Source organism: Staphylococcus sp. HMSC071G07, from assembly GCF_001811435.1.
In the GTDB taxonomy this organism is placed as follows: Bacteria; Bacillota; Bacilli; order Staphylococcales; family Staphylococcaceae; genus Staphylococcus; species Staphylococcus pettenkoferi.
This window is the reverse complement of sequence record NZ_KV804750.1, coordinates 367,058-424,728: the sequence shown is the minus strand read 5'-3', so window position 1 is coordinate 424,728 and position 57,671 is coordinate 367,058. Positions and strand designations below refer to the sequence as shown.

53 protein-coding genes and 1 pseudogene (2 of these 54 running past the window's edge) are annotated in these 57,671 nt (G+C 38.3%); 44 read left to right on the top strand and 10 right to left on the bottom strand.

All coding sequences use genetic code 11. The features are described 5' to 3' along the window. The 12 genes from pnp to rny form a co-directional block, all read left to right on the top strand. A protein-coding gene (gene pnp / locus HMPREF2802_RS02030; RefSeq protein ID WP_070502597.1) for a polyribonucleotide nucleotidyltransferase crosses the window boundary here: on the top strand, positions 1 to 493 show its final stretch. Its footprint begins 1,610 nt before the window's first position; 493 of the gene's 2,103 nt are visible here — the last part of the coding sequence; its start codon lies off the left edge, out of view; it ends in the stop codon at positions 491 to 493. A gap of 388 nt (positions 494 to 881) precedes the next feature. Next, positions 882 to 2,555, top strand: coding sequence for a ribonuclease J2 (rnjB, locus tag HMPREF2802_RS02025; protein ID WP_002472451.1), 1,674 nt, complete (start codon positions 882 to 884; stop codon positions 2,553 to 2,555). A 168-nt stretch (positions 2,556 to 2,723) separates the two neighbouring features. Further along, entirely contained in the window at positions 2,724 to 5,168 is a 2,445-nt protein-coding gene (locus tag HMPREF2802_RS02020) for a DNA translocase FtsK (protein ID WP_070502596.1), read from the top strand. A gap of 425 nt (positions 5,169 to 5,593) precedes the next feature. Beyond that, positions 5,594 to 6,871, top strand: coding sequence for an EF-P 5-aminopentanol modification-associated protein YfmF (gene yfmF / locus HMPREF2802_RS02015; protein WP_070502595.1), 1,278 nt, complete (start codon positions 5,594 to 5,596; stop codon positions 6,869 to 6,871). Beyond that, a complete protein-coding gene (gene yfmH / locus HMPREF2802_RS02010) occupies positions 6,871 to 8,154 on the top strand; it encodes an EF-P 5-aminopentanol modification-associated protein YfmH (protein ID WP_070502594.1) in 1,284 nt (427 codons plus the stop codon). Before yfmF ends, yfmH begins: the two co-directional genes overlap by 1 nt. Further along, positions 8,155 to 8,859, top strand: a complete 705-nt coding sequence (gene ymfI, locus HMPREF2802_RS02005; RefSeq protein WP_070502593.1) for an elongation factor P 5-aminopentanone reductase — start codon at positions 8,155 to 8,157, stop codon at positions 8,857 to 8,859. Positions 8,860 to 9,006: 147 nt separating this feature from the next. Beyond that, positions 9,007 to 9,849: a YmfK family protein gene (locus HMPREF2802_RS02000; RefSeq protein WP_049405450.1), complete on the top strand. Its 843-nt coding sequence runs from the start codon at positions 9,007 to 9,009 to the stop codon at positions 9,847 to 9,849. A 30-nt stretch (positions 9,850 to 9,879) separates the two neighbouring features. After that, entirely contained in the window at positions 9,880 to 10,272 is a 393-nt protein-coding gene (locus HMPREF2802_RS01995) for a helix-turn-helix domain-containing protein (RefSeq protein WP_083307572.1), read from the top strand. Positions 10,273 to 10,320: 48 nt separating this feature from the next. Beyond that, entirely contained in the window at positions 10,321 to 10,902 is a 582-nt protein-coding gene (pgsA, locus tag HMPREF2802_RS01990) for a CDP-diacylglycerol--glycerol-3-phosphate 3-phosphatidyltransferase (RefSeq protein WP_049405448.1), read from the top strand. Between the two features lie 295 nt (positions 10,903 to 11,197). Continuing rightward, on the top strand, positions 11,198 to 12,361 hold the full coding sequence (locus HMPREF2802_RS01985; protein ID WP_070502592.1) for a CinA family nicotinamide mononucleotide deamidase-related protein: 1,164 nt from the start codon (positions 11,198 to 11,200) through the stop codon (positions 12,359 to 12,361). A 152-nt stretch (positions 12,362 to 12,513) separates the two neighbouring features. Next, a complete protein-coding gene (recA, locus tag HMPREF2802_RS01980) occupies positions 12,514 to 13,560 on the top strand; it encodes a recombinase RecA (protein ID WP_002472399.1) in 1,047 nt (348 codons plus the stop codon). A gap of 319 nt (positions 13,561 to 13,879) precedes the next feature. Beyond that, on the top strand, positions 13,880 to 15,439 hold the full coding sequence (gene rny / locus HMPREF2802_RS01975; protein WP_070502591.1) for a ribonuclease Y: 1,560 nt from the start codon (positions 13,880 to 13,882) through the stop codon (positions 15,437 to 15,439). 267 nt (positions 15,440 to 15,706) lie between these two features. Here rny and HMPREF2802_RS01970 read toward each other — a convergent pair whose 3' ends face one another. Beyond that, entirely contained in the window at positions 15,707 to 15,925 is a 219-nt protein-coding gene (locus tag HMPREF2802_RS01970) for a hypothetical protein (protein WP_002472448.1), read from the bottom strand. Positions 15,926 to 16,155: 230 nt separating this feature from the next. Between HMPREF2802_RS01970 and HMPREF2802_RS01965 the strand changes: the two genes are divergently transcribed. From HMPREF2802_RS01965 to hfq, 17 genes and pseudogenes are all read left to right on the top strand, one after another. Next, positions 16,156 to 16,947 carry a TIGR00282 family metallophosphoesterase gene (locus HMPREF2802_RS01965; protein WP_049410604.1) on the top strand — a complete coding sequence of 264 codons (792 nt, stop codon included), beginning with the start codon at positions 16,156 to 16,158 and terminating at the stop codon, positions 16,945 to 16,947. A 113-nt stretch (positions 16,948 to 17,060) separates the two neighbouring features. Further along, positions 17,061 to 18,821, top strand: a complete 1,761-nt coding sequence (locus HMPREF2802_RS01960) for a 2-oxoacid:acceptor oxidoreductase subunit alpha (protein WP_070502590.1) — start codon at positions 17,061 to 17,063, stop codon at positions 18,819 to 18,821. Next, a complete protein-coding gene (locus HMPREF2802_RS01955; protein ID WP_070502589.1) occupies positions 18,822 to 19,688 on the top strand; it encodes a 2-oxoacid:ferredoxin oxidoreductase subunit beta in 867 nt (288 codons plus the stop codon). It abuts the gene before it with no gap. A 316-nt stretch (positions 19,689 to 20,004) separates the two neighbouring features. Beyond that, positions 20,005 to 20,640 carry a poly-gamma-glutamate hydrolase family protein gene (locus HMPREF2802_RS01950; protein WP_070502588.1) on the top strand — a complete coding sequence of 212 codons (636 nt, stop codon included), beginning with the start codon at positions 20,005 to 20,007 and terminating at the stop codon, positions 20,638 to 20,640. A 2-nt stretch (positions 20,641 to 20,642) separates the two neighbouring features. Next, a complete protein-coding gene (locus HMPREF2802_RS01945; RefSeq protein WP_070502587.1) occupies positions 20,643 to 20,948 on the top strand; it encodes a thiamine-binding protein in 306 nt (101 codons plus the stop codon). Positions 20,949 to 21,215: 267 nt separating this feature from the next. Then, the gene (gene miaB / locus HMPREF2802_RS01940; RefSeq protein WP_049405493.1) at positions 21,216 to 22,757 is read left to right on the top strand and encodes a tRNA (N6-isopentenyl adenosine(37)-C2)-methylthiotransferase MiaB; all 1,542 of its coding nucleotides are present in this window, start codon (positions 21,216 to 21,218) and stop codon (positions 22,755 to 22,757) included. Continuing rightward, positions 22,757 to 23,113, top strand: a complete 357-nt coding sequence (locus HMPREF2802_RS01935) for a YlbF/YmcA family competence regulator (RefSeq protein WP_070502586.1) — start codon at positions 22,757 to 22,759, stop codon at positions 23,111 to 23,113. Before miaB ends, HMPREF2802_RS01935 begins: the two co-directional genes overlap by 1 nt. A gap of 25 nt (positions 23,114 to 23,138) precedes the next feature. Then, on the top strand, positions 23,139 to 23,630 hold the full coding sequence (gene thiW / locus HMPREF2802_RS01930) for an energy coupling factor transporter S component ThiW (protein ID WP_002472426.1): 492 nt from the start codon (positions 23,139 to 23,141) through the stop codon (positions 23,628 to 23,630). A gap of 287 nt (positions 23,631 to 23,917) precedes the next feature. After that, positions 23,918 to 26,276, top strand: a pseudogene (gene mutS, locus HMPREF2802_RS01925) (DNA mismatch repair protein MutS); the annotation flags it as partial. Between the two features lie 324 nt (positions 26,277 to 26,600). After that, on the top strand, positions 26,601 to 28,565 hold the full coding sequence (gene mutL / locus HMPREF2802_RS01920; protein WP_070502584.1) for a DNA mismatch repair endonuclease MutL: 1,965 nt from the start codon (positions 26,601 to 26,603) through the stop codon (positions 28,563 to 28,565). A 336-nt stretch (positions 28,566 to 28,901) separates the two neighbouring features. Further along, positions 28,902 to 29,435: a glycerol-3-phosphate responsive antiterminator gene (locus HMPREF2802_RS01915; protein ID WP_070502583.1), complete on the top strand. Its 534-nt coding sequence runs from the start codon at positions 28,902 to 28,904 to the stop codon at positions 29,433 to 29,435. Positions 29,436 to 29,627: 192 nt separating this feature from the next. Further along, on the top strand, positions 29,628 to 30,446 hold the full coding sequence (locus tag HMPREF2802_RS01910) for an MIP/aquaporin family protein (RefSeq protein ID WP_070502582.1): 819 nt from the start codon (positions 29,628 to 29,630) through the stop codon (positions 30,444 to 30,446). A 283-nt stretch (positions 30,447 to 30,729) separates the two neighbouring features. Beyond that, entirely contained in the window at positions 30,730 to 32,229 is a 1,500-nt protein-coding gene (gene glpK / locus HMPREF2802_RS01905) for a glycerol kinase GlpK (RefSeq protein ID WP_070502581.1), read from the top strand. A gap of 147 nt (positions 32,230 to 32,376) precedes the next feature. After that, entirely contained in the window at positions 32,377 to 34,050 is a 1,674-nt protein-coding gene (locus HMPREF2802_RS01900) for a glycerol-3-phosphate dehydrogenase/oxidase (protein ID WP_002472409.1), read from the top strand. A gap of 303 nt (positions 34,051 to 34,353) precedes the next feature. Then, a complete protein-coding gene (locus HMPREF2802_RS01895; protein ID WP_070502580.1) occupies positions 34,354 to 35,277 on the top strand; it encodes an alpha/beta fold hydrolase in 924 nt (307 codons plus the stop codon). A 14-nt stretch (positions 35,278 to 35,291) separates the two neighbouring features. After that, complete coding sequence (gene miaA, locus HMPREF2802_RS01890; RefSeq protein ID WP_070502579.1) at positions 35,292 to 36,254, top strand: tRNA (adenosine(37)-N6)-dimethylallyltransferase MiaA; 963 nt, start codon at positions 35,292 to 35,294, stop codon at positions 36,252 to 36,254. Then, entirely contained in the window at positions 36,241 to 36,456 is a 216-nt protein-coding gene (gene hfq / locus HMPREF2802_RS01885) for an RNA chaperone Hfq (RefSeq protein WP_002472457.1), read from the top strand. The genes miaA and hfq overlap by 14 nt, the downstream gene beginning before the upstream one ends. A 304-nt stretch (positions 36,457 to 36,760) precedes the next feature. On the opposite strand, the gene HMPREF2802_RS01880 is transcribed toward hfq, so the two are convergent. Next, positions 36,761 to 37,234, bottom strand: coding sequence for a glutathione peroxidase (locus HMPREF2802_RS01880; RefSeq protein ID WP_049405426.1), 474 nt, complete (start codon positions 37,232 to 37,234; stop codon positions 36,761 to 36,763). Positions 37,235 to 37,432: 198 nt separating this feature from the next. Here HMPREF2802_RS01880 and hflX point away from each other — a divergent pair, with 198 nt between their 5' ends. The 6 genes from hflX to HMPREF2802_RS01850 all read left to right on the top strand — a co-directional run bounded on the left by hflX (position 37,433) and on the right by HMPREF2802_RS01850 (position 42,947). Then, entirely contained in the window at positions 37,433 to 38,668 is a 1,236-nt protein-coding gene (gene hflX / locus HMPREF2802_RS01875; RefSeq protein ID WP_070502578.1) for a GTPase HflX, read from the top strand. 19 nt (positions 38,669 to 38,687) lie between these two features. Further along, entirely contained in the window at positions 38,688 to 39,926 is a 1,239-nt protein-coding gene (locus tag HMPREF2802_RS01870; protein ID WP_070502577.1) for a methionine gamma-lyase family protein, read from the top strand. Between the two features lie 410 nt (positions 39,927 to 40,336). Next, positions 40,337 to 40,705 (top strand): MerR family transcriptional regulator, encoded by a 369-nt coding sequence (locus tag HMPREF2802_RS01865; protein WP_161801809.1) that lies wholly within the window; start codon positions 40,337 to 40,339, stop codon positions 40,703 to 40,705. A gap of 21 nt (positions 40,706 to 40,726) precedes the next feature. Then, the gene (gene glnA, locus HMPREF2802_RS01860; RefSeq protein ID WP_002472440.1) at positions 40,727 to 42,067 is read left to right on the top strand and encodes a type I glutamate--ammonia ligase; all 1,341 of its coding nucleotides are present in this window, start codon (positions 40,727 to 40,729) and stop codon (positions 42,065 to 42,067) included. A 269-nt stretch (positions 42,068 to 42,336) separates the two neighbouring features. Beyond that, a complete protein-coding gene (locus HMPREF2802_RS01855; protein ID WP_049405418.1) occupies positions 42,337 to 42,567 on the top strand; it encodes a hypothetical protein in 231 nt (76 codons plus the stop codon). A gap of 143 nt (positions 42,568 to 42,710) precedes the next feature. Continuing rightward, positions 42,711 to 42,947: a hypothetical protein gene (locus HMPREF2802_RS01850; RefSeq protein WP_002472427.1), complete on the top strand. Its 237-nt coding sequence runs from the start codon at positions 42,711 to 42,713 to the stop codon at positions 42,945 to 42,947. Between the two features lie 191 nt (positions 42,948 to 43,138). Here HMPREF2802_RS01850 and HMPREF2802_RS01845 read toward each other — a convergent pair whose 3' ends face one another. After that, positions 43,139 to 43,507, bottom strand: a complete 369-nt coding sequence (locus HMPREF2802_RS01845) for a hypothetical protein (protein WP_002472465.1) — start codon at positions 43,505 to 43,507, stop codon at positions 43,139 to 43,141. A 296-nt stretch (positions 43,508 to 43,803) separates the two neighbouring features. Then, positions 43,804 to 44,007 (bottom strand): hypothetical protein, encoded by a 204-nt coding sequence (locus HMPREF2802_RS01840; RefSeq protein WP_002472431.1) that lies wholly within the window; start codon positions 44,005 to 44,007, stop codon positions 43,804 to 43,806. Between the two features lie 148 nt (positions 44,008 to 44,155). On the opposite strand from HMPREF2802_RS01840, the gene HMPREF2802_RS01835 reads away from it, so the two are divergent. Beyond that, entirely contained in the window at positions 44,156 to 44,683 is a 528-nt protein-coding gene (locus tag HMPREF2802_RS01835; protein ID WP_070502576.1) for a thermonuclease NucI, read from the top strand. 93 nt (positions 44,684 to 44,776) lie between these two features. Here HMPREF2802_RS01835 and HMPREF2802_RS01830 read toward each other — a convergent pair whose 3' ends face one another. Next, the gene (locus tag HMPREF2802_RS01830; protein ID WP_070502575.1) at positions 44,777 to 45,637 is read right to left on the bottom strand and encodes an NERD domain-containing protein; all 861 of its coding nucleotides are present in this window, start codon (positions 45,635 to 45,637) and stop codon (positions 44,777 to 44,779) included. A 307-nt stretch (positions 45,638 to 45,944) separates the two neighbouring features. Between HMPREF2802_RS01830 and HMPREF2802_RS01825 the strand changes: the two genes are divergently transcribed. Together HMPREF2802_RS01825 and HMPREF2802_RS01820 are read left to right on the top strand one after the other, a co-directional pair. Further along, complete coding sequence (locus tag HMPREF2802_RS01825; protein ID WP_065429116.1) at positions 45,945 to 46,379, top strand: sugar phosphate isomerase family; 435 nt, start codon at positions 45,945 to 45,947, stop codon at positions 46,377 to 46,379. A gap of 117 nt (positions 46,380 to 46,496) precedes the next feature. Next, entirely contained in the window at positions 46,497 to 47,090 is a 594-nt protein-coding gene (locus HMPREF2802_RS01820; RefSeq protein ID WP_070502574.1) for a hypothetical protein, read from the top strand. Between the two features lie 96 nt (positions 47,091 to 47,186). Here the strand turns inward: HMPREF2802_RS01820 and HMPREF2802_RS01815 are convergent, their stop codons facing one another. Continuing rightward, the gene (locus tag HMPREF2802_RS01815) at positions 47,187 to 48,542 is read right to left on the bottom strand and encodes an aspartate kinase (RefSeq protein WP_070502573.1); all 1,356 of its coding nucleotides are present in this window, start codon (positions 48,540 to 48,542) and stop codon (positions 47,187 to 47,189) included. Positions 48,543 to 48,729: 187 nt separating this feature from the next. Here HMPREF2802_RS01815 and HMPREF2802_RS01810 point away from each other — a divergent pair, with 187 nt between their 5' ends. The 4 genes from HMPREF2802_RS01810 to HMPREF2802_RS01795 are packed head-to-tail and all read left to right on the top strand — an operon-like array spanning position 48,730 to position 52,833. Further along, positions 48,730 to 50,010 carry a homoserine dehydrogenase gene (locus tag HMPREF2802_RS01810; RefSeq protein ID WP_070502572.1) on the top strand — a complete coding sequence of 427 codons (1,281 nt, stop codon included), beginning with the start codon at positions 48,730 to 48,732 and terminating at the stop codon, positions 50,008 to 50,010. A 5-nt stretch (positions 50,011 to 50,015) separates the two neighbouring features. Next, positions 50,016 to 51,077, top strand: a complete 1,062-nt coding sequence (gene thrC / locus HMPREF2802_RS01805; RefSeq protein ID WP_070502571.1) for a threonine synthase — start codon at positions 50,016 to 50,018, stop codon at positions 51,075 to 51,077. A 1-nt stretch (position 51,078) separates the two neighbouring features. Next, positions 51,079 to 51,996 (top strand): homoserine kinase, encoded by a 918-nt coding sequence (gene thrB, locus HMPREF2802_RS01800; protein ID WP_070502570.1) that lies wholly within the window; start codon positions 51,079 to 51,081, stop codon positions 51,994 to 51,996. A gap of 27 nt (positions 51,997 to 52,023) precedes the next feature. Then, positions 52,024 to 52,833 carry a Cof-type HAD-IIB family hydrolase gene (locus HMPREF2802_RS01795; protein WP_070502569.1) on the top strand — a complete coding sequence of 270 codons (810 nt, stop codon included), beginning with the start codon at positions 52,024 to 52,026 and terminating at the stop codon, positions 52,831 to 52,833. A gap of 146 nt (positions 52,834 to 52,979) precedes the next feature. Here HMPREF2802_RS01795 and HMPREF2802_RS01790 read toward each other — a convergent pair whose 3' ends face one another. The 3 genes from HMPREF2802_RS01790 to rpmG form a co-directional block, all read right to left on the bottom strand. After that, on the bottom strand, positions 52,980 to 53,294 hold the full coding sequence (locus HMPREF2802_RS01790; RefSeq protein WP_002472044.1) for a hypothetical protein: 315 nt from the start codon (positions 53,292 to 53,294) through the stop codon (positions 52,980 to 52,982). A 166-nt stretch (positions 53,295 to 53,460) separates the two neighbouring features. After that, positions 53,461 to 54,906: an amino acid permease gene (locus HMPREF2802_RS01785; protein ID WP_002472051.1), complete on the bottom strand. Its 1,446-nt coding sequence runs from the start codon at positions 54,904 to 54,906 to the stop codon at positions 53,461 to 53,463. 305 nt (positions 54,907 to 55,211) lie between these two features. Further along, a complete protein-coding gene (rpmG, locus tag HMPREF2802_RS01780) occupies positions 55,212 to 55,361 on the bottom strand; it encodes a 50S ribosomal protein L33 (RefSeq protein ID WP_002472026.1) in 150 nt (49 codons plus the stop codon). 302 nt (positions 55,362 to 55,663) lie between these two features. Here rpmG and rpsN point away from each other — a divergent pair, with 302 nt between their 5' ends. Then, a complete protein-coding gene (rpsN, locus tag HMPREF2802_RS01775) occupies positions 55,664 to 55,933 on the top strand; it encodes a 30S ribosomal protein S14 (protein ID WP_002472011.1) in 270 nt (89 codons plus the stop codon). Positions 55,934 to 56,055: 122 nt separating this feature from the next. Beyond that, positions 56,056 to 57,036: a CAP domain-containing protein gene (locus HMPREF2802_RS01770; RefSeq protein WP_277952497.1), complete on the top strand. Its 981-nt coding sequence runs from the start codon at positions 56,056 to 56,058 to the stop codon at positions 57,034 to 57,036. A gap of 238 nt (positions 57,037 to 57,274) precedes the next feature. Here the strand turns inward: HMPREF2802_RS01770 and lexA are convergent, their stop codons facing one another. After that, positions 57,275 to 57,671 carry the 3' portion of a transcriptional repressor LexA gene (gene lexA / locus HMPREF2802_RS01765; RefSeq protein WP_002472065.1) on the bottom strand. It continues 227 nt past the right edge of the window, so only the last 397 of its 624 coding nucleotides appear in the window; its start codon lies beyond the right edge, outside the window; it ends in the stop codon at positions 57,275 to 57,277.

The following is a 57,671-nucleotide window of genomic DNA, read 5'->3' as shown; positions in this document are numbered from 1 at the left end:
TCTTGATCACATGCTTGAAACGATTGACGCGCCACGTCCAGAACTTAGTGCATATGCACCGAAAGTTGAAACAATGACGATTAAACCTGAAAAAATCAGAGATGTCATTGGACCAGGTGGTAAGAAAATCAATGAAATTATCGATGAAACAGGCGTTAAATTGGACATTGAACAAGATGGTACGACCTTCATCGGTGCTATCGACCAAAACGCGATTACACGCGCACGTGAAATCATTGAAGAATTAACTAGAGAAGCTGAAGTGGGTCAAATTTATGACGCGAAAGTTAAACGTATTGAGAAATATGGTGCTTTCGTTGAACTCTTCCCTGGTAAAGATGCGTTAGTTCATATTTCACAAATTGCAAATGAGCGCATCAATAAAGTCGAAGATGTGTTGAGCATCGGTGACACGTTCAAAGTTAAAGTAACTGAAATTGACAAACAAGGTCGTGTGAATGCTTCACACCGCGTACTATTAAATAACAAATAGTTGAGATTACGATGGATAAGTGATTTCTGTTGAATGCACGAGATAAACAATCTAGGTGCGTTACCAGTGTTAAGCCTATTCGTTAAGTCGCAATAAACTTTAAATAATGCTGTACAGTAGATGTGCACCTCCTAAGTTAGAAAGAATTCTAGCTTGGTGGGGTGCACTTCTCTCATGAAATAATTAAGAGAAATGATTAAATTACGCAAAAGCCTCAGATAGCCAATTATGCTAAAATCTCTTTCCAATGTACGATTAATTTAAAATTAAAGTGAAACGCATGAGTAAGCATTATCACCGTTGCTTTTATAGTGTACATAATTATTAATTTAACCTATAATATAATATGAGTTTATATGGTCGGGGATTCTAAATAGGAGGTACAATTTTGAGTTTAATAAAGAAAAAGAATAAAAATATTCGCATCATTCCCCTCGGCGGTGTGGGTGAAATTGCGAAGAATATGTATATCGTTGAAGTAGACGATGAAATGTTTATGTTGGATGCCGGCCTCATGTTCCCTGAAGACGAAATGCTTGGGGTCGATGTTGTTATTCCCGACATCCAATATGTGATTGAGAATAAACACCGCTTAAAGGGAATCTTCCTCACACATGGACATGAACACGCAATTGGCGCTGCTTCTTACGTCTTAGAGCAAGTCGATGCGCCTGTTTATGGTTCACGTCTTACTTTAGCGTTAGTGAAAGAAAGCGTGAAAGCACGTAATATTAATAAGAAGATTCGCTATTACGTCGTTAATGACGAGTCAGTGATGCGTTTCAAGAGCGTCAACGTGACGTTCTTTAACACGACACATAGTATTCCAGATAGCTTAGGCGTATGTATTCATACTTCATACGGAGCTATCGTCTACACAGGTGAATTTAAATTCGACCAAAGTTTACATGGTCATTACGAACCAGATCTTAAACGTATGACAGAAATTGGTGAAGAGGGTGTCTTTGCACTCATCAGTGATTCTGTAGAGGCAGAGAAGCCTGGGTATAATACACCTGAGAACGTGATTGAAAGCCATATGTATGATGCTTTTACGAAAGTGAAAGGACGTCTTATTGTCTCTTGCTACGCCTCAAACTTCGTGCGTATCCAACAAGTGTTAAACATCGCAAGTCGTTTAAATCGTAAAGTGTCATTCTTAGGTCGTTCACTTGAAACGTCATTCAACATTGCACGTAAAATGGGTTATTTCGATATTCCACGCGATTTACTCATTCCGATTAAAGAAGTTGAGAACTATCCTAAGAACGAAGTCATTATTATTGCGACAGGCATGCAAGGTGAACCTGTTGAAGCTTTAAATCAAATGGCACTTCAACAACACAAGATTATGAATATCGAGAAAGGCGATTCTGTCTTCTTAGCGATCACAGCGTCAGCAAGCATGGAAGTCATCGTCGGTAACACATTAAACGAACTTGCACGTGCAGGGGCAGAAATCATTCCTAACAATAAGAAGATTCACGCTTCTAGTCACGGTTGCATGGAAGAGCTCAAAATGATGATTAACATGATGAAACCTGAATACTTTATTCCGGTTAACGGCGAGTTTAAAATGCAAATTGCACACGCGAAATTAGCGAATGAATCAGGTGTTGACCCTGAGAAGATATTCCTAGTTGAGAAAGGGGACGTCGTCAATTACGACGGTAAAGATATGATACTCAACGAAAAAGTCAACTCAGGTAATGTGCTGATCGATGGTTTAGGCGTTGGTGACGTCGGCAATATCGTTCTGCGTGATAGACATCTATTAGCTGAAGATGGTATCTTTATCGCTGTTGTGACGTTGGATTCACGCAACAGACGTATTGCTGCGGGACCTGAAATTCAATCACGTGGTTTCGTCTATGTGAGAGAAAGCGAAGAATTGCTTCAAGAAGCAGAAGAAAAAGTGCGTGAAATTGTAGAACAAGGTCTACAAGAGAAACGTATTGAATGGTCAGATATCAAGCAGAATATGCGCGATCAAATTAGTAAATTATTATTTGAAAGTACGAAACGCCGACCAATGATCATCCCAGTTATTTCTGAAATATAATAAACAATAGAGATAAACAAAGAGGTTGAGACGTAATGATTATCAGTCACTATACCTATTAGCAGTGAGAATCAAGACACAGGTTATAGTGTAATCATCGTCTTTACCTCTTTCATCTTACTCTTTACTATTGTTGATAGTAGTGAGAATTAAAGAAGGTGTGAGATTTTGGCTCAGAGTAAGAAGAAGTCAACGAAAAAGAAATCAACCACAACACGTAAGAAACGTTCAAATAAGAAAAAACAAGCTGAGAGTCCTTTGCGTTATGTCATTGCTATCATAATCTTCATCTTAGTAGTATTAGGCGTGTTCCAACTCGGAATTATCGGTAAGATGATTGATAGCTTCTTTGATTACTTTTTTGGATGGAGTAGATATTTAACATACATACTTATTCTCCTTTATACGACGGCGATGACGTTCTATAAAGCAATACCGAAGACACGGCCTGCAATTGGCGTTGTGGTCTTACAGTTTGCGCTATTATTTATTGCGCAAGTGATTTATCATTTTACCCACTCAGTCGCGTCAGAGAGAGAACCCGTTCTATCATATATTTACAAAGCCCATCAGCATACGTTCCTACCTAACTTTGGCGGGGGCTTAATCGGTTTCTATCTCCTCAAGTTATTCGTTCCCCTCATTTCAATATTTGGGGTTATCATCATTACATTACTATTGCTCGCTTCAAGTATTATCTTGTTGAGTAAAAGACGTCATCGTGACGTATCGAAGGCCTTACTTGAAGGGATGAAGACGAAGAGTCAATCCGCTTCGGAGAACATGAAAGATCGCCGACAAGCACGTAAGGTTAAAAAAGATGCGAAAGCACGTTTGAAAGCAGAAAAACAAGAACAAGCACGCTTAGAACAAGAACAACAAGTACAAGAAGAGGTAACAGATGTGTCTGATCTACCTGAAGTACCGCGAGATAATGAGCCAAGCGACAGTGCGATACCTATCTTCGGACATAGCGATAGAGAACAAGCGCAAGAACAAGATACTAAAGGTAAACGTTCACGTCGCAAGCGTCGTAACGAAGCGCCTGAGCAAGTGACGAACGCTACTGAAAATAGCGTACCAGAAACTCACTCCCAGGATACGGCAGCTACTTCAAATTCAGCTCAGCAACCAACGACAACAGAATCTGAAGCGGATCAAGACAGTAGTTCAATTTCTGAAGCAGGCGAGGTGGAGAATGAAGCCTACACGATTCCGCCACTGTCATTGCTTAACCAACCACCAAAACAACAAACAACGTCGAAATCAGAGGTGCAACAAAAAGGACGTTTGCTTGAAAATACGATGAAAAACTTTGGTGTGAACGCGAAAGTGACGCAAATTAAGATTGGGCCTGCAGTTACACAATATGAAATTCAACCCGCACAAGGGGTTAAAGTAAGCAAGATTGTGAACTTACACAACGATATAGCGCTTGCATTAGCAGCGAAAGATGTGCGTATTGAAGCGCCTATACCGGGACGCTCAGCTGTAGGTATTGAAGTACCTAACGACAAGATTTCTCTCGTCACGTTGAAAGAGGTATTAGAAGAGAAATTCCCAGCTCAGAATAAATTAGAAGTTGGATTAGGACGCGATATCTCAGGTGATCCTATTACAGTGCAACTTAACGAAATGCCGCACTTGCTCGTCGCAGGGTCAACAGGAAGCGGTAAGTCCGTCTGTATCAATGGTATTATCACGAGTATTTTACTTAATGCGAAACCACATGAAGTGAAATTGATGTTAATCGATCCTAAGATGGTCGAACTTAACGTTTACAACGGTATTCCGCACCTACTCATCCCTGTAGTGACGAACCCACATAAAGCGTCTCAAGCACTAGACAAGATTGTGGCTGAAATGGAACGTCGCTACGATCTCTTCCAACACAGTTCTACACGTAATATAGAGGGCTATAACCAATATATTCGTCGTCAGAATGAAGAGTTGGATGAGAAACAGTCTGAGCTACCGTACATCGTCGTGATCGTCGACGAGTTAGCTGACTTGATGATGGTAGCAGGTAAAGAAGTTGAGAACGCTATTCAACGTATTACTCAAATGGCACGTGCTGCAGGAATACACTTAATTGTGGCTACGCAACGTCCTTCTGTCGACGTTATTACTGGTTTGATTAAGAACAACATCCCATCACGTATTGCGTTCGCCGTAAGTTCGCAAACCGATTCTCGAACAATACTCGGCAGTGCAGGAGCTGAGAAGTTACTCGGTAAAGGGGACATGTTGTATGAAACGAGTGGAGGTTCTACAAATACTCGTGTTCAAGGTGCTTTCTTAAGCGATGGCGAAGTTCAAGAGGTTGTGAATTACGTCGTTGAACAACAGAAAACGAATTATGTGAAAGAAATGGAACCTGATGCACCAGTAGATAAGTCAGAGATGAAGAGTGAGGATAGCTTGTATGACGATGCCTATCAGTTTGTGATTGAAAAGCAAAAAGCGAGTACATCCTTATTACAACGTCAGTTCCGTATCGGTTATAACCGTGCGTCACGACTCATGGACGATTTAGAGCGTAACCAAGTCATCGGACCTCAAAAAGGGAGTAAACCACGTCAAATTCTGGTCGACTTTGATGCAGAGGAGTAAGGTGACTTATAGTCTGGCTGAGTTAAAGATGAGAGACACAGACTTATATCGTAAAGGTGTATAACTTAAGTTTATAAATAACGGTTCTATTAAATCTTAAGAACGTTACTCATATAACATACGGACTTCCTTGCTGGGGGAGCCGCAGTCAATGATTGATGACGGTGGTTCTCCCAAGGGAAGGTCCTAACTTTATAATTATACTAATTGATACATAGGCTCACTTATAGTTCATCAGCTATGCTTATGAGCTTTATTTTATCCTTATAGGTCTTAAATAACTTTAAGATGGGTATAGCTTGATAGTGTGACTTTTATCATAACAATAAACACATTGAGCGAATTTAGAGATATACATAGTTAAACCAGTTAAATAATCATAATTGTATAAGTATTTAAATATTAAAAGAAAGCGAGGTTTCTGAATGAGAAATCAACAAAATAAAGTACCATTTCGATTAAAGGTCTTACCTACTCAAAAGTTTAAAACGACAACTATCACTCTGAAATTTATGGCTCCTTTAGATAGCCAAACCATCACGTCACGTACATTACTGAGTAAGATGCTTGTACGCGCGACGAAACGTTGGCCTACAGACAAAGATTTCAACCGTCATTTGTCTCAACTCTATGGCGCACATATACATAGTTTCGTCTCTAAATTTAAAGATCAACATGTGATCACTTTATCTTTAGAGATTGTGAATGAACGCTACTTAAAAGATGACACACCACTGATAGAAAAAGGCTTTCAATTACTTAAAGAAATCATTTGGAATCCGCTCGTTTCTTCAGAACAATTTGATGCTCAATTTTTAACACAAGAGAAGTCATTGTTGAAGAAAAAATTAGAATCTGTAGTGGATAATAAATCTCAGTATGCATTTTTACAATTACTCAAAAATATGTTTAGAGACCAGGCCTATAGTGAATTTGCATCTGGGCGTTTAGCTGATGTGGATCAGGTGACACCAGCGTCGTTGTATGAAACATATCAGTCCATGCTACATAATGATTTCTCCGCAGTTTACGTAGTAGGAAATGTCGAAGAAGCTGATATTGAGAAACAAGTGGCTGAGTATTTCAATCTCAGTAAACACACACTCGACACAACAACGATAGAAAGTCGTGGGCAAGCTGCAGAGAAGTTGCCTAAAGAAATTGTCGAAACGGATGAAGTGGATCAAGCGAAATTAAACCTAGGATTTAAACTACCAACTCGCTTGGGAGAACAGGATTACTTTGCGCTTATCGTCTTTAATATGATGTTTGGTGGCGACCCATCTTCTGTGTTGTTTAATGAAGTACGTGAGAAACAAAGTCTCGCATACTCCATCCATTCTCAAGTAGATGCGAAGAACGGCTATATGTTCGTGCTTAGCGGTGTGACAGCTGATAAGTATCAGCAAGCGAAAGACACGATCTTACATGAATTCACTCGATTCCAGCAAGGGGAATTCACAGAAGCACAACTCGCTTTAGCGAAGAAAGTCTTAATTTCACAACGTCTTGAAGCGCAAGACCGTCCGAAATCAATCATTGAAATTCTCAATAATAATGTCTTGCTTGAGGAAGATTTAACACATGACGTCTTCGCTCATCAGGTTCAAGCGGTGACGAAAGATGATGTGGTTCAACTCGCTCAGAACACGCAAGTTGAGACGATTTATACTTTAACTAAAAGAGAGGAGGACGAGGCATAATGAATCAACGTTATTATGATCAAATTGATGAACAAGTCTATGAATCAACGTTAGATAACGGATTACAGTTATTTATCATTCCTAAACGCGGATTCCAGAAAACGTATGTGACTTATACTACGCGTTTCGGGTCTTTAGATTCACGCTTTAAACCTCATGGTAGTGATGAATACGTTACTGTTCCAGATGGCGTAGCACACTTTTTAGAACATAAGCTATTTGAGAAAGAAGACGAAGATCTATTTACTCAGTTCGCAGAAGATAATGCGCAAGTTAATGCTTTCACGAGTTTTGATCGCACAAGCTACCTGTTCAGTGCTACGGACCATATCGACCGTAATATTTTACGTTTATTAAAAATGGTCGAATCCCCTTATTTTACTCAAGAAACAGTTGAGAAAGAGAAAGGGATTATAGCTGAAGAAATTAAAATGTATCAAGAACAACCCGGCTATAAACTCATGTTTAACACGTTGCGTGGTATGTATCAGCAACATCCTATCCGTGTTGATATTGCGGGTAGTGTCGACAGTATTTACGACATTACTAAAGATGATTTGTATTTATGTTATGAAACGTTCTATCATCCATCTAATATGGTGCTCTTTATCGTTGGAGATGTAGATATAGAGCATATTGAACAACTCGTAAGTGAACACGAGTCGAAACGTGAGAAAGAAGCACAACCTGAAATTGTAAGGGCACCTTTAACAGAACCTGTGGAAGTGAATCAAAGTGAAGTGCGTGAAGCGATGCATCTTCAATCTCCTCGTTTAATGCTTGGCTTTAAACAACAACCGCTTGATGAGTCGCCACGTGCTTATGCGAAACGTGATTTAGAAATGACTTTATTCTTTGAAATGGTCTTTGGTGAGGAAACAGAGTTCTATCAATCATTGCTGAACGATGAGTTAATCGATGAAACGTTTGGCTATCAATTCATGTTAGAGGATTCTTATTGTTTCTCTCTCGTGACGAGTGCGACTGAACAACCTGATTGTTTGAAAGCGTTGCTAATTGAAGAATTGAAACGGAGTCAAGGTCAGCTAGAAGATCGTGAAGCCTTTGAACTCTTGAAGAAGCAATTTATTGGGGAATTTATTTCAGGGCTCAACTCTTCTGAATACATAGCGAATCAATATACCAAACTTTATTTTGAAGGCGTATCTTTATTTGAGTTACTTGATATTATTGAAGATATTACACTCGAAAGTATTAACGACACATCTCAAGCCTATTTAGATTTAGAACAAGTTGTCGATAGCCGTATGGAGTTGAAATAGATGAAAGCACTAGTTATCGGTGGCTCTGGATCGATTGGCAGTGCGATAGTTACTCGACTATTGAGTGAAGGTTACGAAGTTATCGTACACTATCATCAATCTGATATCGCTAAACTTGAAGAGCGGTTTCGCAATCAACCTGTACAGTTTGTCCAATGTGATTTAACACAAACTATTGATATAACGCAACACTTTGGTTTTGTTCAGAATTTAGATTGTTTCATTTATTGTGCTGGAGCGAGTATGTATCAAATGTTGGAAGATACTTCTGATCATGATATTGATGTGAGTTATCAACTTAATGTGAAACAATTGATCAGACTCACTCGTCATTTTCTTCCTCAACTTCGTCAAAGTGAGCGAGGACGTATTATTGTTATGTCCTCTATATGGGGAGAAACAGGTGCAAGCCTAGAAACTATTTATTCAACGATGAAGAGTGCGCAACTCGGTTTTGTGAAAGCATTAAGTCAAGAGCTCGCATTAACTTCAGTGACCGTCAATGCGATCGCACCTGGTTTCGTTAAAGGTAATATGTCTGACGTGTTCGAAGCGGAAGAGCTTGAGCGCATCATCGCAGATCTTCCTCAGCAACGTTTAGTTGAGCCTGAAGAGGTTGCTCATGTTTGTAGTTACTTATGTCACCCTATGGCGAAGAGTATTACGGGGACAGTGCAGAAAGTGAACGGTGCTTGGTATCTTTAAAAGAGGTAAATCGTATTGAATTTTATAACCCATACATCATGGCAAAATGTTATACTACTAATAATATGACAAATACAAGTTGATGAGATAGCTAGATTGCTAAGCAGTGTGCTCAATGATCTAGCCTAAATAAAGGGGTGCTTCAGTTTGACAGTAACTACCAAACAAGAATGGTATTTGGAATACGATATCACGATTAACCGACCTGGACTATTAGGTGACGTGTCAAGTTTACTTGGTATGATGGGTATTAATATTGTGACGATTAACGGAATTGAAGAAGGGCGTCGAGGTTTGCTCATTAAGACGGATAATTTGGAAAAGGTAAAACGCTTTGAAAGCATCGTGCATGAGATTGATGACATTACAATTACCAAGTTGCGTGAACCTGAACTTCGCGATCGACTAGCTGTACGTCATGGTCGTTACATAGAGCAGGATGCAACGGACAAGAAAACGTTTCGATTTGAACGTGAAGATCTCGGTTTGCTCGTCGATTTCATGGCGGAATTATTTAAAGAGAATGAGCACAAACTTATCGGTATTAGAGGTATGCCTCGAGTAGGTAAGACAGAATCAATCGTCGCAGCGAGTGTCTGTGCACACAAACGTTGGTTGTTCATCAGTTCTACGCTCATCAAACAAACGGTACGTAGTTCACTCATTAAAGGTGAGTATGATGCAGACCATGTTTATATTATCGATGGCGCTGTAACCGCGCGTGAATCTAATCAGAAACACCAAGATTTAGTAAAAGAAGTGATGAAACTTCCATCTATCAAAGTGGTAGAACATCCAGATTTATTTGTAGAGACGAGCGAGTATGAAATGCGCGACTTTGATTACATCATTGAATTGAGAGAGAATAAAGATCAAGAGATTCAATATGAGGAAATGAAGAAACACACAGTAAAAAGTAAGAATAACTTAAGCTTTGGTAACGATGAGTTTGGAGACGGTTTCGGAGGCGGCTTCGGATTCTTCGAGTAGCTTTACTGTGAGATAAGGAGGCCTTGCGACGTGAATTTAGTTGGACAAGTATTAAAAGGTCGTCGCGAACGTCTAGGTATGACGTTAGCTGAATTAGAACATCAAACACACATTAAACGACAAACCTTAAGAATCATCGAGGACAATAACTTTGAAGCATTAAATAATGCCAATTATGCTGAGGGTTTAATCACGAAATATGCTAATGCGGTTAACTTTGATGCAGAGCAACTTATTGAGGCGCATCGTGAAGAGATTCCGAACTATCAGAACTCTATCAATGCGTCAATTCAGGCATTTAAACAAGAAGAGAAACCCACATATCGCTCTAAGAGTAAAGAAGCATTACAGCTTTTAGTCGTGATATGTGGTGTAGTGATAATTACTGCAATTATATGGATATTAGCTGTTTTAATCTTCTAGATTTCCATGTAAACTAGACGTGAACATATACAGAAAAGAGGATGCGTAATGAACTTACCGAATTGGATTACAGTGTTTAGGGTTGTCCTTATTCCTGTATTTCTAGTATTTTTACTTAATGATTTCGGCTTTGGTACAGTATCATTCCTAGGTGGATATGATATTCGTATTGAAATGCTGATCAGTGGACTGATCTTTATCCTTGCGTCGCTAAGTGACTTTGCTGATGGTTACCTTGCGCGTAAGTGGAATTTAGTTACCAATATGGGTAAATTCCTTGATCCATTAGCAGATAAATTGCTCGTTGCAAGTGCATTAATCGCTTTAGTTCAAATCGATTTAACAAACTCTGTGGTAGCAATTATTATCATCGCTCGCGAATTTGCAGTCACAGGCTTACGTTTATTACAAATTGAACAAGGTTTTGTCAGTGCAGCCGGGCAGTTAGGTAAGATTAAGACGGCTGTAACGATGGTAGGTCTCGTATGGATTCTATTGGGTGAACCATTGATTCAATGGTGGCATTTCCCATTAGGTCAAGTCTTACTCTACATCGGTGTGTTCTTCACTATACTTTCAGGTCTCGAATATTTTTACAAAGGTCGAGATGTGTTCAAAGCGAAACAATAGACTACCATTTGTTCAGTTAAAAGAACTGGCATCACTTAGTTATTAAAGTAAATGTTTTGAATGAATTAAATAGGTAACAGTGATTAAAATGATACTCATTTAGTCATCAAAAAATGATGAGTTATGAGTATAATTGAGCGGAACATGGAAATCATTAGGATTTCGGTTCCGCTCTTATTACTTTTACGCGTAACAAATAAAAGTTATGATGAGAGAAAGGTTTGTAGTTGAAAGAAAGTGGAATAATATACATTGTTGAAGTTGAATAAACACAATGAACAAAGGAGCTTAAACTGTGAAAATAGGTATTATTGCAGTAGGATCAGAGTTACTCTTAGGTCAAATTAATAATACGAACGGGCAATATTTATCTCAATTATTTAATGAAATTGGGCATAGTGTCATCGAACATGCTGTGATTGGAGATAATCCTGAACGCCTAGAACGCGTCGTACGAGATATGCTCGAGCGTTATGATACTGTAGTGTTAACAGGTGGACTCGGGCCTACTAAAGATGACTTAACTAAACATACGGTGGCGAAAGTATTGAATAAAGAATTAGTCATTGATTCGCAAGCATTACGTTACATTGAATCATACTTTGAGGAACAACATCAGACGATGACACCGAACAATCGTCAACAAGCACTCGTCATTGAAGGAAGCACCGTACTAGAAAATAAAGAAGGTATGGCTCCAGGTATGCTCATTAAAGATGGAGAGAAACGCGTAGTGATGCTTCCAGGCCCGCCAAAAGAGAATAAACCCATGGCGAGACACGAACTCTTGCCACTATTAATGGATGGAGAGCAAAGCATCTTCTCAGAACAGTTAAAGTTTGCTGGCATTGGAGAGTCTCGTGTTGAAACAGAACTCATCGATTTAATCGATAACCAAACGAATCCAACCATCGCACCTTTAGCTGGTTCACACGAAGTGAAGATACGACTCACTGCAAATGGTGAGAATAAAGCACAATGTAAACAAGCAATACAACCGATGAAAGATGAAATACTTTCACGCATCGGTCAATATTACTACGGTTCAGACGAGATTGAACTTGAAGAAGCTGTGATGCAACAACTCAAGGGAACAGTTGCACTTTACGACGGTGTTACAGATGGTATGCTCTACTCACGCTTGAAAGATTACGATGATACGCAACAAGTGAAAGGTATGTTGCCTCATTCTGAAAGTTGGATTAAGTCAACAGATGCTATTGATCAACAGTTGTCTGTGAGCGCACGTATCGTTCGCGAGTTATTCGAGTCTGAAATGGGTATTTCAATACTTTATCGTGAAGGCACGGTTTATCTTGGTATTCTTGCTAACAATGACTTAAAAGTATATGATTTCAAGATGACTCAGAAGCGTAACTTGCTTAAGACACGTACACCTAACTATGTAATGATTCGACTCTTAAATGAGTTGAGATCAGAGGAGAAGAACAGTTTTTAAGAAAATATAAGTACGCGTGTTCGATTTTATGATAAAAAGTAGTGGAAATTAGCGAACAAATATTCGCAAATTGCTTGCGAAATTGAATGAGAACATGTATAGTTAAGTTAAGATAAATTTACGAGAAACTACTCGATATAGGAGGTCCAGCATTGGATAATGAACGTCAAAAAGCTCTAGATACAGTTATTAAAAATATGGAAAAGTCTTTCGGTAAAGGCGCAGTTATGAAGCTCGGAGATAATAAAGGACGTAAAGTATCAAGCGTATCAAGTGGTTCAGTCACTTTGGATAATGCGCTTGGTGTAGGTGGCTATCCTAAAGGCCGTATCATCGAAATCTACGGTCCTGAAAGTTCAGGTAAGACGACTGTAGCACTGCATGCCATCGCTGAAGTTCAGAAAAAAGGTGGGGTAGCAGCGTTCATCGACGCAGAGCACGCACTAGACCCTGTGTATGCTGAAGCATTAGGCGTCGATATCGATAACCTTTACTTGTCACAACCAGACCATGGGGAACAAGGTCTTGAAATTGCAGAAGCATTCGTACGAAGCGGTGCTGTAGAAATGGTCGTTGTCGACTCTGTTGCGGCCCTTACTCCGAAAGCAGAAATTGAAGGCGAAATGGGCGATGCACACGTTGGTTTACAAGCCCGTTTAATGTCTCAAGCTTTACGTAAGCTTTCTGCAGCGATTTCTAAATCTAATACAACTGCAATCTTTATCAACCAAATCCGTGAAAAAGTCGGCGTGATGTTCGGTAACCCTGAAACTACACCAGGTGGACGTGCATTGAAGTTCTACAGTTCTATTCGTCTTGAAGTTCGCCGTGCAGAGCAGTTGAAACAAGGCCAAGATATCGTTGGTAACCGTACGAAGATTAAAGTTGTGAAGAACAAAGTGGCACCTCCATTCAAAGTGGCAGAAGTAGACATCATGTATGGTCAAGGTATTTCTAAAGAAGGTGAACTTCTCGATCTCGGTGTTGCTAATGACGTGGTAGATAAATCTGGTGCTTGGTATTCTTACAATGGCGAACGTATGGGTCAAGGTAAAGAGAACGTTAAGAACTTCTTGAAAGAAAATCCTGAAATTAGACAAGATATTGATGATAAATTACGTGAAAAACTAGGAATCTTCGATGGTGATGTTAAAGAAGAGGAAGAAGAAGCTCCGTCATCACTTTTCGATGAAGAATAATCTTGATTAAGACGAGATAGCCAATTGCACACTTATTGAGTATGAACTGTCGGCACTAAAAGGACTGCCGGCAGTTTTGTTATATCGCTGCAGCTTTTTACTATATAGTCATTAAGATACATAAGACTTTTAGAAAGCGTTTTACTTTGTAAGTGATAAACCGAAATCTGAAAAGTGATACTTTCACAGAACACTATGTCGAAACCTTGACACTTATTGATGCAAAAACGTACAATTACATTGTATGATTCTTATATAATTTCATATAATCATATTGAATTTGATATACGACAAAGTCCTAAAAAAAGGAGGTGTTTGTGTGTATTTATTAACCCTCCTACTCATTTTAATAGGCATTATTCTGGGAGTTGTTGTGGGGTATATCATCGCCCGTAATTTGTTACATCAGAAGCAGATTCAAGCGAAACAAACTGCTGAAGATATTATCAACCAAGCTAACAAAGAAGCTGAGAACATTAAGAAAGAAAAGCTCCTTGAAGCAAAAGAAGAAAATCAAATATTTAAAGACCAAGTTGAAAGCGAACTTCGCGAACGGCGTGGTGATTTACAAAAACAAGAAACCCGACTTCTTCAAAAAGAAGAAAACTTGGAGCGAAAATCTGATCTCTTAGAGAAAAAGGATGAGATTTTAGAGCAAAAAGAATCTGAACTTGAAGAAAAACAACAACAAGTAGATGCAAAAGAGAGTAGTGTTCAAACATTAATAAATAAGCATGAACAAGAATTAGAACGCATCTCTGGTCTCACTCAAGAAGAAGCAGCGAACGAACAACTCCAACGAGTAGAAGATGAATTGTCACATGATATTGCAATACTTGTTAAGGAAAAAGAACGAGAAGCGAAAGAAACAGTAGATAAGCAAGCGAAAGAGTTGTTAGCGACAACAGCTCAAAGAATTGCCGCAGAACACACATCTGAATCCACAGTTTCAGTAGTTAATCTTCCAAACGATGAGATGAAAGGACGTATTATCGGTCGAGAAGGTCGTAATATTCGTACGTTAGAAACGTTAACAGGTATCGATTTAATCATTGATGATACACCTGAAGCAGTCATACTTTCAGGTTTCGATCCTATTCGACGTGAAATTGCACGAATCGCGCTTGTGAACTTAGTTTCAGATGGACGCATCCATCCTGGACGCATCGAAGAAATGGTCGAGAAATCACGTAATGAAGTGGATGACATCATTCGCGATGCTGGTGAACAAGCGACATTCGAAATCAATGTACACAATATGCATCCTGATCTCGTTAAGATACTCGGCCGTTTACAATATCGTACAAGCTACGGTCAGAACGTGCTTAAACACTCTATCGAAGTGGCACATCTCGCTGGAATGCTAGCCGCGGAACTTGGAGAAGATATTACAATCGCTAAACGCGCAGGACTTCTTCACGATGTCGGTAAAGCTATTGACCACGAGGTCGAAGGTAGTCACGTAGAAATTGGTGTAGAACTCGCTAAGAAATACGGCGAGGGTGATACAGTCATCAATGCAATTCACTCACACCATGGTGATGTTGAACCAACTTCAATTATTTCAATCCTCGTTGCAGCAGCAGATGCTTTATCAGCAGCACGACCTGGTGCGCGTAAAGAAACATTAGAGAATTATATCAGACGTTTAGAACGATTAGAAACGCTTTCAGAAAGTTATGATGGTGTAGAAAAAGCCTTTGCTATCCAAGCTGGTAGAGAAATTCGTGTCATCGTTGCACCTGATGCGATCGATGACTTGAAATCACATCGCTTAGCAAGAGATATTAAGAAACAAATAGAGGATGAATTACAATATCCTGGTCATATAAAAGTGACAGTTGTTCGTGAGACTAGAGCAATTGAATATGCAAAATAATACGGTTGCCTTCGGGTAGCCGTTTATTTATGTTTATGCATAAAGCGATGCACAACTGTAGTAAGAGTCAACACACGATGCTCAGAAGACCCAGCATTTTAACGCTAGTGAAATTGTGAATATCAACGTAACCCCGAAACGCGTAAATGATTTATATTATCTTTAAAATTACATAAGAAAAAGGGTAAAAACCACAATTATGTAGTCTCTACCCTTTTCACATCACTTTTGATTGAATTATAGTCTTGGTTTAAGTTAATAGCAATATTAGTTGTTGAATTCTAATTCAGTGTCTTTGATTTCTTTTAAGATCTCAGTTGTATCTAAACAACTTGAAGAAATTTGTCCATATCTCTCAGCTAAGCGATATGAAGTAATATATAATTCTAATGCATCTTTAGCAATATCTTCTGCATCTTCGCTTTTTGAGGGATTTGCTTTCACTACTAAATCTGCGAAATGTTCTGCATCAATATGAATTGACATGTGTGAATTACAACTCCTATATTATTTATTTAACTTTCTATTTATTTCATACCACTCAAAAATGATTTAAAACACTTTATCGTCAATTAAATTTCAGATTAATTTCTTACAGTAGTGAAATCAGTTTGCATTTAAGCAGATTAGCTAAAAAATGTAAGCGAGAGAAACATCAAACTTTTCAGAGCTAACAATATGCTATACACTAATGAGCAGAGAGGATGTACGAACGAATGCGAATATTATTTATCGGAGATATCGTAGGTAAGGTGGGCAGACAAGCTATCAGTGATTACCTACCAAAGTTAAAACAAAAATTTCATCCTACCGTGACGATTGTTAACGCAGAAAATGCTGCGCACGGGAAAGGATTAACTGAAAAAATCTATAAGCAACTCTTACGCGAAGGAGTTGACTTTATGACGATGGGTAACCATACATACGGTCAGCGTCAAATTTATGATTTTATTGATGATGCTAATCGCATGGTGCGCCCAGCCAACTTTCCTGAAGAAGCACCAGGCGTTGGGATGCGTTTTATCCAAATTAACGCAGATAAGTTAGCGATTATAAACTTGCAAGGACGCTCATTTATGCAAGATATCGACGATCCTTTTAAAAAGGCAGATGAACTCGTCGAACAAGCTCAGAAAGAGACGAACTATATCTTTGTCGACTTCCACGCTGAGACGACTTCGGAAAAGAATGCCATGGGTTGGTACTTAGATGGTCGAGTGAGTACAGTCGTGGGAACGCATACACATATTCAAACTTCTGATGATCGCATATTACCTCAAGGTACGGGCTATATAACAGATGTCGGTATGACAGGGTTCTATGACGGCATTCTCGGTATTCAACGTGATGAAGTCATTAAACGTTTCATTACAAGTCTACCGCAACGTCACGTCGTACCAGATACAGGTCGTGCTGTACTTTCAGGTGTGGTCGTCGATTATGATAGTCAAGGACGGACGAAACATATTGAACGTGTGCTCATCAATGATGATCATCCGCTTGATTAACTATCGTCCGTTCGTATGAATTTCAACGAGAACCTCGCTAAGCATAGTCATTTAGCGAGGTATTTTGATATTATAAATAATGAATGAATATATCCACTAGGAGGAACAATGATATGCGAAATCAAATATCATGGAAAGTGGGCGGACAACAAGGTGAAGGTATCGAATCAACAGGTGAAATCTTCGCTACAGCTATGAATAGAAAGGGATACTATCTTTATGGTTATCGTCACTTCTCAAGTCGTATCAAAGGGGGTCACACGAATAACAAGATTCGAGTATCTACATCACCCATACACGCAGTAAGTGATGATCTAGATATTCTTGTGGCATTCGACCAGGAAACGATTGAAGTCAATCATCATGAAATGAGAGCCGACAGCGTGATTATTGCAGATAGTAAAGCGAAACCAGACAAACCTGAGGATTGTCGTGCTCAAATGATTGATTTACCTTTTACTAAAACTGCGAAAGAACTCGGCACAACATTGATGAAAAATATGGTTGCAGTAGGTGCAACATGTGCGTTGATGGATTTAGAAACAGAAACCTTTGAATCACTAATTACAGCGATGTTTGAGAAAAAAGGTGACAAAGTTGTTGAAATGAATATTCAAGCGCTTCATGAAGGTTATCGCTTGATGCAAGAACAACTTGAAACGGTAGAAGGTGATTTCCAACTCACAGCATCTCAACAAGATCCGCACCTTTACATGATTGGGAATGACGCAATAGGACTTGGAGCGATTTCAGCAGGTTCACGTTTCATGGCTGCTTATCCTATCACACCAGCGTCAGAAATCATGGAATATATGATTGAGAATCTTCCTAAAGTGGGAGGCACAGTCGTGCAGACGGAGGACGAAATCGCTGCAGCTAACATGGCGATAGGATCTAACTACGGTGGTGTCCGTGGCTTCACAGCAAGTGCTGGTCCGGGACTTTCTCTCATGATGGAGGCTATTGGGCTTTCAGGCATGACAGAAACACCATTTGTCATCGTCAATACGCAACGTGGAGGTCCTTCTACTGGCTTGCCAACTAAACAAGAGCAATCTGATTTGATGCAGATGATTTATGGTACACACGGAGATATTCCTAAGATTGTCGTAGCGCCAACGGATGCAGAAGATGCATTCTATCTAACGATGGAAGCGTTCAACTTAGCAGAAATTTATCAGTGTCCAGTTATTATCCTCAGTGACTTGCAGTTATCTCTCGGTAAGCAGACTGTAGAACAGTTAGACTATAACGCGATTGATATCCAAAGAGGCGAATTAATTCAATCCGATATCGAGCGTGAGGAAGGGGATAAAAGCTATTTCCGTCGTTACGCTTTAACTGAGAGTGGCGTGTCTCCGAGACCTTTACCTGGCTTGAAAGGTGGCATCCATCACGTTACCGGTGTCGAACACAATCAAGAAGGTAAAACGAGTGAAGTTGCTCAGAACCGTCAAGAACAAATGGAAAAACGTATGCGTAAAACAGAACATCTGCTCATTAATGAACCTGTAAGTGGACAAGAAACACATGATGAAGCGGATATTCTTTATCTCGGCTTTATCTCAACGAAAGGCGCTATCCAAGAAGGTGCTGAACGTTTAGAAGAGCAAGGTATCAAAGTGAATCACCTTCAAATTCGTCAGCTTCACCCATTCCCTAAAGATGTAGTTCAAGAAGCCGTGAATAAAGCTAAGAAAGTAGTTGTGGTAGAACATAACTATCAAGGTCAACTATCTAATATTCTTAAAATGAATGTTATGGTTGGAGATAAACTCATTAATCAAACGAAATATGATGGTACGCCGTTCTTACCACATGAAATTGAAGAACGTGGTCAACAAATTGCCAATGAATTAAAGGAGAGGGTCTAAATGGCTACATTTAAAGATTTCCGTAACAACGTTAAGCCCAATTGGTGTCCAGGTTGCGGTGATTTCTCTGTTCAGGCTGCGATTCAGAAAGCAGCTGCGAACATAGGATTAGAACCAGAAGAAGTAGCGATTATTACTGGTATCGGATGTTCAGGTCGTCTCTCTGGTTATATTAATGCCTATGGGGTGCATGGCATCCACGGGCGTGCACTACCGTTAGCGCAAGGCGTTAAGATGGCGAACCGTGATCTTACAGTAATCGCTTCTGGTGGTGACGGAGACGGATATGCTATCGGTATGGGCCACACGATTCACGCATTAAGACGTAATATGAATATGACGTATGTCATAATGGATAACCAAATTTACGGCTTAACGAAAGGTCAAACGTCACCGTCTTCTGCGCCTGGCTTCGTGACGAAATCTACGCCTAAAGGTAATATTGAGAAGAACGTGGCGCCTTTAGAACTCGCGCTTTCATCCGGAGCTACATTTGTGGCTCAAGGTTTCTCTAGTGATATTAAAAATTTCACCAAATTATTAGAAGACGCAATCAATCATGATGGCTTCTCATTTGTGAACGTCTTCTCTCCATGTGTCACATATAATAAAGTAAATACGTACGATTGGTTCAAAGAACACTTGACGAACATCGATGACATTGAAGACTATGATGCTTCGGATAAAGAGAAAGCGATGGCTAACGTCTTGAAATATGATTCTTTACTCAAAGGTATCGTTTATCAAGATACTGAAACACCTTCATACGAATCACAAATTGAGCAGTTAGATGAGACGCCGCTTGCTAAGAAAGATATTCACATTCAAGAAGACCAGTTCAATGCGTTAACACAACAATTTGTGTAGATGTTGGCTTGAACTAGGTTAGGTAAAATGAGTAGCTGTTAAAAAGAAAGTATATTGCGTATTACTTGCGAAGCAACACTTTCTCATTAAAGATACTAGGTTTATAAAGATAGCAGCGCTGATGCATGTTATTAATACTCAAAGGATTAAGATGAAATAACAATATGATATGTAAGGAGTGGAATGAGAAATCGCAAAGATGATGTGTAACATCTCGAGAACTCTTCCACTCCTTTTACATGTCAGAGCTTTCACTATCTACAAAGACGTTACAAATATGGTACAGTGAAGTAAATTCATCTTCTGGAGGTACTTTATGGTAGATCGCTACACATCGTTTACAGACCTTGCTCAGCAGACGACCGAGGGAGAAGATTGGTCTATACACACTGAAGAGCGTGGCGCGCCTGATTTAATCACTGCGATTCATGGTGGTGCTATTGAAAGAGGGACGTCGGAAGTAGCTGAACTTATTGCGCGTCGTGGCGGTTATGACTTTTATACATTTAAAGCTACGCGGCGCAATAAGAACAATGAGTTACACGTCACATCTCGTCACTTTAATGAACCGCATTTAGAAACTTTGGTTCAAGGTAAAAGACATGTGATTTCTATTCATGGCTGCAGAGGTCTGAAATCTAAGGTCTATTTAGGCGGTTTAGATCATACGTTGCGCGAGCATCTGACTCATGTTTTGGAAAAAAGAAGCTTTCTAGTTGAAGCGGCACCTCCACCTATTTCAGGTATGCATACGGATAATTTCGTGAATTGTGGAGGACGCAAAAAGGGCGTACAAATTGAACTTACCGAGCCTTTACGGAAAGCTTTTTTCAACAATAAGAAATTTAACTTACATAACCGAGAAGATGAATCTAATTGGAGTCCAGTCATGATTGCGTTTGCAGAAGCAGTCATTGAAGCTATAGATATCATGAATGAAGAGGAGGAATAATCATGGATGATACACTCATGAGTATCCAAGTGATACCAAAAACACCAAATGGGGAAGATGTAATTCCATATGTTGACGAAGCAATTAAGGTGATTCAAGAAGCCGAAATTCCATATCGTGTGGGAGCCCTTGAGACGACTGTTCAAGCAGATATGAATACGTGTCTGATTCTCATTCAGAAGATTAATGATCGCATGGTCGAATTAGAAGTTCCAAGTATTATCAGTCAGGTGAAGTTCTATCATGCACCTGAGGGTATTACGATTGAAACGTTGACTGGTAAATACGATAGTGATCGAGTGGAATAAAGCTTGAAATATGAACTAAGGCTAGCAGTTAAGTTTGCTATAATTTGTAGTGAACAATAATTATGAATAAATTTTTTTCATTTCATCGTTCTAAGTGGGCGAGATTGCTTTTAATACCCCACGCATTTTAACTGGAAAAGTAGCGGTGTCTTTTTGCACATATAAGTAGAATTTAATATAATATAAAGATGATTATGCACAAATCGAAGCATGCGTAAATTAAAGCGTTCAAGCATGCGTGATGATGGAAAGAAAGGGTTATGTAGTGTGAATGAAGAGCAAAGAAAGCGTACTACGATTAACATCTTAGCTGAACGAGATAAGAAAGCACAAGCGGAGAGTAAGAACTTTGAACACGTTTATCAACCGCCAAGTTTGAAACAAGCACGTAAGCGCGGTAAAGAAGAGGTTCAATATAATAATGATTTCCAAATCGATGAGAAATATCGCAATATGGGTCGCGGTCGCACATTTATGATAAAAACCTATGGCTGCCAAATGAATGCACACGATACGGAAGTGATGGCAGGTATTCTCAGTGCCTTAGGTTATCAACCTACAGAAGATATTAATACTGCAGACGTGATTCTCATCAATACTTGCGCGATTCGTGAGAATGCTGAGAATAAAGTGTTTAGTGAAATTGGTAACTTGAAGCATCTCAAACGTGAACGACCTGACGTCTTGCTCGGCGTGTGTGGTTGTATGTCTCAAGAAGAATCTGTCGTGAATAAGATTCTGAAGTCCTTCCAAAATGTAGATATGATCTTTGGTACGCATAATATTCATCGTTTACCGGAAATTCTTGAAGAAGCGTATCTTTCCAAAGCGATGGTCGTTGAAGTGTGGTCTAAAGAAGGCGACGTCATTGAGAATTTACCGAAAGTACGTGAAGGTAATATTAAAGCATGGGTGAATATCATGTACGGTTGCGATAAATTCTGCACCTATTGTATTGTGCCTTTTACCCGAGGCAAAGAGCGTAGTCGTAAGCCTGAAGATATTATTCAAGAAGTTCGTGAACTCGCGCGTGAAGGTTATCAAGAAGTGACATTGCTCGGTCAGAATGTAAACTCATATGGTAAGGATATCGACGGTTTAGATTATGGTTTAGGTGATTTGCTCGCAGATATTTCTAAGATTGATATTCCACGTGTGCGTTTTACTACAAGCCACCCGTGGGACTTCACTGATCGCATGATTGAAGTGATTGCACAAGGCGGCAATATTGTTCCACACATCCACTTGCCAGTTCAATCCGGAAATAACGCAGTATTGAAGATTATGGGTCGTAAGTATACACGTGAAAGTTATCTCGATTTAGTCGATCGCATTAAGGCGCAAATTCCTGATGTAGCGCTAACGACTGATATTATCGTGGGTTACCCAAACGAAACAGAGGAGCAATTTGAAGAGACGTTATCCTTATACGATGAGGTCGGTTTCGAACATGCGTACACGTATCTCTATTCAGAGCGTGATGGTACGCCAGCTGCACGTATGAAAGATGATGTGCCGAAAGAAGTGAAGAAAGATCGTCTTCAACGTTTAAATCGTAAAGTTGCTGCCTATTCTGGTGAAGCGATGAAGCCATACGAGGGTGAAGTTGTGAGCGTGTTATGTGAAGGTACTAGTAAGAAAGATGACGAAGTGCTTGCTGGTTACACTGAGAAGAACAAATTAGTTAACTTTAGAGCGCCTAAGTCAGCTATTGGTAAAATTGTCGATGTGCGCATAGATGAAGCGCATCAATTCTCACTTAACGGTACGTATCTTGGTGAGCACGAAGAAGCGATGGTGACGATGTAATGTATCGTACTGAAGAAATACTTGAACAAGCAGATCGTTTAAGTGCAAAGATTCAAGATTTAGATCTCGTGAAAGATTACCGACGTGTAGAAGAACAGATTCATGCGAATCACAGTATCGACACACGCATGAAAGAATTGAAACGTAATCAGAAACAAGTTGTTAACTTTCAGAATTACGGCAAGATAGAAGCACTCAAAGCGTCAGAGCATACGATTCAGTCGTTAGAGCACGATATCAACCAACTTCCGATAGTCGGTGAATTTCGAACTGCGCAACGAGAAGCCAATGATTTACTTCAATTGATGATTGAGACGATGTCGAAACGCTTAAACAACCATCATCCAGAAGATTGAATAACGAAAGGGGTTGGGTCGTCGAATGAAGACGAGAAAGTTTACATTTACCGCAATATTTATAGCACTCAATGTCATATTGAGTAGCTTTATAGTCATACCAGTCGGACCGATTAAGGCTGCACCTATTCAACATATGATCAATGTCTTATGTGCGGTGTTTGTTGGCCCTTGGTTTGGATTGGCTCAAGCATTGATTTCTTCACTGTTGCGTGTACTGTTTAACACCGGAAGTGCCTTTGCGTTTCCTGGTAGTATGGTAGGTGTGTTACTCGCGAGTGCATTCTATATTTATCGTCGCCATATCTTTATGGCAGCGGTAGGTGAAGTGATCGGTACGGGAATTATTGGCAGCTTAATGTGTATTCCAGTCGCTTGGATCATCGGTTTACACGATTTTGCAGCGAAACCTTTAATGCTAGCCTTTCTCGTTTCAAGTATCATCGGATCAGTTATTAGTTACATCATCTTGATGGTATTGAAACGGAGAGGTATTCTCGATCGCTTTTTAAAATAAAAGATTGATGTCGAAGTCCGAGAAACACGGTGTATGTTTTTCGGGCTTTTAGATTTTTGTAGTCAGTAGAGAAATTATTCAGCTCTTTACAATTATGTCACGAAATTGTGTTTCAGTTATCAGTTTCTTTCTTCAAACACTTTAGATAAAATAATTATATAATTCGTGTGATTTTTCGGCGCACTGATGTAGGATATGTTAAAATTTAAGAGCTAAACATTTTAATAAAATAAGATGACAAAGAACTCAAATAATCATAATGACATAGAAAAAGGAACGTGAAATGCATGGCTAAAGTAACGCCAATGATGCAACAATACTTAAAAATTAAATCTGAATACCAGGATTGTTTATTATTCTTCCGACTCGGAGATTTCTATGAAATGTTCTTCGAGGATGCGAAAGAAGCGTCACGTGTGCTTGAAATCACGTTAACGAAAAGAGACGCGAAAAAGGACGATCCTATCCCTATGTGTGGCGTTCCATATCATTCCGCAGATAGTTACATCGAAACCCTCATTAATCATGGGTATAAGATTGCGATTTGTGAACAAATGGAAGATCCGCGACAAACGAAAGGGATGGTTAAGCGCGAAGTCGTGCGTATCGTGACACCAGGTACTGTTATGGAGCACGGTGGGGTCGATGAGAAACAGAACAATTACATCTTAAGCTATCGACACGACGGTAAAACATATGCGCTCGCGTACTGTGACGTTTCAACTGGTGAATTGCAGGTCACACACTTTGAAGATGAATCAACATTAATCAACGAAATTACAACCATTAATCCGAATGAAATTGTAGTAGATCGTGCTATCACTGAACATTTACAACGTCAAATTAATATGACGACTGAGACAATCACAGTCGTGGACACTATCTCCGACGTACCATACGAGGTCAACACGCTCAAAGACACGAATATGCATGCAGTGACACAGTTACTGCTCGATTACATTCATCATACGCAAAAACGAGATCTTTCACATATTGAAGAAGTGCATCAATATGAAGCGGTTGATTTTATGAAAATGGACTATTATGCAAAACGCAATCTTGAACTTACAGAAAGCATCCGTTTGAAATCGAAAAAGGGTACGTTGCTATGGCTCATGGATCAAACGAAAACGCCGATGGGAGCGCGTCGTTTAAAGCAGTGGATCGATCGACCTCTCATTCAACGACAACAAATTCAACAACGTCTAGATGTTGTGGAACAATTTATTGATCACTTTATCGAACGTGATACGCTACGAGAATATCTCAATCAAGTTTATGATATTGAACGTCTCGTGGGACGAGTGAGTTATGGAAATGTCAATGCCCGTGATTTAATCCAACTTAAACATTCCATCTCAGAAATCCCACGTATCAAGACATTACTCACTCAATTAGATACACAAGCTACAGCCCAATTTGAAGCGCTAGAACCGCTCGATGATTTGTTAGACTTGCTAGAACAAAGTCTCGTCGAAGAACCGCCGATTTCTGTGAAAGAAGGTGGACTGTTTAAATCCGGCTTCCATGAACAACTCGACGAATATCTTGAAGCTTCACGCAACGGTAAAGCTTGGTTAGCCGAACTTCAAGCGAAAGAACGTGAACGTACAGGTATCAAATCATTGAAGATTCGTTTTAATAAAGTCTTTGGTTACTTTATCGAAATTACGAGAGCGAATTTACGCGGTTTCGATCCTCAAGCGTTCGCTTATCAACGAAAGCAGACCTTGTCAAATGCTGAACGCTTCATCACGGATGAGTTGAAAGAGAAAGAAGATTTAATTCTCGGTTCAGAAGACAAAGCGGTAGAGTTGGAATATCAATTATTTACTCAGCTACGAGAACGAATTAAAGATTATACTGAGCGTCTCCAACAACAAGCGAAGATTATTTCTGAGCTCGATTGTTTACAAAGTTTTGCGGAAACGGCGCAGAAATACAATTATGTGCGACCGACATTCAGTGCAGATAAGACGCTAGCGCTAACGGGTTCTCGTCACCCTGTCGTGGAACGTGTGATGGATCGCAATGATTATGTGCCAAATGATTGTCGTCTTGACGAAGCGCAGTACATTTATTTAATTACTGGGCCGAATATGTCTGGTAAATCAACTTATATGAGACAGGTCGCTATCATTAGTATCATGGCTCAGATGGGAGCTTATGTGCCTTGTGATGAGGCAGTGCTTCCAATTTTCGATCAAATCTTCACGCGTATCGGTGCGGCTGACGATTTAGTTTCAGGTAAAAGTACGTTCATGGTAGAAATGCTAGAAGCGCAGAAAGCGTTAGCTAACGCGACAGCTGATAGTCTCATAATCTTCGATGAAATCGGGCGAGGAACTTCAACGTATGATGGTTTAGCCCTAGCACAGTCAATGATTGAATATGTCGCGCAAACATCTCACGCTAAAACGTTATTCTCGACGCATTATCATGAATTAACGACGCTGGATCAGACACTTGAGTGTTTGAAAAATGTTCACGTAGCAGCTAATGAATACCAAGGAGAACTTATCTTTTTACACAAAGTCAAAGACGGAGCGGTCGACGACAGTTACGGCATTCAAGTAGCTAAACTCGCGGACTTGCCTGAAGAAGTCATCAACCGCGCACAAGTGATTCTCGATGCCTTTGAAAAGGATAATGCGCCAGTGAAAGCGAACGGTGAAGGAGGTTCGACATATAGAGATGCCAATGTAGTACATGACAAGGCGCCGCAGTCCGAGAAAGATAAAGACGATAATGAACCAACTCCACATTCAGAGTACAACAAAGAGAACAATTCATCGACTCAGTCTGCTTCAACACAATTCGAACAAACGGCCTTTAACCTCTTCGACGAACCAGTAGAACCTAGCGAAATCGAAGAAGAATTAAAGCACTTAAACATTTCAATGATGACACCAGTCGAAGCATTAGTGAAATTGAGCGAATTACAAAACCGATTGAAATAGAGGTGAAAGCATGGGACAAATTAAAGAACTGCAAACCTCATTAGCAAATAAGATTGCAGCGGGTGAAGTGGTCGAACGTCCAGGATCCGTAGTGAAGGAGTTATTAGAGAATGCACTCGATGCGCAAGCAACCGAAATTACTATCGAAGTAGAGCAATCTGGTATTTCATCTATTCGTGTCGTTGATAATGGAACAGGTATTGAAGCGGACGACGTAGATTTAGTCTTTCATCGTCATGCAACGAGTAAGTTAGACACAGATGATGACTTGTTTCACATTCGTACATTAGGCTTTAGAGGAGAGGCGCTCGCAAGTATCTCTTCAGTTGCGAAAGTCCAGCTGATTACGTGTACGGATGGCCTCGAAGGCTTAGAGGTTTACGCTGAGAATGGACGGATTCTTGAACGTAAGCCAGCTAAAGCGAAACGTGGGACAGATATCACAGTAAAATCGTTGTTCTATAACACACCTGCACGTTTGAAATATGTTAAAAGTTTATACACTGAATTAGGTAAAATAACAGATATTGTGAACCGTATGGCGATGAGCCATCCTGATGTGCGTATCTCACTTTATTCAGATGGAAAAGAAATTTTAAGCACGAATGGATCAGGTCGTACGAATGAAGTGATGGCTGAAATTTACGGTATGAAAGTCGCCAAAGATTTAGTTCCTATCGAGGGCGATACCAGTGATTATCATCTTGAAGGCTTTGTAGCAAAACCTGAGCATTCACGAAGTAATAAGCACTATATTTCAATTTTTATCAATGGTAGATATATTAAAAACTTCGTATTGAATAAAGCGATTCTTGAAGGTTATCATACTTTAATGATGATTGGACGCTACCCTATCTGTTACCTCAATATCCAGATGGATCCGATACTCGTAGATGTAAACGTCCATCCGACTAAGTTAGAGGTACGTTTATCGAAAGAAGAGCAACTGTATTCACTGATTGTGGAAAAGATCAGAGAGGCGTTTAAAGATCGCATTCTTATTCCACAAAATGACATGTCTAAATTCGAGAAGAAAAATAAAGTACTCCATCAATTTGAACAACAAAAGATAGATTTCGAACGCAAACAACAAGTGTCAGATGAAGATCAAACTTCGGATTTAACATCTCATAATGAAGCTGAAACCGAAGAGGCACAAGATAATTCAAATGCAAACGATGAACTATCCGCACATCATGATGCCTCTGCATATCAAACGACATCCGACGAGTCAGAAAGTCAGGTAAGTGAGACGTCTTCAACCGACGACTATGCGTTAGCACAACGTGAAGTGCTTTCAGAACTTGAGAATTCAGATGTTGCAGAGTCATCTGAACATCTTGAAGAAGATACAGACAATATCAAAGGTACAGTGAGCAAGACACCGAGTCGACGGGTTCCGTATGTTGAAGTAGTGGGACAAGTACATGGCACATATATCATTGCTCAAAATGAAAATGGCATGTTTATGATAGACCAACACGCAGCGCAGGAAAGAATTAAATACGAGTATTTCCGAGATAAAATTGGTGAAGTGACGAATGAAGTACAAGATTTACTTATTCCTTTAACTTTCCATTTCTCTAAAGATGATGTCATGATTATCGAGCAGTACAAAGATGAGTTAGAGAAAGTTGGCGTTCATCTCGAACCATTTGGCGGTCACGATTATATCGTCAATAGCTATCCTGTGTGGTTCCCGCAACAAGAAGCGGAAGAAATCATCAAAGATATGATTGAATATGTCTTAGAACATCAGAAAGTGGACGTCAATAAGATTCGCGAAGAAGCAGCAATTATGATGAGTTGTAAAAAGTCTATCAAAGCGAATCATTATTTAAAAAATAGTGAGATGGCAGATTTAATTGATCAATTACGTGAAGCGGAAGATCCGTTCACTTGCCCGCATGGTCGTCCAATTATCGTAAACTTCTCTAACTATGAATTGGAACGGTTATTTAAACGTATCGTCTAGCTAGAAGTGGCGAGCAGATGTTTTTGGTGAACGCTAGCTCATGAATTCGATTTAAGCAAATAAACCATTTAGCGATTGGGAATGTGATCGCTAAATGGTTTGTTCATTATTTTAACAGTTTAAACTATAAAACAAGATTACACCCGAGATTTTACGCAAGTTTCTTGGAAATGAGACACTCTAATATTTCGTATTCGAGTGTTAGACTTTCAAATAAGATGTAATTATTTAAAAGCGCCTGTAACATTAAATATTTTTACTATCAGTTATAGTTTGTAATTTGACCGAGAGTTGAATAAACTTAATTTATACTTAACATGATGAGAGGGATGTCTAATGAAACCAAACATCTTACCTGCAATCAGAACGATGAAAGATCTCGAGAAGCTCATTCAAACTGACTATAAAGAGTGCGTCATATTAGATACGCATGTCGGTCATTTGAAAAGCACGATGGAGTTATTGAAGAAAGCACATGTTGAAACGTATATGCATATCGATTTAATTAAAGGGATGAGTCACGATGAATATGCCTGCGAATATATCATCCAACATTATCATCCGAAAGGCATTGTCTCTACTAAAATGCGCGTATTAAAGAAAGCGAAATCACTTAACACTACAACAATCTTACGTGTCTTTATACTCGATTCTCAGGCGTTAAAAAGAAGTATCGAGCTCATTAAGAAAGCTGAACCAGATTATGTTGAAGTGTTGCCAGGAGTTGCAGGCAAAGCGATTAAGATAATTAAAGAAGAGACCCAAACACCTGTGATCGCTGGCGGTTTAATCAATACACCTGAAGAAGTAACAGAAGCTGTGAATAATGGCGCACATTACATTACTACGAGCAATCGTCAACTCTGGTGATTGCTCGCGTTTCAATTTATAATATCTGAATCAATTCAACTTTTTGTTGACAACGCTTACATGACAAGTGTAAGATATAAACTAAGTTAATATTTTAGGAAGAGATAGGGAGATTTCTGCATGACAAAGCATGGCTAAGGGAGTGCTTTATGATGGAGAAATCTCTCTTTTTTTATCAACAGGAGGGATTTGATGAGTGTTTATTTTGCCGAATTTCTAGGGACAGTGATACTCGCACTATTCGGTGGTGGCGTGTGTGCTAACGTCAATTTGAAGAGAACAGCAGGCTTTGGTGCAGATTGGATTGTCATTGCAGTAGGTTGGGGACTTGCTGTATCATTCGGGGCTTATGCAGTAGGTAATATTTCTGGTGCACATTTAAACCCAGCCGTAACGATTGCTTTCGCGATGGATGGTTCAATTAGTTGGGCGCAAGTACCTGGCTATATTATCTGTCAGATGCTCGGTGGTATTGTCGGAGCAATGTTAGTATGGCTCATGTATTTGCCACATTGGAAAGCGACAGAAGATAAAGGCGCTAAATTAGGTGTGTTCTCAACAGCGCCTGCAATTAAGAACTATTTCGCTAACTTTATGAGCGAAATTATCGGAACAGCAGCATTAACACTTGGCTTACTTTACATCGGTATGAACAAGATTGCAGATGGACTTAATCCATTGATTGTCGGGGCTTTAATCCTCGCGATTGGTGTGAGTTTGGGTGGTCCAACAGGTTATGCGATTAACCCAGCTCGTGACTTAGGTCCTCGTATTGCGCATGCGATACTACCTATCGCAGGTAAAGGTAACTCTAATTGGAGTTACGCTATCGTACCTGTGCTTGGTCCAATTGCTGGTGGTATGATCGGTGCGATGATTTATCGTTTATTCTTCAAAGGTGCTTTCGATGCCTTTTCAATCATCAGTATTGTAGTCGTCATTGTGACATTACTTATCGGTGTAATGATGAATAAATCTAAAGTCGGTCAAGATGCAGAAAGTATTAATTAAGCTGTTATTTTCTGATCTCGTTTTAGTAAAATGGGCTAAAACTTACGTAATGTGGAGAACTTTTATCATAGATTAACGATAACGCTAACTATGTCGCGTGAAAGTATTAGGAACGCGTAAGAATCAATCTATTTTTATGCTGAGATCACTAAGACTACTTTTAGTAAAATGCAGGAACTCGTACGAATTGATTAATCAGTTTATATACGGGAAAACTAAGTAGTAAGAACTTCTAATAACAATTGCGTCAAAAGGGCGAAACTAAACTGAAGGAGTTAAGATTATGGACAAATACATTTTATCTATAGATCAAGGGACAACAAGCTCAAGAGCGATTCTCTTCGACAAAGATGGAGAGATTAAAGGTGTAGCGCAACGTGAATTCAAACAGTACTTCCCAAAATCAGGTTGGGTTGAACACGATGCCAACGAAATTTGGACATCCGTGCTCGCGGTACTTGCTGAAGTGCTCACTGAAAGCAATGTAGGCGCAGATCAAATCGAAGGTATTGGTATTACGAACCAACGTGAAACGACAGTGATTTGGGATAAACATACTGGACGCCCGATTTATCATGCTGTTGTATGGCAATCTCGTCAAACACAAGGCATTTGTCAAGAACTTCGTGACCAAGGTTACGAAGACACATTCCACAAGAAGACAGGTCTTGTGCTTGATCCATACTTCGCTGGAACGAAGATTAAATGGATTCTTGACGAAGTGGATGGAGCTCGTGAGAAAGCTGAGAATGGCGACTTACTCTTCGGTACAGTGGATTCATGGCTCGTATGGAAATTGTCTGGTGGTCAAGCGCACATCACAGATTACTCTAATGCAAGCCGTACATTAATCTACAACATTCATGATCTCGAGTGGGATGACGAACTGTTAGACATCTTAGATATTCCGAAACAAATTCTTCCAGAAGTGAAAGAATCAAGTGAAATTTACGCGAAGACAATTGACTATCACTTCTTCGGTCAAGAAGTACCTATCGCTGGTATCGCAGGCGACCAACAAGCAGCGCTCTTCGGTCAAGCATGTTTCGAGCGCGGTGACGTGAAGAATACGTACGGTACAGGCGGTTTCATGTTGATGAATACGGGTGAAGAAGCGGTGACGTCTGAAAGTGGTCTGTTAACTACGATTGCGTATGGTTTAGATGGTAAGATTAACTACGCGCTTGAAGGTTCAATCTTCGTTTCAGGTTCTGCAATTCAATGGTTGCGCGATGGATTACGTATGATTAATTCAGCACCTCAATCTGAGAATTATGCAGAACGTGTCGAATCATCTGAAGGCGTTTATATGGTACCCGCTTTCGTCGGACTAGGTACGCCTTATTGGGACGCTGAAGCACGAGGCGCGATCTTTGGTTTAACACGTGGTACAGAGAAAGAACACTTTATCCGCGCTACACTTGAATCACTTTGTTATCAAACACGAGACGTACTCGAAGCGATGGAGAAAGACTCTGATATTAAAGTTAATAATTTACGTGTCGATGGCGGTGCAGTTAAAAATAACTTCATCATGCAATTCCAAGCAGACTTATTGAATGTAGAAGTAGAACGTCCAGAAGTCAGCGAAACAACAGCATTAGGTGCCGCTTATTTAGCAGGTCTAGCAGTGAAATTCTGGGATAACAAAGATAGCATTGCGAACGGCTGGAAACTTGAGAAAGAGTTCAAACCTGAAATGGATGACAAAGAGAGAACAAAACTTTATAAAGGTTGGAAGAAAGCAGTCGAAGCTACGCAAGTCTTCAAACTTGAAGATTGATAGTTAGACTTCTCAACATTAACTGTGCTATAATAAGGGTAAGTTAATATTGAGTCGAGATTTTGAGAGACACGAGTCGTTCAATGCAATATGTTGTGTTGGGATGCGTGTCTCTTTTTTTAATAAATATGAGGAGGCGCATAGGTTATGAGTTTATCAACATTGAAGAGAGAACAAGTCAAAACGCGTTTAAGAGATGAAGAATATGATGTCGTGATTATCGGTGGCGGTATTACAGGTGCAGGTATTGCCCTTGATGCGAGTCAACGTGGTATGAAAGTGGCGCTTGTAGAAATGCAAGACTTTGCACAAGGTACAAGTTCACGTTCAACGAAACTCGTTCACGGTGGTCTACGTTACTTGAAACAATTCCAAATTGGTGTCGTAGCTGAAACAGGTCGTGAACGTGCAATCGTTTATGAGAACGGTCCACACGTAACTACACCTGAACGCATGCTTTTACCTATGCACAAAGGTAGTTCTTTAGGTAAATTCAGTACATCTATCGGTTTAACACTTTACGATTTCCTAGCAGGTGTTAAAAAAGAAGAACGTAAAAATATGCTCAGTAAAAAAGAAACAGTAGAAAGAGAACCACTCATCAAACGAGATAAATTAAAAGGCGGCGGTGCTTACGTAGAATACCGTACAGACGACGCGCGTCTTACAATCGAAGTCATGAAACGCGCAGAAGAAAAAGGCGCTACGGTAATTAACCATACGAAATCTATTCACTTCACTTATGATTCAAATGAAAAAGTGAATGGTATCCAAGCGCAAGATATGTTGACGGGTGAAACTTACGATATTCGCGCTAAAAAAGTAATCAATGCAAGTGGTCCATGGGTAGACGAAGTACGTAGCGGTGACTATGCACGTAACAATAAACAATTACGTTTAACTAAAGGTGTCCACATCGTTATCGATCAATCACGTTTCCCATTACGCCAAGCCGTATACTTTGATACTGAGAACGATGGTCGTATGATCTTCGCCATTCCACGCGAAGGTAAAGCATATGTTGGTACAACAGATACGTTCTATGACAACGACAAATCTTCACCTTTAGCAACACCAGAAGATCGTCAATATCTTATCGATGCTATCAACTACATGTTCCCAGATGTTGACGTGTCAGATAGTGATATCGAATCTTCATGGGCAGGTGTACGTCCACTCATTTTAGAGGAAGGAAAAGACCCTTCTGAAATTTCACGTAAAGACGAAGTTTGGGAAGGTAAATCTGGCTTACTCACTATCGCTGGAGGTAAATTAACAGGTTACCGTCACATGGCGAAAGAAATTGTCGACTTACTTTCAAAACGCTTAAAACAAGAATACAAAATGAAATTCAAAAAATGTGAAACGAAACACATCACAATCTCTGGCGGTGACGTAGGCGGTAGCGATAACTTCGAAAACTTTATCGAACGTAAAGTGGAAGATGCAAAAGCTTACCAAATCGATGAAAAAGTGGCACGTCATTTCGCAACGAAATATGGTTCAAACGCAGAAGACTTATTTGAAATTGCACAAACAGCTCAATATCAAGAAACAGGACTTCCACTTGATATTTATACTGAACTGGTATACTCAATTCAAAATGAAATGGTTTATAAACCAACAGACTTCTTAATTCGTCGTACAGGTAAACTTTACTTCAAGATCGATGATGTCCTAAACTACAAAGATAAAATTGTTGAAGTGATGGACGGTTTACTCGATTATACAACAGCAGAAAAAGACGCTTTCAAAGCTGAGTTAGACGAAGCGATCGACGAAGCGCAAACAGGCAATAATCAACCACCTGTTAAAGAGTAAAACGTGTTCATATGTAAAGTTGAATAGCGAGTGCACGCATCCCTAGCCATTAGTGCTAGGGATATTTTTGATGCTAGTAAAGCGCGCAGTTATTATATGTTGAGTGAGATGTTGATGGACAATTAAAGGTTGTAGTGAGAAAATTGTTCAGCTTAGATCAGAAGTCACCAAGCTTTAAACGAAACATCATACTTGCTTAATGTCTAGGATAGTCATGTATGCTTAAGTTGATAACCCTAGATTCAAAGGGTATATTAACAGTAATCCCACAAATCATAGATTGAATGTAATGGGGGGATGATTATGGGACAAGAATCTTTGCAGTTAAGAGTATCAGACGGGGCTGCCATCGAAGTACAAATTGATAAAGCCAAGATTGAAACGGTCGGCGTGATACATATTATGCACGGTATGGCAGAGCACTTTCATCGATACGATAAGTTCGTAGCCTCATTAAATCAACAAGGATATGACGTGATTCGCCATCACCATCGTGGCCACGGTTATCACGTTAACGAGCAAGAACGAGGACATATCCCAAGCTTAAATCGGTCGGCGGCGGATGCCTTTGAAATCATCGAAACGCTTCAAACACGTTATCGAGATCAGCAACCTTATATCGTATTAGGTCACTCAATGGGGTCACTCGTGGCTCGCATTTTAGTTCAATCGCATCCTAAATATGTAGACGGGCTTGTGTTGACAGGTACGCCACAGTACAATCGTTTGAGCGTGCGACTTCAACGTATGTTCCTTAAATTAATTACTATCGTCTGTGGTAAAAAGCGTAAAATGCACTGGCTCAATCAACTAATGTATCGATCATTTAATAAACGTGTGAAAGAAGATAAAGCGCAGAATAGTTGGTTGTCTTCAAATCATGATGAGGTTGCTAAATACAATCAAGATCCCTACAGTGGCTTTGAAGTATCTAATCAACTGATTTATGAAATGATGAAAGCGATTGACACGACGACTAAACTTAAAAATTTAAAGAAAATGAAAGTCACACTTCCTGTTCTGTTGATTGGTGGAAAAGAAGATCCGGTCAATAAGTATGGGCGTGGTGTGCGCTTTTTAGGTAAACGTTTCAAAAAAGCTGGAATCGAACACGTTACTGTACACATGTACAAACACAAACGTCACGAAATCCTTTTTGAAGAAGGGTATGAAAGTGTTTGGCAACACTTATACAATTGGCTAGAAAAACAAATCTTAAGAAAGTAAAGTGAGGGATAGGATTGAAGGATGAGAAACCTTTATTAGTAGTCATCGTAGGACCTACCGCTGTAGGTAAGACAGATTTTAGTATTCAACTTGCTCAGGCCGTGAATGGTGAAATTATTAGTGGCGATTCCATGCAAGTATATAAAGGCATGGATATTGGTACTGCTAAAGCGACACCTGAAGAGCAAGCGGGTATTCCTCATTATATGATTGATATTTTAAATCCAGACGACAATTTTTCAGCCTTTGATTTTAAGAAAAGAGCAGAACAGTATATTTCAGACATCACAAGTCGAGGTAAAATACCCATTATTGTAGGGGGCACAGGTTTATATATTCAATCTCTAATTTATAATTATCAATTTGATCAAGAAGATATTTCGCCAGAACGTGAGGCTCAAGTTAAAGCGCAAATGAAAGATCTCAATACGAAGTCGAATGAAGCATTACATGCGTATTTAATGTCATTTGATCCACGTTCTGCTGAGGCAATTCATCCCAATAATCGAAAACGTGTGAACCGCGCCATAGAATATTTTTTAAAGACGAAAAAACTTTTAAGTTCACGCAAGAAAATGCAACATATGAGTGAAAATTATGATACATTATTAGTAGGGATGGAAATGTCGCGCGACATCTTATACGACAGAATAAATAAGCGCGTCGATATAATGTTGACTCATGGATTATTGAATGAAGTGAATGAACTCGTCCAACAAGGATATGAAACATGTCAAAGTATGCAAGCTATAGGTTATAAAGAGATAGTGCCGGTAGTGAAAGAAGATGTTAAGCTAGAGGAAGCAGTTGAAACACTGAAACAGAATTCTAGGCGTTATGCCAAGCGTCAAATGACTTGGTTTAAGAATAAACTCAATGTAATTTGGTATGATAGAGAGAAAACATCACTCAACTCGATGGTTAATGAGGTTTCAGCCCTAATAAATCAAAGGAGTAAGAATCATGACAGCAACTAATCGCATCCAAGACCAATTCCTAGGGCAATTTAAAGCCGACAAAACTGAAATTGTAGTCTTCTTCGTAAATGGCTTCCAAATGAAAGGTATTATCGAAGACTATGATGAAGAAACGGTAAGTTTGTATTCACAAAATAAGCATCACTTAATTTACAAACATGCCATTAGTACATTCACTGTTGACGAAGGCACTGAAGAGTAAGCGTAGAACAATGAGAATATAAGAGACTAATGATGAAATTATGAAACGAGGAGTAGTACAGCGACCGGAAAGGTTGGATTGTGCTACTCCTTTTAGCATGCATCAAGTTTGTGGAGTTGAGTGAGGTAACAACCTTGTTGCTTAATAATTTGCTGAGTTAGAAAGACAATTTGGAAATGATTATGCGCAACAGCCAACAAAGCTTATATAGACACCAAACCTTATACAAACTTTATTTCTGTTGCGCGAATTATTAGTGAGCATGCTGTGAGAAAGCGGTTAGTTAAATAGTACAAATCAGTTATTATAAAAGTGATTCAATATAACTTTCAATTTGTGATGGATTTCTTTGAGGTCCGAAGCGTTTTACCACGTTACCTTCTCGATCCACTAAGAATTTAGTGAAATTCCACTTTATCTTTTCATTAAAGAATCCCTCTTGCGCATCTGTTAAAAAGTGGAAGAGCGGGTGTTGTCCATCACCTTTAACATCAATCTTTTCATGCATAGGAAATGTCACCCCGTAGTTAATCTGGCAGTTTTGACGTGCTTCTTCACCATTTCCAGGCTCTTGGCCACCAAATTGGTTACATGGAAAACCGAGCACAACAAAGCCTTGCGATTTAAATTGTTCGTATAACTTCTGTAAACCTTCAAATTGTGGAGTAAAACCACATTCACTTGCTGTATTGACAATTAACATGACTTGTCCACGATATTTTTCTAATCGATAAGTTTCTCCATTTACTTTTTCAACTTCAATATCATAAATACTCATTTATTCAATGCACCTCTAATTAATATTGTGTTTATTCATCTGTCGTTATAGTTCCTATCATACATTATAATTCCGGATGAGTTGATTCTTAAGCCTTATACATGAGTTTAATGGAAGCCATTCTACAATTCCTCTAATAGTTTTCGTGTGCTTCCTATGATAAAATGACTAGGAAAACTGTTGAAAGAGGTGTATGAATTGAGTCGCAGTCACACTAAAACTACTGCTAAGCCGAAAGAAAAAGCGATTCTTATCGGTGTGAATGAGAATTCAGAGAAACAATTTGATTTTGACTCTACGATGCATGAACTCAATGCCCTTTCAAAGACGTGTCAATTGGACGTAGAAATGTCTTTTACACAAAATAGGGAAAATATTGATCATAAATATTACGTAGGTAAAGGTAAACTAGATGAGATTAAAGCCTATGTTGAACATAATGACGTAGATGTCGCAGTGACGAACGATGAGCTTACGACTGCACAATCTAAGACGTTAAACGGTAATCTCAATATTAAAATTATTGACCGTACTCAACTCATACTTGAAATCTTCGCTTTACGTGCGCGTAGCAAGGAAGGTAAATTACAAGTTGAACTCGCGCAACTTGATTATCTCTTGCCACGTTTACAAGGCCACGGTCGTAGTTTATCACGCCTTGGTGGCGGTATTGGTACACGCGGTCCAGGTGAGACAAAGCTAGAGATGGACCGCCGTCATATTCGTACGAGAATGAATGAAATTAAACATCAACTTCAAACGGTCGTGGATCATAGGGAACGCTATCGTAACCAACGTGAGCAGAACAAAGTTTATCAAGTCGCTTTAGTTGGCTATACCAACGCTGGTAAATCCTCATGGTTCAATGCGTTGACGGATGCTGAAACCTATGAGCAAGATAAGCTCTTCGCCACGTTAGACCCTAAGACGAGACAGCTACAAATTAACGATGGTTTCAACATGATTATTTCAGATACGGTAGGCTTTATTCAGAAGTTGCCAACTACACTCATTGCTGCATTCAAATCCACGCTTGAAGAAGCTAAGGGTGCAGATTTGTTATTACATGTCGTCGATAGTAGTCATAAGGAATACCGTACTCAATTCGATACGGTTAATCGCATCTTGAATGATCTTGATATGGATGGGATTCCTCAAGCAGTTATTTTTAATAAAAAAGACTTGTGCGATCAAGCCATACCAAGCGCTGCTGAACCTTCCGTCTTCGTTTCAGCTAGAGATGAACAAGATATTGAAAAAGTAAAAACATTATTATACGAACAAATTCAAGAGACGCTAGATTATTATGAAGAGCATGTCGACAGTAGTGATGCGAAGCGTCTGTACTATTTGAAACAGCATACTTTAGTGACTGAGTTAACCTTTAATGAAAATACCAATCAGTACGATATTAAAGGTTATGCCAAAGATTAAATAAAGGAAGCAGATGACTATGATTGATTTAATGCAACAAGTAAATGAGACGGAAGAAATATTACAACCTTACTTTCGTCAAATTGAAGAAACAGCATATCGTAATCAAGCGCGTGTATTAGATGCGTTTCATAAAGTTAAAGTGACTGAAAGTGATTTGGTCGGCACAACGGGTTATGGCTATGATGACTTTGGTAGAGATCACTTAGAAGCGATTTATAGTGAAACCTTTGGAACAGAAGATGCACTCGTTCGCCCTCAAATTATTTCAGGAACACATGCAATCACGCTGGCACTTCAAGCTAACTTACAACATGGTGACGAATTACTCTACATTACGGGTGACCCTTATGATACATTGCTTGAAGTCATCGGTATCAACGGTAATGAAATTGGCAGCTTACTTGAACAAGGCGTGCATTATCAGAAAGTCGATTTAAAAAACGGTGAAATCGACCTCGCAGGTGTGGAAAGCGCTATTTCTTCACGTACGAAAGTTGTAGCTATCCAAAGATCGAAAGGTTACGATCAACGCCCTTCGTTGAATGTTGCTCAAATTCAAACGGCGATTCAACATATCAAAGAAATCGATTCTAATATTATTGTCTTTGTTGATAATTGTTATGGTGAATTTGTAGAAGAACTTGAACCTACGCATGTGGGTGCAGATTTGATGGCCGGTTCCTTAATTAAAAATCCTGGTGGTGGTTTGGCTAAAATCGGTGGCTACATTGTAGGAAACGAAGACTTGATTCAACGCTGTGGTTACCGCTTGACTGCACCAGGCATAGGGAAAGAAGCGGGCGCTTCCCTGTCATCATTACACGAGATGTATCAAGGCTTTTTCCTAGCGCCACATGTAGTGAGTCAAAGTTTGAAAGGCGCGTTGTTTACGAGTCTGTTATTAGAGAAGCTTGAAATGAACACATCTCCTAAGTTTGATGTACCTAGAACGGATTTAATCCAAACTGTACAATTCCAAACAGCAGAACAAATGATTCAATTTTGCCAAAGTATCCAGCACGCATCGCCAATTAATGCACATTTCAGTCCTGAGCCCGCTTATATGCCAGGTTATGAGGATGATGTGATTATGGCTGCAGGCACCTTTGTACAAGGATCTTCTATTGAATTGTCAGCAGATGGGCCTATTCGTCCGCCTTATGAAGCTTATGTTCAAGGTGGATTAACCTATGAACACGTCAAATTCGCGGTCATTCATGCGGCGAATCAACTTCTTGAAAATCATTTAATATAATGGGCAATAAGCCAAGATTTTACGGTAGTATTGAAAGGGAATTTATTTCATAAGTAGCGATTAAAAGTATTCGTGAACATGGATGAGGTAAATACTTTCTTCTACTGTGTGAAATCTTGGCTATTTTTGTTATATACGCAGCTGTATTGCTTTAATTTTTTGCTTTGCTGCTGAAATAAAAAACTGTTTTATCACAACTTAATGTAGGTGATTCTGAAATTAATTTTAGTTAAATTGTCAATTTTATAACTTTTAACAAGCGCGTGTTTGAAAAAAGTAGAGTAGGGAAGTTGGATAATAAGCTGTCATGATGCGATTTCTATCACTCATGTTAGGAAACCTTACATATTTTTGTGTTTTTAAATATAATGTGGTAAATTTAAGACAAGTTCAATATAGAGGTGAGGTGCTTGAAGTCAAACGACGCGTTAAGGCGTAACATGGCCGTGTTCTCTATGAGTGTTGTAAGTAAACTCAGCGAATTGTCACCGAGACAAATTCGTTATTACGAAACACATGAACTTGTTAAGCCTGAACGAACCCAAGGCAATAAACGGTTGTTCTCACTGAATGATTTGGAAATTTTACTTAAAATTAAGACATTAATTGAAAAAGGTTTTAATATGAAAGGGATTAAACAAATCATGAATGATAAACAAGATCATCTTTCAAGTGATGAACAACAGAAACGCAAACACATGATAGTTGAAGCTACTCAGAAACCGCAGAGGGAATCAATACCGATAAATCGTGGTGACTTATCACGCTTTATCAATTAACTATACTGGAGGATAAGATTCATGCCAAAACGTTCATTTAGTAAAGACGATATTCGTAAATTTGCTAAGGAAGAAAATGTTCGCTATCTACGTTTACAATTTACAGATATTTTAGGAACAATTAAAAACGTAGAAGTACCAGTCAGTCAATTAGAGAAAGTATTAGACAACGAAATGATGTTTGATGGTTCTTCTATCGAAGGATTTGTTCGCATTGAAGAATCCGATATGTACCTATATCCAGATTTAGATACATGGGTAATCTTCCCATGGACAGCTGGTCAAGGTAAAGTCGCACGTCTCATCTGTGATGTTTACAAAACAGATGGTCAACCATTCGAAGGTGACCCACGTGCTAACTTGAAACGTGTACTTAAAGAAATGGAAGATCTCGGTTTCACAGACTTAAACTTAGGACCTGAACCAGAATTCTTCTTATTCAAGTTAGATGAGAAAGGTGAACCAACGCTAGAATTAAATGATGATGGTGGGTACTTCGACCTTGCACCTACAGACTTAGGTGAGAACTGTCGTCGTGACATCGTGCTTGAATTAGAAGACATGGGCTTCGATATCGAAGCAAGTCACCATGAAGTTGCGCCAGGTCAACACGAAATTGACTTTAAATATGCAGATGCTGTAACTGCATGTGATAATATTCAAACATTCAAATTAGTGGTTAAGACGATTGCACGTAAACACAACCTTCATGCAACATTTATGCCTAAACCATTATTCGGTGTCAACGGTAGTGGTATGCACTTTAATATCTCTTTATTTAAAGGTAAAGAGAATGCATTCTATGATGAAAAAGGCGACATGCAACTTACTGACGATGCGTTCCACTTCACAGCAGGTATCTTGAAGAACGCACGTGGATTTACAGCTGTATGTAACCCACTCGTTAACTCTTACAAACGTTTAGTGCCTGGTTACGAAGCACCATGCTACATTGCTTGGTCAGGTAAGAACCGTTCACCACTTATCCGTATCCCAACATCTCGCGGTATGTCAACACGTGTTGAGGTACGTTCAGTAGACCCTGCTGCTAACCCTTACATGGCATTAGCTGCGATCTTGCAAGCAGGTCTAGACGGTATTAAAAATAAACTTCAAGTACCAGAACCAGTTAACCAAAACATCTATGAAATGAATCGTGAAGAACGTGAAGAGATTGGTGTTCAAGATCTTCCATCAACACTTTACACTGCATTAAAAGCGATGAAAGAAAACGATTCTATCAAAGAAGCTATGGGTAATCATATCTACAGTCAATTTATGAATAGTAAATCAATTGAATGGGATTATTACCGTACACAAGTTTCTGAATGGGAAAGAGAACAATACATGAAGCAATACTAGGTGCTAGACAAATGGGACGTCCCCTTGAGACTTATCGTCTTGAGGGGATTTTTGTGTTATGGACAAAAATTGAGTACAAAGCATAGGGTTATTGATAGATACGGCTTGCTGGCGTAAAGAATTAGCGATTGTAATTAAGTTGAATACAATAGAATGATGATAAATTGAGTTACTATATGACAAATAAACTAACAATTCATTATTTCAGAAATGAATTAACTATCAATATTCGTTATACTGTACCTAGTAAACAAAGGAGGTTATCTATTATGTACGCAAGAGCAAGTATTGAAAAATCTTTCTATATTTTAAATCACGGTAAAGAGTATAAGATTGATTTAATTAATGCGGATGACTCCAAAGACTTAGATTACGATTATTACGCAGTGGCTTATCGTGATGGTGTGAATAAAAGTGTCGGTGCTGACAGCGTTCGTGAAGCTGAATCTAAAGCAAATGAAGCTGTTGACTTAGTAATGGATGCTTTAAATGAAAAATGATAATCAATAGAATGTTTAAGGGCCTTGTAACCAAGTATTACAAGGTTCTTTTTTATTTAGATATAAAAATTATTGTTCTTACTTTTAAAAATAATTCAACTTGGGTATGCATTGTAATGAATTCAAATAAAGGAGGAACTTGTATGGAATACGATATCCACTTATTTAACAAAGATGATAATCACATTGGTTCATTTAAATATGAAAGTGAATATAAAGTACCTGAACAAGAAATTGAATTAAAAGAAGAACTTCAGAAATTATTTGGTAATCAAAGTGAAGTTCAAACGCACGATGAGAAAACAATTCAAACAAGCGACGTAGCTAACATTGAAATTAATGCATTTAATTTAGATAAACGTATTGAAATGAAATTATAGTTTGAACTTTATAGAAGTAGGATGGCATTTATTCCAAATTTAATGCTATCCTACTTTGTTATTGTATTGGTTGAATTTGCGTGGCATATATTGACTTGAGTAGAGTTTTAAACACTCGAGTGAGAAAATGAAAGCTGGGTAGTTAACGATTAAAAATTGATGAATCGAAGTGAGTTTGTGCAGAAATAATTTTAAATTAAGCCTATTGTTTTAAAGAATGTACAGACTACGCCAACTGATAAACCTAAAAGCCACTTCAGTTCTTTGGATTCATGTTCATTAATTTTAGAGTCTATCAGTACTCCAATTTGTTGAGGTAATGCTTCAATTTTACTTTCGAGACGGTCAAATCTTTTATCAACTTCTTTAAATCTTCTATCTACTTCCTCAAACCGTTTGTCGATAGAATCAAAGCGTGCATTATTTACTTTTTCATACTGCTTAAATTCGTCTTTGGTTACCATTTTATCGATAGAGGCTTGTAGTTGATGCGTGGGTGCAGTGTAAAGGGCAGGATAGTACTCGGTGTTGAGTTGAGGTTGTTGTTTGTTGTCATTCATTGGGGAATGCTCCTTTCGATGAAAATCTTTGATGTGTTCAGATGGCATATGTTACATAGATAACTATATTTAATTTATAGATTAAAGTTATTATACAACGATGATATCAAAGAGTAAAGTACAAACAATTTGAAAGAGGTAAGATGTTAGAACGATGTTCACAAGATTGACGAAAGAATGATAATTATTGTACCAATTAATTTTTTATCACATATAGCTTCAAAAGTTGCGAAATAAAAGAGAGCAAGAGTGCTTACACAGCTCCTCTCACTCTCTCGATGAATGACTTTAACTATTTAATTATTATGTTTCTTTTTATTTCGTTTAGATACAATAAGTGAAATGACTTGAACGATAAAGCCAACGAAAACACCAAGAAAAATTGCGATTACAGCAGAAACAATCATTGGTAAATCGAAAGATACTTGGAGAATGACTCCAATAATAATAGCCACAATAACTGCGACTAAAGTAATTAAATTTTCTTTAACTATGCTCACAATGTTCACTCCAATCATCAATTATTATAGCATGCAGTTAATGAATAACTAAATGTTCAACACCTTGACTTTTTAACTTTCTCAATATTGACGTAGCCTACGAGATTCATTAAGATAAAGCGGTATATCATTTTAAGAAGGTGACTTAATGAAATCGAAGAAAAGTCTTACTGTCATTATCGTAGCTATTGTGGTCATAGGTGTTTTGGCTTTTCAATACATTAACCACACTGGACCTTTTAAACGAAGTGGGTCAGATAGTGAAGCACCTGAGAATACGGAGAAAGTGCATGTCGAACGTGTGGTTGATGGCGATACCTTTGTGGCACGCGATGCCCATCATAAAAGGTTAAAAGTGCGCTTAATAGGGATGGATACACCTGAGACAGTTAAGCCTAACACGCCTGTACAACCCTATGGTAAGGAAGCTTCAAATTATAGTAAAAAGCATTTAAATCAGCAGGATGTATATCTTGAATACGATAAGGAGCGAGAAGATCGCTATGGTCGTACACTTGCGTATGTATGGTTAGATCAACATACGATGTTTAATAAAGAGTTAGTGGAGAAAGGCTTAGCGAGAGAGAAGTACTTTGCGCCTAATGGGAAGTATCGTGATGTCTTTAAACGCGCTGAGCGACAAGCTAAGAAAGAGCATCGTAATATTTGGAGTTAAATCAATCGTTAGTAGGTAAATGAGATTATTAAAAAGCCCTTATACCGTGATAAGTAAGATATAAGGGCTTAACGTATGCGTACAACTTTTATATTAATTTAATTTTTCAACGAGACGAGTGAACTGTTCTTGAGATAGTGAATTGTTATTTTTAGATATCGTTTCACCAATCATTTCTCGTAAAGAGCTTTTCGAAGATACGGTATCCGCGTATTGCTCTCTTGTAGCTGGACCATCAATGATATTGACACTACCATCTGTAAAGTAAACCAAGCCAATACATGGTACAAATTGATTAAGCTTCTGCTCAATTCTTTCTTCAATTACTTTGGCGTTCACAGCTGCACGTTCAAACGGATCATGTTGATAGAAGTCATAGACGATGGAATTATTTTTAATACGTTCAATAAATGTATACGTTGTAGGTCTTGTAGACTGAAACTGACTGTGAAATTCACTTGCAATATAATGACCGACAACATCGTCAGTAGACTTAGGCGCATCTAAATATTCTTTGTTAGGGTCGACAGTGAAGTGGTAAAACGTTTTTTGTTTCCAGTTCTTCACATCGATATTAAAAATACCTTTATCCGTAATAACGATATAATCAAAGGTACGCGCATATTCAAATAATGGATGCTTAACTGCTAAATTACTAGTGGGTAAGATCTCATAGTATTGAATTTGCCCTTGCTCTTGATATTTAGCTAGAATTTCGTGCAAATCTTGTCGTGCTTTGCGTATACCATGATGATACGTATCCTTATTCGCATCGATATTGAGTATTTGATTTTTTAACTGCGTATTCTCTTGTTTGATTGTACTCATCTTGCGAATCACTTGATCTTTGGCATAACGCTCAGAATCAAGTTTACTTTGCATGGCACGATGATTAATTATATGTGCCACGATAAGAAATATAATTACAATGATAAGAATATAAATTACAAACATAATTACCATCCTACTTTTCTATTTTAGTTTATGTATTCGTATGTAGAGTCAGTTTAAACGAATTGATAGTTAGAATCCTATACGTAATACGCTAAATAATTTCATATTGAATTGGTTAAATTATATCATATCATAAATATCTAAAAGAAAATATTTTCAATCAATCATTATGAACTGAAGCTGACTATCAATTTAAGCTTGACCAATTTGACATGTTATACTGACATCAATTTGATAGAATTGTACCCATTCACTACTTTTATAAAAAATAACGAGGTGCTCAACTGTGATTATAGGCGAAAGAAACATGAACCAACTTACAAATTTAATATCCGATAGCTCGGTAATTGCATTCGATGATCATCCACTTAGTTTAGCCATTATTGATCATTTAGAGCAACAAAATAAAAAGATTTCTGTAATAACATTTTCTACCGATGTCATCAGTCATACCGTAAAATACACTAACCACAATATAATTTTTTCCAATGCGAGAGTGGAGCGATCTCAACATCGTTTAGTGGGAGATGAAGTTGGAACAACATTTCAACATTATTTAATCGATTATTATTTTTGCAGTATACCTTATCTATATAAAGATGCTTTATACCAATCAGACAGTGATATAGCTGCTCTTCAACTACAATTACTTAGACAGTCTCGTCACACCGTACTTGTTAATCTTCCTAACTTAATCTCATCAATAGACAACTATAGTTATATTATGAATTTAAATAATTAAGCATGTTAATAATTATCCAAAGAAAGTTATAGTTTTGTAATATCAGAGTCATTGCTATTCAGTTGCGATGTGGTTTATAATAGGATTTATGGAAACGTTTTCTTTGGAGGTGAAGATTTGTCGAATAAAGAACTAGGTAACGCTCAATCGCTCGTCAATGCTTTGCTTGAACAGTGCAAAGAGTTGTTTAAATTTAATGGTGAAGTAGCCAAGCAATTATTTTTAAATGATAGTTTTAACATAGCAGATAAGGTCGATATTAGTGTAAACCGTAAGTATTTTACTGAAGTGATTAAATACATACCCAATCAATATGTTATTGAGTTTCATGATGATACCAAGGTAAGTACAAGCCTTCGTGAAACGACATTTAACACAATCACACATGCGAATGTATTTCTTAACGACGAGATGATTCTCACTGTGCTCGTTTATGACACAATCAACGAAGAATGGTTATTCCGCCTCGATCATAATATTCGCTTTCCTGAAAAACACATCTACTTCCATTCCATAACTTGGGATGTCGATTATATTAAGCCTGAAATAGTACTCATGTATGAACTTCTTGATCCAATTGATTATCATCAGTTACCCAATTATAAGAAAGTGATAGACGCCTTAAGTTATTATCAGTTTGTGCTTTTAAGAGTTGTCGTTGGAGACGAGAGAATTCACCAGGCGTTAATATCTGAAAAGAATGCGATGTAGACACCTTCGTTAACAGTAATCAACTGTCAGCGAAGGTGATTTTATTGATGTATATCATTTTAAGAGTGAACATCGTAACATCACTTGGCTTCTTTATCATTCATGTACGTAGACTTGGTCGTAGATTACTTGTACTGCTTTCTCTGAATCTTCTAGATCTAGTCCAAACATCATGGAAAGTTCCGAAGCACCTTGGTTGATCATTTTTAAATTAATATTTGCTTGGGCTAAGGCTGTTGTAATTTGATTCGCAGTGCCTACAATCCGATGCATACCTTCACCGACTACCATCAATATAGCTAAGTCATGATCGATACTTAATTCATCTACATCACAGTGCTTTCTAATAGCAGTAAGTACTTCATTTTCGCAATGTTTAATTTGATCACTTCTCATAATAATACTGACACTATCAATACCAGACGGCATATGGTCGAATGAAATATTATGATCTTCAAGTATACCTAGTATTTTTCTAGCAAACCCTACTTGTCTATTCATTAAATATTTTTTGATGTGCAAGACCGTAAAATGTTTGTCACAACTAATACCACTGACCACTGTACGCGCATCAATATCACGGTCATGTACAATGCGTGTTCCTGAATCATCGGGGCGATTCGTATTTTTAATAACCACAGGAATACGATGTTTATACAAGGGTTGAAGTGCTTCATCGTGAAACACATTGAAACCTGCATACGAAAGTTCACGCATTTCGCCATATGTAATTTCATCTATAATTTCAGGTGCATGAACGATTGCAGGATTCGCACGATAGATACCAGATACGTCAGTGAAGTTTTCATAAAGGTCGGCTTCAACACCACGTGCTACAATCGCACCCGTAATATCTGAACCTCCTCTAGGAAAAGTGACAATATGATCTTGTTCAGATACGCCAAAGAATCCTGGAATAATTAATTTTTCTTCATAATCTCTTAACTTAAATAGTTGAGCATAGGCCGCTTCTAGTATTTGCGCATTATGCGGTTGATCAGTTACGCGCATACCGGCTTCCATAGGCGAAATATACCGTGTTGGCACTCCACGACTTGTATTATATGCTGCGATGAGTTGCGCGTTGAAATCTTCACCACACGATAATAGAGCATCTAACAAGCGAGAATGTTGATGTTCAAACTGTTGTATATACTTATGCAGTGTAAGTGTGAAGTCATCCAGTAAGTCTGTTTCCATCTTTAAATGGTTAATAATATCTGCGTAACGGGCGATAACCCGCTCAAATTGTTGTTGATAATCTAATTCATCAATAACCTTTTCATATAATTGTAAAATTAGGTCGGTAGTTTTCGTATCCTCAGGATGTCGTTTGCCCGGAGCAGAGACAATCATAATACGTCTTTTATCGTCTGAGTTGAAAATATTAAGTACTTTGCTAATTTGTTGCGCATTTGCAACAGAACTACCACCAAATTTAACTACCTTCATAATAAGACAACCTTTCCAATATTCTGAAATTTAACTCTACTGTTCATTCTTTTACTAAAAAAGCGAAATGAGTTAAAAATTTAGAACTTTACAAAAATTAGAGATGAATTTATACTATACCATATTATAGTATTTCTCAATAGGACAATTGTATTTTATACAAAAACGACATGGGAGGTTACATAGTATGAAAGAATTGAACTTAGCGATTCTAGGACTAGGCACTGTGGGTTCAGGTGTTGTAAAAATTATCGAGGAGAACCATCAACAAATTAAAGATACGATGAACAAGGACTTAAATATTAAAAAAATTCTAGTCAGAGACGTTAATAAATCAAGACCGATCAGTACTGCACGGTATGAATTAACAGATAATATTGAAGATATTATCGAAGATGACAGTATTGATATCGTCATTGAAGTAATGGGAAATGTAAGCCCAACTGTGGATTGGTTAAAGCAGCTCATTCAAAATGGTAAGCACGTCATTACTGCTAATAAAGACTTACTTGCTATTCATTTAAAAGAGCTGGAAGATTTAGCAGAACAACAAGGTGTTGCGCTTAAATTTGAAGCCAGCGTAGCAGGGGGCATACCTATTGTAAATGCTATTAATAATGGGTTAAATGCGAATAATATAAGTAAATTTATGGGAATCTTTAACGGTACATCGAACTATATTCTCAGTAAGATGACGAGAGATCGAGCATCATTTGACGAAGCTTTATCAGAAGCGCAAGAATTAGGGTTTGCTGAAAGTGATCCAACTGACGATGTTGAAGGAATCGATGCAGCTCGTAAGGTTGTAATAACATCTTATCTATCATTTAATCAGGTCATAAACCTTAAAGATGTGACTTGCAAAGGCATTAGCGATGTTTCAATCGGTGATATTCAAGCAGCAGAAGCATTAGATTTCAAGATCAAGCTTATAGGTAAGGGCACTTACGCTAATGGTAAAGTAACAAGTTCTGTTGAACCTACTTTAATTCACAATACACATCAACTTGCTGCTGTTGAGGATGAGTATAATGCGATTTACGTCATTGGGGATGCGGTTGGTGAAACAATGTTTTATGGTAAAGGCGCAGGCAGTTTAGCGACAGGAAGTGCGGTAGTGAGTGATTTACTCAACGTAGCATTGTTATTTGAATCTAAGTTACACACATTGCCACCGCACTTTGAATTAAAGACGGAAGAAACGAAAGAAATGATTGAAAGCGATTCTCCAGTGACGCTCAAGGAGAAAGAAAGTTTCTATGTCGTATTACACAATACAAAGCAAGATATCGACCAGTTAGAGAAGTCACTCAAGCAAGATTTACCATTTCATAAATCATTAAAGGTAGTTAACAGAGATGACGAAACAGTAGCAGTACTCGTTGTAGGAATAGACGAGGCACCTGAGAATATTTTATCAACTAAAGGATATGAGATTGAAAAAATCTATCCAGTAGAAGGAGTTTAATCATTATGGATAAATGGCAAGGCTTAGTTAAAGAATATAAAAACTTTTTACCAGTAGAAGATAATACACCGATAGTCACTTTGAATGAAGGACATACACCTTTGATACATTGTGAAACATTGTCGAAAGAGCTTGATATCAATCTCTATGTAAAATATGAAGGGGCAAATCCTACAGGATCTTTCAAAGATCGTGGCATGTGCATGGCAATGACGAAAGCGAAAGAAGCAGGTAAAAAGGTAGTCATCTGCGCTTCCACAGGCAATACCTCTGCATCAGCAGCTGCCTATGCGGCTCGTGCGGGTCTGAAAGCGATCGTCGTCATTCCTGAAGGGAAGATTGCATTAGGCAAGCTCTCTCAAGCTGTCATGTATGGTGCGGAAATCGTTTCTATCGAAGGTAACTTTGATGAAGCATTAGAAATTGTGCAAGAAATAGCTAAAGATGGTGATATAGAACTCGTCAACTCAGTGAATCCATACCGTCTAGAAGGACAAAAAACAGGGGCATTTGAGGTCATCGAACAACTCGGAGGTCAAGCACCTGATGTCTTAGCCATTCCTGTAGGTAATGCAGGCAATATTTCAGCATATTGGAAAGGATTTAAAGAGTATCATGAGCGCAATCAAACGACACTGCCAACACTTTATGGTTTTCAAGCTGAAGGGGCTGCGCCTATTGTGCGTAACGAGGTAGTCAAACAACCAGAAACAGTAGCAACTGCCATTCGTATAGGTAATCCAGCAAGCTGGAGTAAAGCAACAAAGGCGTTAGAAGAATCACAAGGGCTTATTGATAGCGTTACAGATGATGAAATACTGGAAGCTTATCAAATGATGACGAGCAAGGAAGGCATATTTAGTGAACCTGCGAGTAATGCGTCTATCGCAGGGCTTATCAAATTACATCGTGCAGGTAAGTTAACTAAAGGTCAGACCGTTGTCGCTGTGTTGACTGGTAATGGTCTGAAAGATCCTGATACTGCTATATCGCTTCTAGATAATCCTATCCAACCTTTACCTAATGATCGAGAAAGCATCGTAAATTATATTAAAGGAGTCTTGTGATATGTCAGGAAAGCTTCATTTAGAAATACCGGCTTCAACAGCCAATTTAGGGGTAGGATTTGATTCGATTGGGATGGCACTCAATAAATTTTTGACTTTAGATGTCTCAGAAATTGAAGGTTCAGAGTGGCAATTTCATCATTTTGGTCCTCACATCGAAAGTTTACCAACAGATGACACACACTATATTTATCAAGTGGCTCAACAAGTAGCTAAGAGGTATAACGTTTCCTTACCTGCGCTTGAAATTAAGATGCACAGTGAAATTCCCTTAGCGAGAGGATTAGGCTCTTCAGCCGCAGCACTTGTCGCTGCCCTCTTTATCGCTAATTATTTTGGAGACATTGAGCTATCTCAATATGAGTTGTTACAACTCGCTACTGAATTTGAAGGTCATCCTGATAACGTTGCGCCAACGATCTATGGGGGACTAGTGCTAGGCTATTATAATCCTGATACACGTGTAACAGACGTCTCATACATTGATACGCCGAAAGTAGATATTGTGATTACGATTCCATCTTATGAGCTACAAACTACGGAGTCGCGTAATGCCTTGCCTGACCAGCTCACACATCAACAAGCGGTGCGTAATAGCGCGATTAGTAATACGATGATTAGTGCATTAATTCAGCACAACTATGCACTTGCTGGTAAAATGATGGGACAAGATGGTTTTCACGAACCGTATCGTCAGCATTTAATTCCTGAATTTCGTACTGTTAAAGCGATGGCGAAAATGCATGGCGCTTATGCGACAGTCATTAGTGGGGCAGGGCCTACGATGCTAACGATGGTCCCACCAGAAAAAAGTGGAGAATTAGTCAGAGCTTTGAAAGAAAAATTTAAAAATTGTAAATCAGAACTTGTGACAATTAATGAAGCGGGCGTGAAACAACAAATCATTTATTCAACTTGATATTTATTTGTTAAAGGAGCTAAGTCAATGCAGTCTCGTTATAAAATGATTGTCTCAGACATGGATGATACACTTTTAAACTCAAATCATATGCTATCAAAGGCTACACAAGAATATTTGTTAGATCTTCAACAACAAGGCTATTATATGGTTCTCGCTTCAGGCCGACCTACAGAAGGCATGTTTGAAGTTGCTGATCAGTTACAGTTAGCACATCATCAAAGTTATATTATCAGCTATAATGGCAGCGAAACGATGCGCTATCATGATCGTAAAGTAGTGGATGAAACATCTATTTCCAAGGGTAATTTTGATGAAATTATTGATTTTTGTAGAGCGCAAGACTTATTTATCCTTACTTACGTTGATGGAGAAATAATTTATGAAGGACAGCATGAGTATATGAATATAGAATCAGAACTCACTGGCTTACCAATGAGAAAGGTGCGTGACTTGAAAGAAGATGTGACCGTGTCTGTACCTAAAGTGATGGGTGTAGACTACGTAGCTCGTGTAACTGCTGCTAGACAACGGTTAGGCGAGACGTTTAACAATGAGATTGATTTAACGACGAGTAAACCATATTTTCTTGAGTTTGTTCCTTCAGGAGTCTCTAAAGGAAATGCTATACAACGTTTAGCTCAAGATTTAGGTATTGCAATGTCAGAGGTTATTGCATTCGGAGATAGTATTAATGACATATCCATGCTTGAAGTTGCCGGTCAAGGTATCGCTATGGATAACGCGCGTGATGAAGTTAAGAGGGTTGCGGACCGGACGACATTAAGTAATGATGAGGACGGTATTGTTCACGCATTAAAGACAGTGCTTGAATAAGCACTAAGATATCTACCTAGTAGAATGAGAGATTAAATTTGGGATAGTAAAAATAACACACCCCGTTGTATTCAGTTGTGACAACACTGATACTTCGGAGTGTGTTTTTTTATAGGTTGAATATCTGTTTTATTAAAGCAATTAATCTATTTCGCTGTATGTGTCCATTCTTTTTTACCACGATGACGCTTAACGTGAGCATAAACTTGATCGGCAGCATAATCAAGATTTGTATAAACAGTTATTGAAAATGCGGATTGATTCTCTTCAAAAGAGGCTTCGAGAAATAGATCTTTTAAATGTTCGAAAAGATTCTCCATTTGCTCATGTGTTAAACTATTATATTCTCTTAATGTTCGCTTAATTAAACGTCCTTTTTGTTCTTCAAGTGACTGCACGACAATGACAAAACGTTCTTCTGTCTTCATAACATCATCAAATAGATTCGTCTGACCAACCATATACTCCACCTCAATCTTCATTAATACCTATATTAATTATACTATAAGTGGTACCAAGATAAAATATAGAGTATAAAGTATGTAGTGAAGTGATGAATAGATAAGCAGAAAGAAACATCCCCACTAGATAATTATCTATCAAAGCGTGGGGATGCGAGACATCTATTTAAGATTTAGAAGGTGGATCGAGTTGAATATCTTTTAATTTGACGATGTGTGTTTTTTTAACTAATTTATGAGCAAAATAAATAATTGCAATAATAATCATTGGCAGGAAGTTACGTATGATTCCCAAAATATCACCGGCCATTAGGGCACCGAATGAATTGCCTATAAATAAGAATAACAGCGTACAAATCACAATGATGGGCCCTAAAGGATAGAGTGGAGAGCGATATGGTAAGACTTCTTTAGGAGACTTACCTTGCTTTTTAATCGCTAAACGTAACCGAATTTGACTCGCGATACTTGAAGCCCATACCACGATGATTAAAGAGCCAATGATGTTGAGTAAACCAAAGACAATACTAGATTTAAATTGCGCAATGACGATAATTAAGAGAACGATGATTGATGTGACAACAATTGAAACAATCGGCAACTTAGTTACTTTATTCAACTTACCTAATAATTTAGGTGCTTGTCCATCTTCAGAGAGTGAGAATAGCATACGACTCGTCGTGTAAACACCTGAATTTGCTGCTGATAAAAGTGATGTGAGTATAACGGCGTTAATGACCGAAGCGGCGAAAGCGATGCCGACTCTATCAAAGACGATGGTGAAAGGACTTTGGCTTACCGATTCATGTTTATTCAATAATAACGGATCAGTATAAGGGATAATTGCAGAAATAACCGCTATAGAAAGTACGTAGAATAATAATATACGCCAGAATACTTGTTTAATCGCTTTAGGCATGGATTTATCAGGATGTTCAGACTCACCCGCAGTCACGGCGATGACTTCTGTTCCACCCACTGAGAAACCTGCGACCAGTAGAACTGCTAAGAATCCAGAAATACCACCAACGAATGGTGCTTCATCTACTGTATAAAAATTAAGCCCATAAGTTTTACCACCTAAGACACCTAAGATCGTTAATATCCCTACAATAATAAAAACAAAAATAGTAATAACTTTGATTAACGATAACCAGAATTCTGTTTCTCCAAAGGCTTTGACCGAGAAAATATTAAGTAAAAATAATAAAACTAAAAATATGATACTCCAAGTCAAAGGGGAAAAGAAGTGAAAAGTGTCCCAGTAGTACAACACATTGGAGGCGATAATAATATCGACACTCGTAACGAGCGTCCAAATTGCCCAATAAAGCCAACCCATGGTGAAGCCTAAAGACTTATCAATAAAACGTGTGGAATAAGAACTAAACGAACCAGATACAGGATAGAAAGTAGCTAATTCGCCAACACCAGTCATCAAGAAGTAAAGCATAACTCCGATGATTAAATACGCTAATATCGCACCACCTGGTCCTGCTTGAGAAATAACGCTGCCTGTTGCTACGAATAGTCCTGTTCCAATTGCGCCACCTATCGCAATCATAGAAATATGACGCGAGCTTAGTCCTCTTTTCATATTATTTTGTCCCATAGCATGTCTCCTATGTCGTTTAAATTTAGATAATTAACATTTTAAGCGTTTTGTGCAAGACAAGCAATAAGTTTTGATATATAACCTAAGAAATTGATTGTGAGAGGTTAGTGAAGAGAAGTGGAATTTTGTGTTATAGCTGAAAAAGAAAGAAAGTTGAACTCAATATGAAATGCAGAGTGAGGAAGTCAATTAACTCTAGAAGATAGTTAAGATTAATTGTTCTACCTCAACATCTATTCTTAACAATAACGCTATTGAGCACAACTTTAGTGTCGTATTATCAAGACATAGCACGTAAATGATTATTTAGTTTCACGGTGTAAAGTATGCTTGTTAAGTCTTGGACAATATTTCATCATCTCGATACGTTCTGGATTATTACGTTTATTCTTTGTAGTGATGTAGTTACGGTCGCCACATTCAGTACAAGCAAGTGTGATATTGACGCGCATATTAATCATCCTTTCTTATTTTAAAATAGTAGTAATGTTTACGATTTAGAATTATATCACGGTCTGATGATGAGTGCAATATGAAACGAGACAGAAATGATATCTTTAGTTTGATTAAATGATTTGTTTAGACGATTAACGTAGAGGCTTAATCTTAGTTTAGATAATGACGTCACTCATTAATATTTCAGCTAGTGATAGAAGGTTAAGTTAAATCAGTGAAATAAATCATTTGCAAAAGAAAAATTCTATGCTAGTATTAAAACGTAATAATTACGATTTAAGAAAAGAGGTAGAAAATAATGGCTAAGAAGTCAAAAATAGCAAAAGAACAAAAACGTGAAGCACTCGTAAACAAATATTACAACTTACGTAAAGAGTTGAAAGCGAAAGGAGATTATGAAGCATTAAGAAAATTACCGAGAGATTCCTCGCCAACACGCTTAACACGACGTTGTAAAGTGACAGGCAGACCTCGAGGTGTATTGCGTAAATTTGAAATGTCACGTATTGCGTTTCGAGAACATGCACATAAAGGTCAAATACCTGGGGTTAAAAAGTCAAGTTGGTAATAATTTACAACCGACAAGAAAGGAATTACTATGTAAATAACTAAATTTAATTTCCTATTATAAAAATATGTGTAAGGTAGGTGCTTATAATTAAAAGGTTATTTTCTTATGTCGTTCTTCTCTTGTTACTTGTATTGATTATCCCTTTCAAAGAGCCAGACTTTTTAACACAACTCCATGACAATGCTCAAGCTAAGTTAGAGAAATGGACACGATCAACCTCAGTAAGCAATGAAGCTTTAAAGGTACCAAGTAAGCAGGAATTTGCAGTCAACAACATTCAACTTAACATGACGCAATCAGAGGTAGAGAACAAATTAGGTAAAGCGCAACGTACAACGAGTAACGAATACGGAACTAAATGGTATGCGTATCACGACGCGCATTATAAGAACTTTGTTATGGTAAGTTATTTAGATCATAAAGTTAACGCTTTATATACGAACCAAAATTTAATTTCTTCTAAGCAAAAACTTAAATATGGTAGCCCTAAGTCTGTAGTCAGAGATAAATTAGGCGATCCTATTAAGTATAAAGAAAAAAATCATGTTAGATATGAAGAAAATAATGATGGTTATGATACATTCCATAAAGATAATATCTATACGACAGTATTTTATGATAAACATAACCATAATAACGTGACGGCATTACTTCAAGTTAGCGATAAGATGGAACAACGTTTGCAGTCTAGATACGGGCAACCTTCGTCGCATCTTGCTCGCGGCTTTGAACAACAGAACTTTGATTTGATCAATGCTGAGAGAGCACAACGCGGTTTAAATACATTAACGTTTGATGATGATATCGCTACAGTGGCTCGAAAGCACAGTAAGGATATGGTCGATAATAACTACTTTGATCATACTAATAAATCAAATCAATCACCATTCGACCGTTTAAAACATGATGGTATCAGTTTCAATGGGGCTGGTGAAAATATCGCTTCTAGTCAGCAAAGTAGTATTTATGCGCACCAAGGTTTAATGAATTCATTAGGTCATAGAAAGAACATCTTGAGAAAAGAGTTTAAAAATATCGGTGTAGGCGTAGATTTCAATGACGGAGATCAACCTTATTGGACTGAAAACTACACGTATTAAACTGAGATTTATTGAATGTTTGAAAGTGACGAACAAGGGTAAGTAACTTCTGTGAGGATGAGTAAAATATGTCTAATAAACAGAAACAGCAGACTGAAGATATTTTAGATAAAATTAAAGATGTATTAGATAAAAAAGACGATTAAAAGGGAGTTAGGCTAGGCTTAGCTCCCTTTTAATCGTGTATAATGAAACGTCGTAAATTATTTAGATGAGAGTGTCATGGAAGTAACGTCATTTACATTTCTCTAAATAATCCTACTACCTTTCCTAATACGCTTACTTGGTCTAAATATATTGGATCCATTGTACTATTCTCTGGTTGTAAACGATAACGTGTTTTTTCTTTAAAGAAACGTTTAACAGTCGCTTCTTCATCTTCTGTCATCGCTACAATAATATCTCCATTTTCAGCTATAGATTGGCTGCGTACAATGACTTTATCGCCGTCTAAAATTCCAGCCTCTATCATACTATCTCCTACGACATTTAATATGAAGATATCGCTATTATGTGTTGATGTAAAATGTTCAGGTAATGGGAAGTACTCTTCGACATTTTCGACTGCTGTTATAGGTACACCCGCAGTAACCTTACCAATTACAGGAACTTGTATTGTTTCTTCAATATCAATA

Coding starts and splice junctions, on each gene's coding strand:
- yfmF (WP_070502595.1), top strand. CDS start 5,594: ATGAGAAATCAACAAAATAAAGTACCATTTCGATTAAAGGTCTTACCT.
- yfmH (WP_070502594.1), top strand. CDS start 6,871: ATGAATCAACGTTATTATGATCAAATTGATGAACAAGTCTATGAATCA.
- ymfI (WP_070502593.1), top strand. CDS start 8,155: ATGAAAGCACTAGTTATCGGTGGCTCTGGATCGATTGGCAGTGCGATA.
- pgsA (WP_049405448.1), top strand. CDS start 10,321: ATGAACTTACCGAATTGGATTACAGTGTTTAGGGTTGTCCTTATTCCT.
- HMPREF2802_RS01970 (WP_002472448.1), bottom strand. CDS start 15,925: ATGTCAATTCATATTGATGCAGAACATTTCGCAGATTTAGTAGTGAAA.
- HMPREF2802_RS01965 (WP_049410604.1), top strand. CDS start 16,156: ATGCGAATATTATTTATCGGAGATATCGTAGGTAAGGTGGGCAGACAA.
- HMPREF2802_RS01960 (WP_070502590.1), top strand. CDS start 17,061: ATGCGAAATCAAATATCATGGAAAGTGGGCGGACAACAAGGTGAAGGT.
- HMPREF2802_RS01955 (WP_070502589.1), top strand. CDS start 18,822: ATGGCTACATTTAAAGATTTCCGTAACAACGTTAAGCCCAATTGGTGT.
- HMPREF2802_RS01950 (WP_070502588.1), top strand. CDS start 20,005: ATGGTAGATCGCTACACATCGTTTACAGACCTTGCTCAGCAGACGACC.
- HMPREF2802_RS01945 (WP_070502587.1), top strand. CDS start 20,643: ATGGATGATACACTCATGAGTATCCAAGTGATACCAAAAACACCAAAT.
- HMPREF2802_RS01935 (WP_070502586.1), top strand. CDS start 22,757: ATGTATCGTACTGAAGAAATACTTGAACAAGCAGATCGTTTAAGTGCA.
- thiW (WP_002472426.1), top strand. CDS start 23,139: ATGAAGACGAGAAAGTTTACATTTACCGCAATATTTATAGCACTCAAT.
- mutL (WP_070502584.1), top strand. CDS start 26,601: ATGGGACAAATTAAAGAACTGCAAACCTCATTAGCAAATAAGATTGCA.
- HMPREF2802_RS01915 (WP_070502583.1), top strand. CDS start 28,902: ATGAAACCAAACATCTTACCTGCAATCAGAACGATGAAAGATCTCGAG.
- HMPREF2802_RS01910 (WP_070502582.1), top strand. CDS start 29,628: ATGAGTGTTTATTTTGCCGAATTTCTAGGGACAGTGATACTCGCACTA.
- glpK (WP_070502581.1), top strand. CDS start 30,730: ATGGACAAATACATTTTATCTATAGATCAAGGGACAACAAGCTCAAGA.
- HMPREF2802_RS01900 (WP_002472409.1), top strand. CDS start 32,377: ATGAGTTTATCAACATTGAAGAGAGAACAAGTCAAAACGCGTTTAAGA.
- HMPREF2802_RS01895 (WP_070502580.1), top strand. CDS start 34,354: ATGGGACAAGAATCTTTGCAGTTAAGAGTATCAGACGGGGCTGCCATC.
- hfq (WP_002472457.1), top strand. CDS start 36,241: ATGACAGCAACTAATCGCATCCAAGACCAATTCCTAGGGCAATTTAAA.
- HMPREF2802_RS01880 (WP_049405426.1), bottom strand. CDS start 37,234: ATGAGTATTTATGATATTGAAGTTGAAAAAGTAAATGGAGAAACTTAT.
- HMPREF2802_RS01870 (WP_070502577.1), top strand. CDS start 38,688: ATGATTGATTTAATGCAACAAGTAAATGAGACGGAAGAAATATTACAA.
- glnA (WP_002472440.1), top strand. CDS start 40,727: ATGCCAAAACGTTCATTTAGTAAAGACGATATTCGTAAATTTGCTAAG.
- HMPREF2802_RS01855 (WP_049405418.1), top strand. CDS start 42,337: ATGTACGCAAGAGCAAGTATTGAAAAATCTTTCTATATTTTAAATCAC.
- HMPREF2802_RS01850 (WP_002472427.1), top strand. CDS start 42,711: ATGGAATACGATATCCACTTATTTAACAAAGATGATAATCACATTGGT.
- HMPREF2802_RS01845 (WP_002472465.1), bottom strand. CDS start 43,507: ATGAATGACAACAAACAACAACCTCAACTCAACACCGAGTACTATCCT.
- HMPREF2802_RS01835 (WP_070502576.1), top strand. CDS start 44,156: ATGAAATCGAAGAAAAGTCTTACTGTCATTATCGTAGCTATTGTGGTC.
- HMPREF2802_RS01830 (WP_070502575.1), bottom strand. CDS start 45,637: ATGTTTGTAATTTATATTCTTATCATTGTAATTATATTTCTTATCGTG.
- HMPREF2802_RS01825 (WP_065429116.1), top strand. CDS start 45,945: ATGAACCAACTTACAAATTTAATATCCGATAGCTCGGTAATTGCATTC.
- HMPREF2802_RS01815 (WP_070502573.1), bottom strand. CDS start 48,542: ATGAAGGTAGTTAAATTTGGTGGTAGTTCTGTTGCAAATGCGCAACAA.
- HMPREF2802_RS01810 (WP_070502572.1), top strand. CDS start 48,730: ATGAAAGAATTGAACTTAGCGATTCTAGGACTAGGCACTGTGGGTTCA.
- thrC (WP_070502571.1), top strand. CDS start 50,016: ATGGATAAATGGCAAGGCTTAGTTAAAGAATATAAAAACTTTTTACCA.
- thrB (WP_070502570.1), top strand. CDS start 51,079: ATGTCAGGAAAGCTTCATTTAGAAATACCGGCTTCAACAGCCAATTTA.
- HMPREF2802_RS01795 (WP_070502569.1), top strand. CDS start 52,024: ATGCAGTCTCGTTATAAAATGATTGTCTCAGACATGGATGATACACTT.
- HMPREF2802_RS01790 (WP_002472044.1), bottom strand. CDS start 53,294: ATGGTTGGTCAGACGAATCTATTTGATGATGTTATGAAGACAGAAGAA.
- HMPREF2802_RS01785 (WP_002472051.1), bottom strand. CDS start 54,906: ATGGGACAAAATAATATGAAAAGAGGACTAAGCTCGCGTCATATTTCT.
- rpmG (WP_002472026.1), bottom strand. CDS start 55,361: ATGCGCGTCAATATCACACTTGCTTGTACTGAATGTGGCGACCGTAAC.
- rpsN (WP_002472011.1), top strand. CDS start 55,664: ATGGCTAAGAAGTCAAAAATAGCAAAAGAACAAAAACGTGAAGCACTC.